At 52.7% G+C, this 57671-nt stretch carries 45 protein-coding genes (2 of these 45 only partly in view); 29 read left to right on the forward strand and 16 right to left on the reverse strand.

Annotation, left to right across the window (positions count from 1 at the left end):
* The 11 genes from ptsP to scpB form a co-directional block, all read left to right on the forward strand.
* A protein-coding gene (ptsP, locus tag F1728_RS11980; RefSeq protein WP_155364298.1) for a phosphoenolpyruvate--protein phosphotransferase crosses the window boundary here: on the forward strand, window positions 1–1390 show its 3' portion. Its footprint begins 374 nt before the window's first position; the window shows 1390 of its 1764 coding nt (coding positions 375–1764); its start codon lies beyond the left edge, outside the window; its stop codon occupies window positions 1388–1390.
* 859 nt (window positions 1391–2249) lie between these two features.
* Window positions 2250–3806, forward strand: coding sequence for an Rne/Rng family ribonuclease (locus F1728_RS11985; protein WP_145180460.1), 1557 nt, complete (start codon window positions 2250–2252; stop codon window positions 3804–3806).
* Window positions 3807–4054: 248 nt separating this feature from the next.
* Window positions 4055–4426 (forward strand): 50S ribosomal protein L21, encoded by a 372-nt coding sequence (gene rplU, locus F1728_RS11990; RefSeq protein ID WP_145036180.1) that lies wholly within the window; start codon window positions 4055–4057, stop codon window positions 4424–4426.
* Window positions 4427–4681: 255 nt separating this feature from the next.
* Window positions 4682–5851 carry a lipid-A-disaccharide synthase gene (gene lpxB, locus F1728_RS11995; RefSeq protein ID WP_155364299.1) on the forward strand — a complete coding sequence of 390 codons (1170 nt, stop codon included), beginning with the start codon at window positions 4682–4684 and terminating at the stop codon, window positions 5849–5851.
* A gap of 242 nt (window positions 5852–6093) precedes the next feature.
* Window positions 6094–7140, forward strand: coding sequence for a Gfo/Idh/MocA family protein (locus F1728_RS12000; RefSeq protein ID WP_155364300.1), 1047 nt, complete (start codon window positions 6094–6096; stop codon window positions 7138–7140).
* A gap of 119 nt (window positions 7141–7259) precedes the next feature.
* On the forward strand, window positions 7260–8246 hold the full coding sequence (locus tag F1728_RS12005) for a 3'(2'),5'-bisphosphate nucleotidase (protein WP_155364301.1): 987 nt from the start codon (window positions 7260–7262) through the stop codon (window positions 8244–8246).
* 40 nt (window positions 8247–8286) lie between these two features.
* The gene (locus F1728_RS12010) at window positions 8287–9999 is read left to right on the forward strand and encodes an SLC13 family permease (RefSeq protein ID WP_228030696.1); all 1713 of its coding nucleotides are present in this window, start codon (window positions 8287–8289) and stop codon (window positions 9997–9999) included.
* Between the two features lie 130 nt (window positions 10000–10129).
* The gene (locus F1728_RS12015; protein ID WP_155364302.1) at window positions 10130–11341 is read left to right on the forward strand and encodes a prolyl oligopeptidase family serine peptidase; all 1212 of its coding nucleotides are present in this window, start codon (window positions 10130–10132) and stop codon (window positions 11339–11341) included.
* Window positions 11254–12093: a hypothetical protein gene (locus F1728_RS12020; RefSeq protein ID WP_155364303.1), complete on the forward strand. Its 840-nt coding sequence runs from the start codon at window positions 11254–11256 to the stop codon at window positions 12091–12093. The genes F1728_RS12015 and F1728_RS12020 overlap by 88 nt, the downstream gene beginning before the upstream one ends.
* A gap of 378 nt (window positions 12094–12471) precedes the next feature.
* Window positions 12472–14223, forward strand: coding sequence for a hypothetical protein (locus F1728_RS12025; protein ID WP_155364304.1), 1752 nt, complete (start codon window positions 12472–12474; stop codon window positions 14221–14223).
* Between the two features lie 7 nt (window positions 14224–14230).
* Window positions 14231–15121 carry an SMC-Scp complex subunit ScpB gene (gene scpB, locus F1728_RS12030; RefSeq protein ID WP_155364305.1) on the forward strand — a complete coding sequence of 297 codons (891 nt, stop codon included), beginning with the start codon at window positions 14231–14233 and terminating at the stop codon, window positions 15119–15121.
* Between the two features lie 9 nt (window positions 15122–15130).
* Here scpB and F1728_RS12035 read toward each other — a convergent pair whose 3' ends face one another.
* Entirely contained in the window at window positions 15131–16489 is a 1359-nt protein-coding gene (locus F1728_RS12035) for a hypothetical protein (protein ID WP_155364306.1), read from the reverse strand.
* Window positions 16477–17811, reverse strand: coding sequence for a hypothetical protein (locus F1728_RS12040; RefSeq protein ID WP_155364307.1), 1335 nt, complete (start codon window positions 17809–17811; stop codon window positions 16477–16479). The genes F1728_RS12035 and F1728_RS12040 overlap by 13 nt, the downstream gene beginning before the upstream one ends.
* Before the next feature lie 228 nt (window positions 17812–18039).
* Here F1728_RS12040 and F1728_RS12045 point away from each other — a divergent pair, with 228 nt between their 5' ends.
* Genes F1728_RS12045 through F1728_RS12065 form a run of 5 tightly spaced genes read left to right on the forward strand, consistent with a single transcriptional unit; the run spans window position 18040 to window position 22537 of the window.
* Complete coding sequence (locus tag F1728_RS12045; protein ID WP_155364308.1) at window positions 18040–18822, forward strand: sugar phosphate isomerase/epimerase family protein; 783 nt, start codon at window positions 18040–18042, stop codon at window positions 18820–18822.
* 34 nt (window positions 18823–18856) lie between these two features.
* The gene (gene xseA, locus F1728_RS12050) at window positions 18857–20098 is read left to right on the forward strand and encodes an exodeoxyribonuclease VII large subunit (protein ID WP_155364309.1); all 1242 of its coding nucleotides are present in this window, start codon (window positions 18857–18859) and stop codon (window positions 20096–20098) included.
* Between the two features lie 57 nt (window positions 20099–20155).
* Entirely contained in the window at window positions 20156–20506 is a 351-nt protein-coding gene (locus tag F1728_RS12055) for an exodeoxyribonuclease VII small subunit (protein WP_155364310.1), read from the forward strand.
* A gap of 24 nt (window positions 20507–20530) precedes the next feature.
* The gene (locus F1728_RS12060; protein ID WP_155364311.1) at window positions 20531–21361 is read left to right on the forward strand and encodes a type III pantothenate kinase; all 831 of its coding nucleotides are present in this window, start codon (window positions 20531–20533) and stop codon (window positions 21359–21361) included.
* Window positions 21362–21367: 6 nt separating this feature from the next.
* Entirely contained in the window at window positions 21368–22537 is a 1170-nt protein-coding gene (locus F1728_RS12065; protein WP_155364312.1) for a GTPase, read from the forward strand.
* Between the two features lie 24 nt (window positions 22538–22561).
* Here F1728_RS12065 and F1728_RS12070 read toward each other — a convergent pair whose 3' ends face one another.
* Window positions 22562–23857: a glycoside hydrolase family 15 protein gene (locus tag F1728_RS12070; protein ID WP_155364313.1), complete on the reverse strand. Its 1296-nt coding sequence runs from the start codon at window positions 23855–23857 to the stop codon at window positions 22562–22564.
* A 406-nt stretch (window positions 23858–24263) separates the two neighbouring features.
* Between F1728_RS12070 and F1728_RS12075 the strand changes: the two genes are divergently transcribed.
* Together F1728_RS12075 and F1728_RS12080 are read left to right on the forward strand one after the other, a co-directional pair.
* Window positions 24264–26849 carry a hypothetical protein gene (locus F1728_RS12075; RefSeq protein WP_155364314.1) on the forward strand — a complete coding sequence of 862 codons (2586 nt, stop codon included), beginning with the start codon at window positions 24264–24266 and terminating at the stop codon, window positions 26847–26849.
* Window positions 26850–26967: 118 nt separating this feature from the next.
* A complete protein-coding gene (locus tag F1728_RS12080) occupies window positions 26968–27108 on the forward strand; it encodes a hypothetical protein (RefSeq protein ID WP_155364315.1) in 141 nt (46 codons plus the stop codon).
* On the opposite strand, the gene F1728_RS12085 is transcribed toward F1728_RS12080, so the two are convergent.
* Together F1728_RS12085 and F1728_RS12090 are read right to left on the reverse strand one after the other, a co-directional pair.
* Window positions 27109–27324, reverse strand: coding sequence for an RNA-binding S4 domain-containing protein (locus F1728_RS12085; RefSeq protein WP_145438528.1), 216 nt, complete (start codon window positions 27322–27324; stop codon window positions 27109–27111).
* Entirely contained in the window at window positions 27324–28754 is a 1431-nt protein-coding gene (locus tag F1728_RS12090; protein WP_155364316.1) for a sulfatase-like hydrolase/transferase, read from the reverse strand. The genes F1728_RS12085 and F1728_RS12090 overlap by 1 nt, the downstream gene beginning before the upstream one ends.
* A gap of 100 nt (window positions 28755–28854) precedes the next feature.
* On the opposite strand from F1728_RS12090, the gene F1728_RS12095 reads away from it, so the two are divergent.
* Window positions 28855–29823, forward strand: coding sequence for a dihydrodipicolinate synthase family protein (locus F1728_RS12095; RefSeq protein WP_155364317.1), 969 nt, complete (start codon window positions 28855–28857; stop codon window positions 29821–29823).
* A gap of 68 nt (window positions 29824–29891) precedes the next feature.
* Here the strand turns inward: F1728_RS12095 and F1728_RS12100 are convergent, their stop codons facing one another.
* Entirely contained in the window at window positions 29892–30170 is a 279-nt protein-coding gene (locus F1728_RS12100) for a ferredoxin family protein (RefSeq protein WP_145180423.1), read from the reverse strand.
* Window positions 30171–30764: 594 nt separating this feature from the next.
* Here F1728_RS12100 and F1728_RS12105 point away from each other — a divergent pair.
* The 3 genes from F1728_RS12105 to rlmN all read left to right on the forward strand — a co-directional run bounded on the left by F1728_RS12105 (window position 30765) and on the right by rlmN (window position 35503).
* The gene (locus F1728_RS12105) at window positions 30765–31964 is read left to right on the forward strand and encodes a DegT/DnrJ/EryC1/StrS family aminotransferase (RefSeq protein WP_145180421.1); all 1200 of its coding nucleotides are present in this window, start codon (window positions 30765–30767) and stop codon (window positions 31962–31964) included.
* 310 nt (window positions 31965–32274) lie between these two features.
* On the forward strand, window positions 32275–34191 hold the full coding sequence (locus F1728_RS12110) for a hypothetical protein (RefSeq protein WP_155364318.1): 1917 nt from the start codon (window positions 32275–32277) through the stop codon (window positions 34189–34191).
* Between the two features lie 205 nt (window positions 34192–34396).
* A complete protein-coding gene (rlmN, locus tag F1728_RS12115) occupies window positions 34397–35503 on the forward strand; it encodes a 23S rRNA (adenine(2503)-C(2))-methyltransferase RlmN (RefSeq protein ID WP_155364319.1) in 1107 nt (368 codons plus the stop codon).
* Window positions 35504–35527: 24 nt separating this feature from the next.
* Here rlmN and F1728_RS12120 read toward each other — a convergent pair whose 3' ends face one another.
* Window positions 35528–35959: a hypothetical protein gene (locus F1728_RS12120; RefSeq protein ID WP_155364320.1), complete on the reverse strand. Its 432-nt coding sequence runs from the start codon at window positions 35957–35959 to the stop codon at window positions 35528–35530.
* Window positions 35960–36303: 344 nt separating this feature from the next.
* On the opposite strand from F1728_RS12120, the gene F1728_RS12125 reads away from it, so the two are divergent.
* Window positions 36304–37722, forward strand: a complete 1419-nt coding sequence (locus tag F1728_RS12125; RefSeq protein WP_155364321.1) for an aldehyde dehydrogenase family protein — start codon at window positions 36304–36306, stop codon at window positions 37720–37722.
* Between the two features lie 26 nt (window positions 37723–37748).
* Here the strand turns inward: F1728_RS12125 and F1728_RS12130 are convergent, their stop codons facing one another.
* The 4 genes from F1728_RS12130 to groES form a co-directional block, all read right to left on the reverse strand.
* On the reverse strand, window positions 37749–38444 hold the full coding sequence (locus F1728_RS12130; protein ID WP_155364322.1) for a metallophosphoesterase family protein: 696 nt from the start codon (window positions 38442–38444) through the stop codon (window positions 37749–37751).
* Window positions 38445–38561: 117 nt separating this feature from the next.
* Window positions 38562–39818: an argininosuccinate synthase gene (locus F1728_RS12135; RefSeq protein WP_155364323.1), complete on the reverse strand. Its 1257-nt coding sequence runs from the start codon at window positions 39816–39818 to the stop codon at window positions 38562–38564.
* Between the two features lie 269 nt (window positions 39819–40087).
* Window positions 40088–41689, reverse strand: coding sequence for a chaperonin GroEL (groL, locus tag F1728_RS12140; protein ID WP_155364324.1), 1602 nt, complete (start codon window positions 41687–41689; stop codon window positions 40088–40090).
* A 98-nt stretch (window positions 41690–41787) separates the two neighbouring features.
* Window positions 41788–42105 carry a co-chaperone GroES gene (gene groES / locus F1728_RS12145; protein WP_145036124.1) on the reverse strand — a complete coding sequence of 106 codons (318 nt, stop codon included), beginning with the start codon at window positions 42103–42105 and terminating at the stop codon, window positions 41788–41790.
* A 540-nt stretch (window positions 42106–42645) separates the two neighbouring features.
* Between groES and F1728_RS12150 the strand changes: the two genes are divergently transcribed.
* From F1728_RS12150 to F1728_RS12165, 4 genes are all read left to right on the forward strand, one after another.
* On the forward strand, window positions 42646–43509 hold the full coding sequence (locus F1728_RS12150) for a tetratricopeptide repeat protein (protein WP_155364325.1): 864 nt from the start codon (window positions 42646–42648) through the stop codon (window positions 43507–43509).
* 208 nt (window positions 43510–43717) lie between these two features.
* Entirely contained in the window at window positions 43718–45511 is a 1794-nt protein-coding gene (locus tag F1728_RS12155) for a zinc ribbon domain-containing protein (protein ID WP_155364326.1), read from the forward strand.
* Window positions 45512–45800: 289 nt separating this feature from the next.
* The gene (gene tatC / locus F1728_RS12160) at window positions 45801–46745 is read left to right on the forward strand and encodes a twin-arginine translocase subunit TatC (protein ID WP_145180406.1); all 945 of its coding nucleotides are present in this window, start codon (window positions 45801–45803) and stop codon (window positions 46743–46745) included.
* Between the two features lie 116 nt (window positions 46746–46861).
* Window positions 46862–47539 (forward strand): dual specificity protein phosphatase family protein, encoded by a 678-nt coding sequence (locus F1728_RS12165; protein WP_194242790.1) that lies wholly within the window; start codon window positions 46862–46864, stop codon window positions 47537–47539.
* Window positions 47540–47559: 20 nt separating this feature from the next.
* Here F1728_RS12165 and F1728_RS12170 read toward each other — a convergent pair whose 3' ends face one another.
* Window positions 47560–48381, reverse strand: a complete 822-nt coding sequence (locus F1728_RS12170; protein ID WP_145036114.1) for a hypothetical protein — start codon at window positions 48379–48381, stop codon at window positions 47560–47562.
* A 403-nt stretch (window positions 48382–48784) separates the two neighbouring features.
* Between F1728_RS12170 and ppk2 the strand changes: the two genes are divergently transcribed.
* Window positions 48785–49702, forward strand: a complete 918-nt coding sequence (gene ppk2 / locus F1728_RS12175; RefSeq protein WP_155364328.1) for a polyphosphate kinase 2 — start codon at window positions 48785–48787, stop codon at window positions 49700–49702.
* A gap of 25 nt (window positions 49703–49727) precedes the next feature.
* On the opposite strand, the gene F1728_RS12180 is transcribed toward ppk2, so the two are convergent.
* Window positions 49728–52073: an exo-beta-N-acetylmuramidase NamZ domain-containing protein gene (locus F1728_RS12180; RefSeq protein WP_155364329.1), complete on the reverse strand. Its 2346-nt coding sequence runs from the start codon at window positions 52071–52073 to the stop codon at window positions 49728–49730.
* Between the two features lie 51 nt (window positions 52074–52124).
* Window positions 52125–53798, reverse strand: a complete 1674-nt coding sequence (locus F1728_RS12185; protein ID WP_155364330.1) for an NAD+ synthase — start codon at window positions 53796–53798, stop codon at window positions 52125–52127.
* 316 nt (window positions 53799–54114) lie between these two features.
* Between F1728_RS12185 and F1728_RS12190 the strand changes: the two genes are divergently transcribed.
* Window positions 54115–54453 carry a hypothetical protein gene (locus F1728_RS12190; protein WP_155364331.1) on the forward strand — a complete coding sequence of 113 codons (339 nt, stop codon included), beginning with the start codon at window positions 54115–54117 and terminating at the stop codon, window positions 54451–54453.
* Between the two features lie 88 nt (window positions 54454–54541).
* Here the strand turns inward: F1728_RS12190 and F1728_RS12195 are convergent, their stop codons facing one another.
* Both F1728_RS12195 and F1728_RS12200 read right to left on the reverse strand, forming a co-directional pair.
* Complete coding sequence (locus tag F1728_RS12195; RefSeq protein ID WP_194242791.1) at window positions 54542–56911, reverse strand: HEAT repeat domain-containing protein; 2370 nt, start codon at window positions 56909–56911, stop codon at window positions 54542–54544.
* Window positions 56912–57343: 432 nt separating this feature from the next.
* Window positions 57344–57671: the 3' portion of a CinA family protein gene (locus F1728_RS12200; protein ID WP_155364333.1), read on the reverse strand. It continues 233 nt past the right edge of the window; 328 of the gene's 561 nt are visible here — the last part of the coding sequence; the start codon falls outside the window, past its right edge — the gene reads right to left on this strand; its stop codon occupies window positions 57344–57346.

Genomic DNA, 57671 nt, shown 5'->3' on the forward strand with positions numbered 1-57671 from the left:
GGCGGAACGCGCCAGTGATATCATCGATCTGGAAAAGCGGCTGCTGAAACAGCTGCTGGGGGAAAAACGCGAAGAACTATCCAACCTGACAACGCCCATCGTCGTCCTCGCCAATAACCTGACCCCCAGCGAAACTGCGGGGCTGGCCAAGGAATATGTACTCGGCTTTGCTACCGAAGTCGGCGGTCGCACCAGCCATACCTCGATTCTGGCAGGAGCCCTGGAAATTCCAGCCGTCGTCGGTCTGGGAGAATTTCTCTCCGATGTCTCCGGCGGTGACATGGTCATTGTTGACGGCAACAACGGCGAAATCATCATTGACCCCGACGAAGAGACGCTGGCCCGATACAAGGATACCGGCGAACGGCAGCGTTCGATGGCAGCCCGACTGGCATCGCGGCGTAAAATTCGCTCGGAAACCAAAGATGGGACCCGTATTCACGTCATGGGGAACATTGAATTCCCTAATGAAGTTGAACACTGTGCCGAACGGGGGGCAGACGGGATCGGCCTCTACCGAACCGAATTCCTTTACTTGCAGTCCAATACCGAGCCTACCGAAGAAATTCACTACGACGCCTACTGTCGCGTCGTCCAGGCGGCTCAGAACCGCCCGATTGTGATCCGAACCCTCGACCTGGGTGCAGATAAGATTCCACGTGGCTATCGCCATCTGGCTAAAGAGGGCATGAACCCGGCTCTGGGACTCCGCAGTGTCCGCCTCAGCCTGCGGGACCTGCCGCTCTTCAAAACCCAGCTCCGGGCTATCTTCCGGGCTGCCGTACACGGTGACGTCCGCATCATGTTCCCCCTCATCTCTACCCTGCTCGAATGGCGGCAGGCCAAGATGATTGTCGGTGACGTTCTGGAAGATCTCGAAGAACGGGGTGTGGATTTCAATCCCAATATTCCGATAGGAATGATGGTAGAAGTCCCGGCAGCTGCCCTGCTGGCAGAAGAATTTGCCGAAGAAGTTGACTTTTTCTCCATTGGGACGAACGACTTAATTCAGTATACTCTGGCAGTGGATCGGTCTGATCCCGCCGTTTCGTCGCTCTACAACTCTGCTGATCCTTCGATTTTAAGGCTCATCAAAATGGTGGTAGAAGCGGCCCGTAAAAAAAACATACCGGTTACCGTCTGTGGGCAGATGAGCTCCGACCTGAAATCGATCCCGCTGCTGGCAGGCCTGGGGATTCGACAGATCAGTACCACACCACTGGCGATCCCGGAAGTAAAAGAAGTAATCAGACATCTGACAATCGCCCGGGCCGAGGAAATCGCAGCACATGCAATGACCATCGACGTGGCCCGCGACGTTGAAAGTTATTTAAGAGGAGAATTGTACAAAATCTGTCCTGACCTGTTTGATGAAGAGCTTCCTTTGTAAGCGCTCAACTCAAAGCAGTCGCTTCTGAAAAGCACCGGGACAACATTAACTGCAGGATCAGGTGAAAACTCACCCCTTCTGCAACCTCGATTTTTACGTTTACATTTTGCAGCGGACTCGAACTGTTTTTCAAAAATCGGTTCGCTGCCATCCACTGCACCTCGGTGGTGCGTGGGTTGAGTATGAACCAGATTCAATCAAGACGAAATGCATGACACAGTCATTTCCCAAACCGAAAGCATTTACGTGTGATTCAGACTGAATGCAGGTTCCCGATACAGTGCTGGCTCTTCCCGAGCAGCCTGTCAGAGTTCCTGCGAACCGTCCTCTCGCACTAGTGACAGCAGTATGAACTACCCCCCTGATCCTTCAGAACAGATCATTTTGAAGACGGCTCAAGCCGCCTTACGGGGATATGCTGCCGCTTGCACAACACGCTTTCAAAGTCCACAGGCAGTTCCTGCCGCCTCTGTAACGACCTCTAACCCGCTGCAGTCCTCCGCCCGCATAACAGACCTTAATGCGTTCTGTGTGCCAGGCGCTACTCCGACTGTCAGCCACACCAGAGCAGTTACAGCATCCTCAGGAACGATCACGCCCGTCGACAATGTTCGGGAAATGATTCGACTCACCAGTCGCCCCCACCAGAATCTCTCTAAGCCGCCTCGTCACGGTCGATCGACCAGCGATACATCGGCTTATTTCAGGAGAATCGCCCGCACGGAGACATATGTGCTCCCGCAAGGGCAACTGACTGGCTTTTCTACCACAAGAGACTGTTCTCGTCGTGGAAAGTCCGTCTCCACAGTGACTGCTGAGGAATACTGCATTCGTCGTGTTCCACGACAAAGGGTATTCCATGAAAAAGGAAATGCTGATTAATGTCCTCCAGCCGGAGGAAAGTCGAATCGCCATCGTTGAAGATGGTGTCCTCGAAGAACTGTATGTCGAGCGCAACAGCCTCGAAAACCTGGTAGGAAATATCTACAAGGGTAAAGTCGTCAATATCGAGCCCAGTATTCAGGCCGCATTTGTCGATTTCGGCGTTGGACGGAATGGCTTCCTGCACGTCAGCGATCTCGAATACCAGTACTATAAACACATCACGGAAAACGGTGAGAACAAAGCAGCACGGGGCAGAAACTCCAAAGGCCGCCGTATCAATGAGCGCAGTGTGGCTAACAAACCACCGATCCAGGAAATCCTGAAACGCGGCAGCGAAGTGCTGGTCCAGGTAATCAAGGAAGGGATCGGCAACAAAGGCCCCACGCTTTCTACCTACATCAGTATTCCCGGCCGCTACCTGGTCATCATGCCCGGACTGCAGCGGGTCGGCATCAGCCGCAAAATCACCGATGAAGACGTGAGAAAACAGCTGCGTTCCATCCTGACACAACTGGCACCTCCGCCGGGACTGGGTTTTATTGTCCGTACCGCAGGTATTGATCGCTCTGCTGAAGATCTGCAACGCGACCTGAATTACCTGCTCCGTCTCTGGGGAACCATCGTCGGGCGCATCAAGAAACTACCGGCGCCTGTCGAAATTTACTCCGAATCCGACATGATGATTCGCACGATTCGCGACATCTACAACAGCGAAATCGACACACTCTATATTGACGAACCCACGGCCTACCAGCGGGCTCGCGACTTCATGAAAGTCGTCCTGCCCAAACACGTCAATCGCATCAAACACTACACCGGCAGTGATCCGATTTTCTATAACAGCAATCTGGATGATGAAATCTGCAGCATCCAGAACCGGCACGTGCCCATGAAAGGTGGCGGCTCAATCGTAATCGACCAGACCGAAGCCCTGGTCGCGATCGACGTTAACAGTGGTAACTACCGGGCTGATGACAATGCTGAAAAAACAGCTTTCAAAGTCAACATGAAGGCCGCTGAGGAAATCAGCCGCCAGATTCGTCTTCGGGACCTTGGCGGAGTGATCGTAATCGATTTCATCGACATGCGGGAAGAAAAGCACCGTCGGTCCGTCGAACGTCGACTGCGCGATCTGGTCAAACGGGACCGTGCCCGTACTAAAGTGCTCCGCATTAGTCCCTTCGGTCTGATTGAAATGACCCGCCAGAGAATTCGCCCCTCGCTCCGCAGGAGCATGTACGAAGACTGTCCCTCCTGTCGGGGAACGGGCCAGGTCAAAACAGCCGAAAGTATGGCCATCGAAGTCATGCGAACCCTGATGACCACGGTCTACAAGAAAAACATCGCGCGGCTGGTGCTGAATGTACATGAAAATGTGGCTAATTACCTGAATAATAAACGCCGCAAAGATATCAACAGCCTCGAAGAATCATCGAATACCGTTATTGCCATCAACGCACGTACAGATGTCGAACCAGAACATCTCACCGCACGTTGTTACGACGATATTGGAAATGAAGTGAATTTCTAGTCGCTTCTGACTCGAAATTTCAAAAGTGACTCTTTACAATGCCCTGCTCGCTATGCGTATGAGAGGTACGGATTCCGCGCAGGGCCTGGCTGGCTGATTGAATAAACACACTCTCGCAGCTGTGTTTAACTATATAATATCATTAGCGTTGCGCTATTGATTCTGAATACAGATCGGATTCCATTTGCTTCATAAATCCGACTTCAGCAATTATTTGATCCAAGTGTAAGAAAAAAGAAGGTTTGAGGATGTTTGTAGTAATCGAAGATGGCAGCCATCAATATACGATTCAGGAAGGCGATACCCTGACAATCGACTACCGTGCTACAGCAACAGAAGGCGATTCTATCACTTTTGAAAGCGTGCTGCTCGCCAATGGTGGCGGTGCCAGCTCGATCGGCACCCCGGCTATCGAAGGTGCATCGGTCGAAGCCGAAGTTGTAAATCCAGAGGTCAAAGGCGAGAAACTGGAAATTCAGAAGTTCCGTCGCCGCAAGAACTCTCGTCGTCATACAGGTCACCGCCAGAAATACACCACAGTTCGCATCAAATCGATCACCGTGCCTGGTCTGGAAATTGTGGAAGCACAAGAAACCGAACCTGCTGCCACTGAAGCCTAATTCAAACTGACGCGTGCCCTACGCTGATATTTGATGCGCACAGCATAGAATCTACTCTCAGCCCCCTGATTCAATCTCAGGGGGCTGTTTGCATTTGAACTCATCCCAGTCTCCCCTGCCTGCAAATTGACCTTGACCCAAAACCGTTATTTGACTTAATGTTATGCGGCTTTTGAGACGTCCGGCTGTGAGACCGGGCAGTTCAGATATTCGGACGGACCGCAGACCGCATCCCAGGCAGGTAAGGATACTTCGATGCACCTCTTTTTTTCAGTAGGCGAACCCAGCGGAGATCAGCACACGGCTCACCTGATCGAAGAAATTCGCACCCGCCGCCCCGACGCTCGTTTCTCTGCCTTCGGTGGGCCAGAGATGCAGGCTGCCGGCTGTCACCTTGAAGTTCGGCTGACCGATTATGCCGTCATGGGCATTCTCAACGTTCTGCCTCTGATTTTTAAATTCATTCAGCTGATCCGGCAAGTCGGCGCCTACCTCGAACAGGAGCGCCCCGACGCCGTGATCCTTGTGGATTTCCCCGGATTCAACTGGTGGGTTGCGAAAAAAGCCAAAGCCCTGGGTATTCCGGTTTTCTATTACCTGCCCCCTCAACTCTGGGCCTGGGCCCCCTGGCGCATTCGCCGTGTTCGTAAAAATGTGGATTACATCCTCTCCGGACTCCAGTTTGAAAAACAATGGTATGAATCGCGAGGAATCAACGTCGATTACATCGGGCATCCCTTCTTTGATGAAGTGGTTTCCCGGAAGCTGCAGCAGGATACCCTTACCGAGTTGAAACAGTCCGCTCCGCAGATTCTAGGCGTACTCCCCGGTTCTCGTACAAATGAGGTCACGCGCAACTTCCCTGTGATGCTACAGACGATTCGTCGCCTCTCTCAACAATTTCCCGACGCCATCTTTCCGATTGCCTGCTACCGGGAAGCACACCTTGAACTCTGCCAGAACTTTATTCGCGAACAACAGGCTGAAGATTTACCGCTCAAACTCTATCTCAAGCAGACTCCCGAAATCATCGAAGCCGCAGACTGCTGCCTGATGGTCTCCGGATCGGTCAGCCTGGAAATGCTGGCCCGCAAAACGCCAGCCGTTGTGCTGTATCGCAGCCACTGGGGCATGTATTTCCTGGGACAACTGCTGATCACCTGCAAATACATGTCACTACCCAACCTGATTGCAGGACGGGAAATCATGCCGGAATTTCCCTCTGTGGGAAATCCGAACAAAGTCGTAACGCAAATGTCGACGATCCTGGCCGAGTGGCTGAGCAGCCCCCTGGCCCTGGAACGAGCCGGGTCAGAGCTCACATCGCTCTATAATGAAACAGTCATACCCGGTGCCTCAGCACATGCAGCCGAAGCCATCTTGAGCCATACCGGAGCCCAGATCAGCTCTAAAGCGGCTGCCTGATATACACATAAACACACCGTAGTGTTCAATTCGTGTTAAATCGGGCACAAAACGACAATTTTCCAATGAGAATCTGGGGAACCTCCAATTGTTTGTTTTGTGTGAATGGTCCTCTTGAAAACTGCTCGTTAGAATCGTCGGATACGTCGTAACAGACCATTCCCGGGTGAAATCAGCCCCGGATGGCTGAAAAGATCATAATCTGTAAAACGCATCTTGGACTATCGGGACTACTTAAACTAATGGGAAAAAAAACGATCCGGATTGGAATTGTTGGCGCAGGAGCAAATACAAAAGCGCGACACATTCCGGGATTTCAGGCGATTGATGACGTCGAACTCGCAGGCGTTGTGAACTCAACTCAAGCCTCTACAGATAAAGTTGCCCGGAAATACGGTATTCCGCAAACCTACTCCCACTGGCAGGAACTGGTGGAAGACCCGGAAATCGATGCTGTTGTGATCGGCACCTGGCCCGATCTGCATTGTGAGATCACCTGCATGGCACTCGAAGCAGGCAAGCACGTGCTTACCGAGGCCAGAATGGCACGTAATCTGGAAGAAGCGCGTAAGATGCTTAAAGTCTCCCAGGCGCGCCCCGACCTGATCGCCCAGATCGTTCCCAGTCCTTTCGGCCTCAAATACAATAATGAAATCATTAAGCTGATCTCGCATCAGTATCTGGGTCAATTGCGGGAAGTCATCGTTCAGGGTGCCGACGATGCATTCTGGGATTACAGCAAAAAAATGCACTGGCGTCTCGATAAAGAAATCAGCGGCAACAACATGCTCACCATGGGCATCCTGCACGAGACCCTCAGCCGCTGGGTACCTGCCACCGAACGCGTGTTTGCCCAGTCTTCAATCTTCGAACCCGTTCGTCCTTCTGCGACAGCCCAGGGCAACGCCGATGTGACTCTCCCTGACAGCCTGCAGATCGTGTCTCGCCTGCAGGGAGGCGCCAACGCCATCTATCACCTGAGTGGAACAATTCTCTTTGGACCAGGTCTGCAGATTCACCTGTATGGCAGCCTGGGAACCATCAAAGTTCAATTCACTCCCGAAGAGAAAATCTTTGTTGGTCATATGGGAGAGGATAAGCTCAAAGAAATTCAGGTTCCTCAGGAAGAGATCAGTGGCTGGCGTGTGGAATCGGAATTCATCGGTGCCATCCGTGGAGAGGAAGTCGTGCACTTCACTGATTTCGCCACCGGTGTCAAATACATGGAGTTTTCCGAAGCGGTTGCCCGGAGCTGCGAACAGAATCAGCCTGTCTCGCTTCCACTGTAAACTGGCAGATCGACTGAAAATCGTCATAATACAGGGACAGCGTTCAAAGGCAGACAGTCGAACCTGTCGATATTGATGTTATCCCTGACAGCCAGCTTCACTCGAAACGATCTGAAATCATGACAGAAACTTTGGAACAGGAATTAAAGACAGCACTCCTGGCAGTCAGACAGGCTGCATTGATCTGCAGAACAGTTCAATCTGCCATCACGGATGAGGTCCTGGAAAAAAAAGATAAGAGTCCAGTCACGATCGCAGATTTCAGCAGTCAGGCCGTTATCTGCCGTGCACTCCACAACGCATTCCCGGAAGACCCCATCATCGGTGAAGAAGATGCCGCTGAACTGCAAGGACCGGAAAACCGGGAGTTCCTGGAAAAGATTGTCTCGGAACTGACTGCCGACGGTATCCAGGATACGACTCCTGAGAATGTCTGTACGTGGATCGATTATGGCGGTGCCAAAACATACAGCGACCGTTTCTGGACGCTTGATCCCATTGATGGAACCAAGGGCTTTTTACGCAAAGAACAGTACGCGGTTTCACTTGCTTTGATCGTGGAGGGAAAAATCGTACTCGGCGTGCTGGGCTGTCCCAACCTGCCCTTTCCCGGGGAAAACCCAACCGCGGGGACGCTCTACTACGCGATCGCTGGACAAGGTGCATACGCCCTTCCCCTCGTTCGCGAACAGGAGCCGAAACGCATCCGTGTGACCACTACTGCCGATTTTTCGGAATCCCGCTTTTGTGAATCCGTCGAATCGGGACACAGTTCACACAGCCACTCTCAGCAGCTGGCGGAACGACTGGGGATCAGTAAAGAGCCCCGGCGTCTGGACAGTCAGGCTAAATACGCTGTCGTCGCCCAGGGTGAGGCTGACATCTACATGCGGCTGCCCACACGCCCCGGTTATCGTGAGAAAATCTGGGATCATGCGGCGGGGGTCTTGCTGGTTGAAGAAGCGGGAGGGGAAGTCACTGATATCCACGGCAACCCGCTGCAATTTGACCAGGGATATGAACTGAAAAATAATCAGGGCGTGATCGTCACCAACGGACACCTGCACTCGCTCCTGATCCAGTCTCTGGACGAACTCGAATTTTAATCCCTGTATCGATCTGTCTTTTGATGATGTATTAACCGACATGGACTGGCACATCGTAGTCACGTTTCTCGTTTTGGCAGGAGTAATCTGCTCTCTGACGTTTCTACGTGCCGGCGCTGATACGATTCTGATGGGCGGTCTGACCATTCTCATCGTTTCCGGCATCGTTCCCGTCGATCAGGCTGTGCAGGGTTTTGCTAACGAAGGTCTGCTGGCAGTTGCATTTCTGTTCGTGGTCAGCGAGGGTATCCGACAAACCGGCGGCTTCTCCTTCACGGGCCAGCAACTACTGGGACGACCTAAATCCCTGACCGATGCGCAGGCCCGCGTGATGGTGCCTTCCGCCATCCTGAGTGCATTCCTGAATAACACTCCCGTTGTTGCCATGATGATGCCCGTCATTTCCGACTGGGCCAAGAAAATGCGGATCTCCATTTCGCATCTGATGCTGCCTCTCAGTTATGCCGCGATTCTGGGCGGGCTCTGTACCCTGGTCGGCACCAGCACCACCCTGGTGGTCAATGGGCTGCTGCAGAGTCAGACAGATCGCCCTGCACTGAGCATGTTTGAAATTGCCTGGATCGGAGTTCCGGTCATGGTTGCGGGATTGATATATCTGCTGGTCTGCTCTCGCTGGCTGCTCCCCGAGCGAAAACCGGCGATCACTCCCATGGACGATCCCCGTGAATACACGGTGGAAATGGTCGTTGAACCCGGCTGTCCCCTGATTGGCAAAACCATTGAACAAGCCGGTCTGCGTCATCTGCCCGGCATGTACCTGATGGAAATCGACCGGGACGATGATGTGATCGCCGCGGTCTCCTCGAATGAACGACTGGCCGCCAACGATCAGCTGGTCTTCGTGGGCGTTGTTGAATCGGTCATCGATCTGCAGAAAATCCCCGGCCTCAAACCAGCCACCGACCAGTTATTCAAACTCTCCGGTCCCCGCTCCGAACGCTGCCTGATTGAAGCGGTTGTCTCAGACAGCTTTCGTTTCCTCAATATGTCCATCCGCACTGCCAAGTTTCGCTCCAATTACAACGCTGCGGTAATCGCGGTGGCACGGAACGGTCAGCGGATCAATAAGAAAATCGGTGACATTGAACTGCAGCGAGGCGACACATTACTCATTGAAGCACACCCCTCGTTCATCGATCAGCAACGGAACTCCCGTGAATTTTTCCTGGTCAGCCAGGTCGAAGATTCCACGCCCCCAAGACACGAACGCGCCTGGATCGCCCGGCTGATTCTGCTGGCCATGATCGGTATGGTTGCCGTGTTCAACATCCCGATGCTTGTGGCCGCCATGGTGGCTGCTGGCCTGATGACCGCAACCCGCTGCTGCAGTGCCACGGAAGCCAAACGCTCCATTGACTGGGGAGTGCTGATCACCATCGCAGCCGGACTGGGAATTGGACAGGCCATCGATAACTCGGGTGCCGCCAGACTGATTGCCAACGGATTTACCGGTATGGCTAACGACAGTCCTCTGATCGTCCTCGCGATTCTCTCATTCATCACCCTGGTCTTTACGAATCTGATTACCGCCAAAGCCACGGCAACGCTGATTTTTCCGATCACGGTCGCCACTGCAAATGCCCTGGGTGTGGACCTGATGCCGTTCGTGATTGCCATCATCATTTCTGCAGCCGCCTGTTTCGCCACCCCTATCGGCTACCAGACCAACCTGATGGTCTTCGGACCCGGGGGTATAAATATGGTGACTATCTGCGTATTGGCGGCCCGCTGACTTTGATTGTCTGGTTATTGACAGTCATCGTCGTACCTCTTGTCTGGCCCTTCCATCCCTGATAATGTAAATTGAGAAATCACCCGCCGTATTCGGTACCGATTCCTTTTTTCATAATCAGGGTTCCTCCATGCATCGCAGCCTCTGCTCCCGCTTTGTACCCGCGCTGGCATTCTTCGCCTTACTATTATCTGCTCCCGTAATTCTCTCTGCCCAGGATGCACCTCCTGCAGATCGCAAGAAACTCGAAGCAGAACTTCAGGAACTGCAACAGCAGATTCAGGCACTTAAACAAAATCCCCAGATCGAACGCTCCCTGCTCGCCGACGTGGAAATTTATGGGAAAGCAGCAGAGTGGATTTTACGCCACAAGGAATTTTACAAACCACAGTACGTCAAAGAGACCTACCAGGTTCTTGAAACCGGACGCCAGCGAGCCAGCCAACTCGCAGCAGGCAAACCCGAGTGGACCGATCCGAAGGGTACGGTGCTCTTCGGATACTACTCGAAGATCGATGGCTCCGTGCAACCGTATGCTTTGACCTTTCCTGCAGACTTCAAACAGAAGTCCAGCCAGCGCTGGCCCCTGCATGTGGAACTGCATGGTCGGGGAGGCAAACGCAACGAAGTCTTCTTTATCATGCATCCAAATGGCAGAGGACCGCGTAAAGATCATGACTGGTTGCACCTCGATCCCTTTGGACGAACAGATAACGGTTGGCGCTGGAGTGGAGAAGTCGATGTACATGAAGCGATCGCCGATGTCAAAAAACGTTTCCTGATCGACAAGCAGCGGATCACCCTGCGTGGCTTCTCCATGGGAGGCGCTGGTGCCTGGCATCTGGGACTGCATTATCCCTCTGAATGGTGCGGCGTGGGACCGGGAGCGGGCTTTGTCGATTTCTACCAGTATCAGAACCACAAAGAGAAACTGCCTCCCTATCAGGATAAAACTCTGCACATTTATGACTCCATCGACTACGCCCTCAATGCTGCTGATGTTCCAGTCGTGACCTACGGAGGTGGAAAAGACAAGCAGCTGGTCTCGAGCACTCGGATGGTCGAAAAGGCTGAAGAACTGGATATCAAAATCCCCCTGTATATCAGCCCCGAGGCGGCACATCAGTCACGGATGCCCGCTTATCAGAATTTCCTTGCACAGCTGCTGAAGATCTCCAAAGAGGGCCGCCCCGCCTGGCCGGGCCGCAAGCAGATCCGCTTTATTACATACACTCCCAAGTTCAATGAATGCGAATGGCTCAACATCGAAGAACTGGACCAGATGTACGAGCCGACCACCGTCGAAGGGGGCTGGATGAGGAATCAGGAATTCTGGAGCTGACCACTGACAATGTGGCTGCCCTGTCTATCGCCCGTGATATCGCTCCCAAAGTCGAACTGGACGGGACCCTGCTTCCGTTGGAGTCGGCAGCCAGCGGACTGCTGCCTCAGGTCTACTTTGTCAAAAGTAACAGCGGCTGGGATGTGCTCAAGTACGACGATTCCAAAGCCTTCATCGAAAACTCGAATCTACGCAAACGACGCAATCTGCAGGGGCCGATCGACGACGCCTTCACCCTGCCCTTTGTTTGCGTGAAAGGGACTGGCACTCCCTGGACTCCCGAACAACAGGCCTGGTCGCAATCCGTTCTCTCTCTTTTCGAGAAAGAATTCGACAAGTGGTTGCGAGGGAAGGTTCCCGTCATCACAGATAAAGAGGTTACTGATAAGACCATCGCCGACAAGAACCTGATTCTGTTCGGAGACCCTGGCTCCAATGCGTTGATCGCCAAAATGGTCGAAGACCTGCCGATCCAATGGTCGAAAGATCAGATCACCGTTAATGGGAAGACCTATGATACCAGGGACCATGGAGTTGCCCTGATTTATCCCAACCCACTGAATCCGACGCGGTATGTGGTCATCAATTCCGGGCATACCATGCATGAAAAAGATTTCCGCGCTTCCAATTCCTGGCTGTTCCCCAAGCTGGGTGATATTGCCGTCATCAAGTTCAAACAGCACAAAGATGGCAATTTCGAGAATGAAACGGTCTGGGCTGAACTCTTCGACAGCAACTGGGAACTTCCCTGATTTCGAGATTCGTTTTTTTCTGTTAATCGAATCAGAGGCATGTCCGATGCGTTCTTTCCCCTCAAGGAGAGGACGCAGCGTATGCCACCTGCCAACCGCAAACCATTTCCAGACCATCACTTAAACGTAACACCCTCCCCGCGACTCCGCATTTTGCTCTGCGAAAAAGAGAGTGCCGACAGTAGTTTCAACTTTCTTGAATCGATCTTGCTTCATTTCGCGATTTTTCATAAAAAACCGACTCCTGTCCCATCAGGGATCTGATCAGGATCAACTCTCACTCAGATTCAATCACCTCCAAATCACAGTTTTACCCTTCTGCACCATCATCGTGCGACAGTTACTCCAGCCCTTCACCCCATGAAACCGGGCAGTATAATGAAACGATTTCGGCTCAGCACGGTCATCCCTGCTGTTCTACTTTCTCTATTGATGAGCGGATGTGCTTCCACATCAGGTACCAAGGCCGTGGCCTGGAAAGCACCTGTTGCGCCGTGGAACTGGGGAAAGTCCGCTTCTTCCGAAGAGAAATCTGAGAAAGCAGAAAAAGAAACGACAGCCGAAGAAGAAACAGCCGTTGCCAAAATAGACGGTGTGGAAATCGATAAAGAAACAGCAGTGGAACTCGGCAAGGAAGCTGGGGAACTCTTAACTCAACCAGAAAAGAAGCCGGCCAAAGTCACCACTCATAACGCCGAACTGCTGGCGTACATCCACGAAGAACTGAAAGACGCGACGCCAAAGGAACGATCTCAGTACCTGGCCAGTTTCAAGGGCGTCGATCCGGAAATGATCAAAAACATTCTGCGTACACGTAGAATGGTCAACAGTATGCAGGCACAACAGCTGGCCGAACACAAAACGACTCCGGCTGCTCCTGTGAATTTACCTGGCCTGGGACATACCCAGCCTGGTGGTTCTCCGGCTCCCAATTCAAGCCTGCCTCAAGTCGGTAATCAGCAGCCTGTCGTGCAACAGGCGAGTGCCCAGCAGATGGCTCCACCGGGGCAGATTACTCCCGGTAGCCAGCAGGTACAGCAAATTAACAACCCAGTTCAGCTGGGAACCCTGGAAACAGCAGGGAACAATCCGGAAGCAGGCCTCCCCGCTGTCGTTCCCGGTCAGCCACAAGGTTATTCCACATCAGAAACCATCAGCCAGGGCCTGAATCATATTCCCCTGGTTGGCCCTCTGAAAACAAAACTTTCGTCAGCGATCCATCAGGGGACGTCTGCGATTCAAAACGGGATTACTCGCACCAGTACGGCCTTCACCGGCCAGCAGAATCCAGCCGCACAACAACTGCCGGTCACGTCTACGAATCCACAAATGGCACCGGTCACGAATCCACAATCAGCCGAACTGGCTCCACAGATGGTCCCCCTGGCTGTAGCACAATCAGGTGCTTCGGCGCAAGATCAGTTACAGCAGTTGATCTCGGTTGCGGAATCAGAAATCGCTCAGCTTCAGCCAGGTTCGTCTCCCGAAGAAAAACAGAACTACATTGAGCGGCACGTTTACCTCCGCATGCTTTACCTGATGGCCGGACAGCACGAACGTGCCCTGGAAGCGATTCCGGGGATTGAACCAGCAGATCAGGAATTCTGGCAGCAGACCTTCTGGGCCGTGGCAAACTACTTTGATGAAGCCGCCATTCCAGATGTTGCCGATCGGGCCACTCAAACAGTGACCCAGCTCCGTCAGGCAACCGCCCGCCTGCAGGAAAAGGCAAACCTGAAACTCAAGAATGTCGCCTTCTGCCACAAGATCAGCAGTTTTGGAAGTTACGAACGCTTCGAGCGTGATGAATACACGCCTGGTCGCCCCGTACTGGTTTATTCAGAAATTGAAAACTTTACGAGCGAACTGACCGCAGACGGCATGTACCGTACGCTGTTAAAGTCAAAGATCCAGATCTTCAAAGCGGGTACCAACGGTGATCTTGTAGCAGAGATCCCCTTCGATACAACCGAGGATCTCTGCCGCAATGTACGTAAGGATTACTTCCACAGTTATAAATTTGAGATCCCCCGCAATATTTCGCTCGGGCCTCACATCATGAAACTGACTGTGGAAGATGAAATCAGCCAGAAGGTAGCCACTTACTCTCAAAACTTCACGGTGCGATAAGCTTCATATGTTTCCCGGACCAGCATCTCACCATCACGCCTGCGGCCTCGTAACCCCCAAAAACACATCGCTGGCCGATTCCGTTTTTCAAGAAATTCCAGCGCGCGGATTTCTCTGGAATTTTCAGACACGGTCTGAGCAATCCAGCAGTCTGCTGTTTGCGACTGATCAGGAAGTGGATACACGCCGCAGTCTGAAAATGGCAAAAGTTGAAGCGGTACTCTTTGTGGCAGATGGTGCGCTCTCTACAAGAAAGATTGCCCAACTGGCCACCCTGGCCAATGCCAAGGAAGCCAAAGAGCTCATCGACCAGCTCAATGACGCACTGGCGGCCAGCCAGTCTGCGTTTCACATCAAGCGAGTCGCCACCGGTTACCGCATGATGACGCATCCCCAGTTCTCGTTCTGGCTCAACAAACTTCATCAGCGACAGGCGGCTCTCAAACTCTCCCCACCCGCCATGGAGACACTGGCGATCGTCGTTTATCGCCAGCCCATTACCCGCGCAGACATTGAATCGGTTCGTGGCGTCCAGAGTGCCGAAATGTTGAAGCAGTTGATGGACCGCGGCCTGGTTCGTATCGGCGGTAAAGACGACTCACTCGGCCGTCCTTTCCTGTATGAAACCACACGCAAGTTTCTGGAAATCTTCGGCTTGAAAAATCTGGAAGATCTCCCCATGGCCGAAATGCTCCGTCCCACTCCTGAGGAGCCGGTGAAAGCCGTGACGGAAGAGACCAAGGAGGAAACGGAAGACACCAGTGAGTCCGAAGAAGTCGATGAACTCTCGACTGATGCCGAAGAGCAGACAGAAGAAATTTCCGACGTCGAAGAGTCTGATTCTTTCGAAGACTTTGAGGATGAAGATTCAGAAGACGAAGACCGCGAAGCTGCCTGAACCAGCCTGTTAGCGCACCCGTGTCTTCTGACCCTTATGCGCCTTCTGAGTCACAGGTTCCTGTGCTTCCCAGTTCTCTCCCACTGTCCAGCGGTAGTTTAGAATGCGGCGGCCATTCACCTGCTCTGCCCGAATCCAGAGTTCTTTCCCTTTGAGCCGATCCGCATTCGGCAGGTAATACAGCTTCCGGTCCTGTCCGTTTTTGAGCTCAGTAATAAAACGCTGCATCCGCTTCATGCTGGGAATGAACAGACTGCAACGGAACTGCAGTGTTTCCAGAGGCGAGGTGTTATTCACGATGATCTGTTCGATCTCCAGAACATTCCCCTCGAGTTTTCGATCCGTGACCTTGATCACAATATCCCCCAGCCCGACATGATAAGGGCGATGCACGCGAATCGAGTACTTTCGCTCGGCAAAAATATCAAAGTCAATCGACACATCCTTCTTCCCCAGGCTCGCATTCGTGGGGAGTGTCATGAACGTCTCCAGACGGAAATCTTCTCCGGTGCCGGCGTTAAACGTCCACTCTCGCGGTTCAACTTCCCAGCCTTTGGGAACATTCAACACTGCCTTACCCTGCACACTCTGGCTAAACGTATTCTTTCCCAGAACCGCATCTGCATGCCCGCCATATTCACTCTTAGACTTCCCTTTCTCAAACTGAGCAGCCAGTCTCCAGTATGCGACCTGCTGATTGCATTTACGCAGGATAATCGGAGAACGGGTCACCAGCAGCTTATGACGGCGGGTCGTTTCATCCCGCTCCAGCAAGATCCGTTTCCCCCAGACATCGGTAGCATAGGCATTCTCTCCCAGATAGATTTCCTCCTCCGTGGGCTCCTCATTCCAGACTACCGCGATCGCTTCCTGATCTCGTGCGAATACGAAATTCGAACTCTTATTGGGCATGTTGAAACTGCCGATGTACTTCGCTCCCTGTAATGCCAGCGACACTGTTCGCCAGGGGAGAAATAACAGCGTGGGAGAACCGTTCTGATTGAGCAGACCATGCTGCTCATCGAAAACAGACGAAGCAAAAATTGCATCCGCGCCCATGTATTTCGCGGTCACCATTCGTTTGACCAGATCAATGGCCCGTTCCTCAGGTTCGTACCCGGTTTTCGGTAGAGGCGTAAGTGTGACCCAGTGCGGCCCCATACCAGATCCCAGCTTCACCTTTTGTAGCTCTACTGCCAGTTCCGCCGCATTGAGACGCTCCTCATTATTGATCGCAACAAAGCTGTGAGTCATATGATTGTCAGGCAGCGGCGTTTTCCAGTCCCAGTGAATGCCGACATGCGTATCTCGACCGATCAGATCCAGTTGCGATTTGACATTCTTCAACGTCTCGGTCAGATTTTGCATTCCGATAAAGCTTTTGTCTTCATCTCCCCCAGCTGCCAGTAATTGACCAGCGAAGTGTATCGAGCAAATACCTCTTCGAGTGAAGGAGACCAGAAACTGGCGGGCATCGTGAATATTCCGCTGACCCCCTGCCAGTCTTTAGCGAACTGCGAGCGTAAATCACGAGGGGGATGATTTAACAAACCAATGGGAGTAATACCCCGATTGGAAAACTGATCCAGCATTTCCGCAATCCGACTGGGATGGTGAATGTCTGCAGAAGCCATGACGTTCCAGAGCGGGAATTTAATCCAGTTGATTCCTGCCTGCGCTGCGATATCAGGCAGCTCTGATATAGGTAACTGGTCATGTTCTTCAGAAATCGCCCAGCCGAACTCGCCCTGGGGACGGGGATTCACAAGATCAATCACGGCAAAGGAAGTTTTCTTTTCCAGAATCGCTTTTTCGTCCCGAACCAGTTTGGAACGGACTTCATAAAAGCCATACTCCATCGGTTTCAGTCGCCAGACCTCGGTATGATTATTCCCATCGAGCAACCTGCTGTTGGGGGCCCCCTTGACATCATCGGGGTCGGTGACCAGATCCAATGCTGAACTCGCAATTTTCCGGTTTGAGCTGTCAATCAGCTCCAGGTCGAGGCGATATTTGTTCTTGGGGTTTAAACCACTGATCCGGCTGCTCACCCGGATCTCTGCATCGTGATCGACAAAATGGCGATGATAGTTATTCAGGATATCCAGCTGTGGCAGACTGCCGACCCACAAATCATCGAACCAGATGTCACCGGAAATATCTTTCAGGTTATTATGAGCCACATGACAGCCGATTACGATAAACCGCACATTGGGATCAGGGGTCAGCGGTCCCAGCGTTACTTCCACCCAATCCTGGTGGGTCCCTGTCACAGGTCGGCTCACAAAATGTTGAACCCGTTGTCGCTTATGATCCAGAAATGAGATCGAGACCATGGCTGCATCGTACTTGAGTCGCTGAGTTTTTATATAACCGCGAAAGACGTATGCATGATCCCCATCGATCTTCTGTGGAGGTGAATAGATCGTGGCGTGGCCACCGTTCACGCCGATATGCAGACTCTGAGATCCCGTGCGTCCCTGATTTCGGTCGATGCTGACTTGTACATACTGTGGATATCCCGGCCCTTTTCGCCGCGACCAGTCGTCCGGCAGGTCATCGAAATCACGGTCCTGGTCCGTCTCAAATGAGTATGAGAGAATAGGGAGCGTATCTTCCACGAGATTACCCTCTACGGGTAAACCGTTCAGCAACGCAAGGTAGCAGGTAAGAAGCGATGACAGTATCATGGAATTTCCCGGGTGATTTCGAGGCTCTCTCTCATAATCGACCATTTTTTGAGGGATTCTCTATCGGGAACCCGGCTGGGAATCCTGTTTTTTCAATCCGGTTCCCTGAACGCCGGGAGATCATTCTTTTTTCACATCCGGTTAGATAAACTTTGCCAGTCGCACGAATTGCTGCATTTATCCGACTCAGTTAAAATACCCGTTTCGCGTTTTGTTTTAAGGTACAACATGTCTCGTCTGAAACTCGCCGTTGCCACCCGCTGCTTCGGCATGCCGATCAGGAACGCTATCAAAACAGCGGCCCGCATCGGAGCCCGCGGGATTCAACTTGATGTACAACAGGAAGTCACTCCATCCTCTTTCGGGGCTTCTGGAGACCGTCAGTTTCGTAAACTGCTGGAAGAGTTCAATCTCAGCCTCGCTTCATTCAGGATGCCTGCCCGGGGCGCCCTGGTCGACCCGGAATTCCTGGACCAGAGAGTGTCACAAATCCGCGCAGCCCTGGAATTCGCCTGGCGGTTGCAGGCACCATCCCTGATTATTCATCCGGGGCTCATTCAGACAGATGAAGGAGGGAACTTTACTCTTATCTGTGAAGTACTCAACGATCTTGTGCGCTTTTCGAATCATATTGGTACCGAACTCTGTATCGCTTGTGGAAAGAATTCCCCTGCCGTCATGCGTGATCTGGTCTCCCGGGTCAACGCCGGCTTCCTGGGTATCGAACTCGACCCAGCCGACATGGTCCTCAATAACCATAATCCGGAAAAAACAATCCGTGAACTACATCCCTGGATTCGCGCCTACCGTCTGCGTGATGCCGTTCGTGAAATGGATACCGACGGCCAGGAAGTTCCTCTGGGCAGGGGTATGGTCATGTGGGACCAGTTCCTGCCTCTGGTCTGGGAAACCGCTTATCAGGGCTGGCTCGCCGTGGATCGCACGCAGGGCGACCAGCGGATAGAGGACTGTCGGCGGGGAATCGATTACCTCAATACAATCCTTCCCTGATCGCCATTGAATTTTAACCCGATAAAGCATTTGTATGTCTCTTCTGGAACCTGAAATTCTGTCGGTGACCGAAACCACTCGACAGATTAAAAATCTGATTGAAGCCAACTTCCCGTACACCTGGGTGATTGGTGAAATTTCCAACTGCACGGTGGCCCGTTCCGGGCACATCTATCTGACACTCAAAGACGACAATGCACAGCTGCGTGCTGTCATCTGGAAACGAACTGCGTCCCGACTCAAGTTTCAGATTGAGGACGGCATGGAAGTGGTAGCCGCTGGTCCGATTGAACTTTATCAGGCACGCGGCACTTACCAGCTCAACATCGAACAGCTACTCCCCCAGGGGGTCGGCGCGCTGGAACTCGCGTTTCGCCAGATGCAGGAAAAACTGGCCGCTGAGGGTCTTTTCAATCCGGAACACAAACAGCCAATCCCCCGCTTCCCCCGGAAGATTGCACTGGTAACCAGTCCTACCAGCGCCGCAGTTCGCGATATGCTGCAGGTGATCACCCGCCGCTGGAAGGCCGCTGACATTGTCATCGTCCCGGTGGCCGTGCAGGGAGAAGGGGCTGCCGAGCAGATCGCTGCCGGGATTGAAGTCGCTGCTCAACTTCCAGGGGTCGACACCATTATTACCGGACGCGGAGGGGGCAGCCTGGAAGATCTCTGGGCCTTCAACGAAGAGGTGGTCGCCCGCGCCATCTTCGACTGTACGATTCCCATTATCAGTGCCGTCGGTCATGAAATTGACATCAGCATCGCCGACCTGGTAGCTGACCGCCGCGCCCTGACTCCCAGTGAAGCCGCCGAGCTGGCTGTTCCCCTGCAAACCGATGTCCTGGCGACGCTCTCTCACTGGAGAGGTCAACTCGCGACCAACCTGAAGCAGCGTGCCCGACAGATTCGCCTGCAACTGGATTCCCTCGCGGGACGTCCCGCGCTGACACGCCCCATGGATCTGATTCACAATCGGGCTTCCCAGCTGGATGAACTGGACCGGCGTCTGAAACGCAGTACCCGCGAACTGGTCAGCCGACTTCAGTCCGAGACCCGTCATCTGGCATCATCACTGGAAGCGCTCAGTCCCCTGAAAGTTCTGAGCCGCGGATATAGTATCACACGTCGCGGAGCAGAATCGAAAGCGTCTACACCGGAAATCGTCAAATCAGTCGATCAACTGCAACCGGGCGACACGATCACCACGAAACTTTCTGATGGGAGCATCACCAGTCAGGTTCAGGAGTTACACCCAGATCCGGAAGAAGCTTCCTGAGCTCCCCTGAATCCTGTTGAATATCGAAAACCATTATTTGCATAAAGATCTGATCACATGGCCAAGAAAAAAAGTACGAAAGAACAAACAGAAGAACCTCTGTTCGAAGAATCGCTGACCGAGCTGCAGGAAATCGTGAGCACACTTGAGTCAGGCACTGCCGGCCTGGAAGAATCGATGGAACAGTTTGAGCGCGGCGTAAAGCTGCTCCGCTCCTGTTACCAGCGACTCGAAACTGCTGAGCAGAAAATTGAAATTCTGACCCGCGTTGACGAAGACGGCAATCCGGTGCTGGAAGAATTTGACTCCACTGCATCGGTCGATACAAAAGGGCCGACAAAAAAAACGGGCAAAAGAAAGAGCATTTCCAGCAAGGACGAGGACGATCAGGATCGGACCCTGTTTTAAACCGGAAATACAAAGAAGACGCGCATGTCGCAACTTTTAAGACAACTGGTGATTGATGTCGGCAACAGTCGCATCAAATTTGTGCTGCTCAAGACGGTGCTCCCATTGGGAGCCTCTCATCAGCTTCCGTTGGTCGAACATGCGCTCTCAATTCTGGTAGAGGATCCTCTCCCCTGGGATCAGATCGCTGACTGGCTCAAACCCACGGATACTCGATGTCTGAGTTCGGTCGCGGGTTCCAATCCGCATGGCATCAAACGGGTACTCAATGACTGGCCCGAGTCCATCCTCCCCGATCCGCTGGAGGTTCTGAATACAGACGACTTCCCTCTGGAGATTACCGTCGATGAACCCCGTAAAGTGGGCATCGACCGATTGTTCAACGCTGTCGCCGCCAACCGTTTAAAATCGACATCGCAGGCGGCGATCATCGTCGATACCGGGACCGCCACCACGGTCGATGTTGTGAGCACCGAAGGTTGCTTTGCCGGGGGAGCGATTTTACCGGGCTTTGAACTTTCTGCGAAATCATTACACGACTATACCGCCCTGCTCCCCCTGATTCCGGTTGAGGATCTGCGCCAGATTGAACCCGTGGTACTCGGTAAGAACACGACCGACGCCATTCGCAGTGGTCTGTTCTGGGGGCAACTTGGTGCAGTCCGCGAACTCATCACTCAGCACACAAAACAGATACTTGTGGAATCCACATCGGGGGAAGCGCCACTGGTGCTGCTCACCGGAGGCGGCTCTGCCCTGCTCGCTCCGCACCTGGATGAATCGGTTCACTTTGAACCTCTCCTGTCACTGCAGGGGCTGGCACTGGTCGCACAACAGATTCGCGGGATTCAATAAACCAGCATGACTCCGCATCCCCCAAATCAGTTACAACAACCCTGCCAGGCCGCTCTCCTTACCCCCCGCGGAAGAGGAGCTGTCGCTACCATTCGCGTTCAGGGAGGGACCTCTGCCCTGAATGCACTGGTGAATTCCTGTTTTCACGCCGTCAATCGGAAACCACTGATCGAACAGTCTGTGAACCAGATTGTCTATGGATACTGGGGAACTTCAAATACCGAAGACCTGGTTCTCTGTCGTATTGATTTTGAAACCGTTGACATTCACTGTCATGGAGGCATGGCGGCGGTGAATCGAATCCTGAATGATTTAGAGGCCCAAGGCTGTGGCGTTCTTACCTGGCAAGCATTGGTCAGTCAGAAAGCGACAGGCCTGGAACTAGAACTCCAGGAAGCTCTGGCAGCGGCTACCACGTTTCGAACAGCAGAAATTCTCCTGCGTCAATCTCAAGGCTTATTACGATCCGCTTTCGCAGCACTTCTGCCCGGGGAACAGAGCCCATTCGACTCGGAACATCTGCAATCTCAGATTCAGGATCTGCTGCGCTGGAAAGAATTGGGACAACACCTGACCCGCCCCTGGAATGTCGTACTCGCCGGTCGCCCCAATGTCGGAAAATCCAGTCTGATCAATGCGATCCTGGGCTATGAACGGTCCATTGTTTTTAACGAAGCGGGAACGACCCGTGATGTGCTGACAGCGACAACGGCGCTCTCCGGCTGGCCGTTTCAATTTTCTGATACCGCAGGAATTCGGGCAGAAGCGGAACAGTTGGAGGCCGCTGGAATTCAGCGTGCAGAGCAGATCCTGAACGCCGCGGATGCCCGCGTCATTCTGATCGATATCAGCCAACCTGCTCATCCAGATGATCACCGACTGCTCACTCAATGGCCCGAGTCGCTGATCGTGGCTCATAAAGCCGACCTCCCCGAATGCTGGGGCGCGCCACTTCCTCCACAGGCGATTCGGATTTCTTCAGTCACAAAAGCGGGGCTTGATGTGTTTCTGGAGAAACTGGTGGAACAACTGATTCCCGAAGTCCCTGATCAGGAGACGGCACTTCCGGTCACATCACGCCAGATCGAACTTTTGGAACAGGCTGCAGCAGCGCTGGATGCTGAAGACCAGCAGACGTACACACGGTTAATCAAACAGTTGCTGACAGAGGTTTAACCCCTGTCAGCAACTCAAGCTGTCTTACTGCTGTGCTTTCAAAGTCTGCTTCCACCGATGCAGGGCCATCATCAGATTTCCCTGCGTCCATAACAGGGGCGTAATATCATTGGGAACGTACTTTCCTTTTTCCAGAAAATACGACTCAGGACAACGATAAGGCCCAAAGGGACACTCAGATGTCGTCAACTGATTCAAAGCGCGATCGAGGTGAAAACGCTGCTTTTCGAGATCAGCATCCTGCCCCGATTCCAGAAACCGCTGGCCGAAAATCACCGACATGATGGAATCGAAAATGCACCACTGGGCTTCCTGCCCCGGTTTCAGATATTGATCCCGGCTGGCCTGATCATCACTGAAATCGCTCGTGCGGTCATCCTCGCTGAAGACTTCTTTGTAATCAGCACACCAGTAAGAGTCTCCCAGATAGCGTCGGATTCCGTAATCCCCCATCAGGTGCGTTCTGACATCTTCCAGAATCGTGTCTGCCAGCTCTCCTTTGACCAGCCCCAGGGGAAAGATCAGGAACAGCAGTGCCCCGTCATACTTGCGGGCCAGCAGAGGATCGGACTGAATGCATTCGGCCGGCAGAATCTCTTCAAGAGTCGTCTGCCCCTGTGCAATGAGTGAGTCCAGTATCTCGGGTGTCACCTGAGTCTGCTGATGCTGCAGGTCATCCCAGTTATCGCTGGAATTCAGATATTCCTTCAGAGCGATCAGCCCGCTGACCACAGTACCAATGCTGGAGGCTTCAATCTTGCGTGCTTCTTCCCAGTGGCCGCTATCTGCATCTTCCCAGAAACGGATGGCTTCGAAATAGCGCACGAATGCCGCCAGCAATTCGAGAGATTGAGTGGACGCCGTCAGGTGTCCCTGTTCCAGCATCAGGCAGTACAACCAGACAAAGTATCCCAGTGCGTCGTTCTGAGCATGAGCCCATTTTTCGTCGATTTCACCCAGCGTGTTTCCGTCAAAACGGATATGGGGCCGCTGCATCACTTCTTTGGGATTTGCTTCCCCCGAAATGATCTTATCGAAACGATCTCGATGCTTGAGAAAATACTCTGTCAGCGTGGCGACTGCTTTGCTTGCTGGTTCCGTTTTCCCCACGGCATTCAATGCATGAGCGACATGGATATTATCCCGGACCCAGATGCTCTGATATCCCGTCGATTCATGGGCGATGGCTGCGGGGAACAAACCGTTCTCCAGAGCAGGGAACGAGAACGTCTGCTGAGACTCAAGAAATGAAAATAACTGATCCGTCTCTTCGATTGTCTGTAATGATTCTTTCAGGGCAAGATAGCTGTTGTCATCCATGATGATTCACCTGACTTCTAAAAACGAGTTGAGCGGACTGTTCCTCTGAATCCGTTCTCCTGGGATTATAACGGCGCCGCGCTGCGCGCCTCGAATTGTGAAACAATCGCCGTCAAATTGCAACGGCAGGACTCCAGGGAAACCCCTGATTCTCTGTTTCCCAAAAACAACATGGTTGATTTCTGGCAACATTGGCTAGAAGCCCATATTCAAGCAGTCATTTCTGATGACAGGAATGTCTGCCGACAGAATCATTCTAACCGGCAAGACCCTGCGCTCAGTCATCTGAAGTAATGAACCGTGGTTTGCATCTGAGGCTTCTTCCTCAGGGGTACAACATTTGCAATTCTCATGAAATGACTGCCGTTTTTCTTCTTCACCTACTTCGATCGAGTGGTAGAACTCCATGACCAGTGTCATACGATCTCGTCCAATCAGTATCTGTCTTTTGCTGCTCCTCTTTTCCGGACTGGCCATCGCACGCTGGAACCGGCAGTATTTTTTCAGCCCCGACAGTGCCCGTTACGTGATCATGGCCCGTTCCCTCGTTAACGGCGACGGTTACCGGGAGATTGATACTCCGGGAGCCCCTCTCTATGCGCACCGCCCCCCGGGTATGTCGGTCCTGCTCATGCCTGCGGCCTGGATCGCGCCTTACGATGCCATTGCCGCCAAAGCCACCGTCCTGCTCACCACTCTGCTCCTGCTGGCTTTATTGTACTATTACATGGTGTGCCTCAGTCAGTCGGAAGAACCAGAAGACCTGACTGATAAGCAACTTATTTACGGCGCCCTGCTGATCACATTTCTGTTTGCAGTCAATCCATTCACGCTCTTCTACTCGACGCTCATCATGAGTGAAATCCCTTTCACGGCCTGCACTCTGGGGATTCTCTATCTGATTGCCGTCAGACCAGAACAGCCGCGCAAACGGGATCTGTTTCTAATCACTGCATTACTGGTCTTCCTCCCCTTTCTCCGCACGATCGGGATCGCCATGGTACTGGCTGTCGCCTGCTGGGCAGTGGTCCGAAAATCGCGCTGGCCCTGGCTGGTGGGAGTGGCCTGCTCAATAGCTGCCTCCGGACTGTGGATGCTACGCAATGCGGCACTGGGGAAAAGCGGTTACGCCAGTATCGCCGTCAACGAAATCAGATCGCAGGGAGTCATCGGCACAGCGTTTCGCATGTGGGAACGCATGAGTGCTCACTTCGAGAATTTTGGACAACAACTGCTTCCCAATATGCCTGGCATGCGACCGATCTACAGCGGCATGGTTCTTGATGAAATCATCACCTTGCCGGGACCAACCTGGCTGTACTATCTGATGACGGCAGGAGTCATCGCTGTCGCCTGCTACGGGATGCTTTATCGCCGAAATCGTGGCGGAACTGTTGCCCTGGGCTATCTGGTGTTCAGCGTGGGCATCCTCTCCCTCTGGCCCTGGATGCAGGAACGCTTTATGCTGCCTCTGGTGCCTGTCGTTCTAGCATTTGTTCCTTCAGGTTGGGCTGCCCTGAAACGGCACATTCAGGTTGCCCGTCCTGTCACCGGTAAAATATTTGCAGGTGGGTCTGCGTTCGTTTTGTTTCTCTTTGTCGGTTGTCTCTGCTGGACTGACACGCAACTGGTCCACGCCAATCTGAAGATGGTCTGGCAACCAGATCAGTTATATGACGAAGAGCTGCCCTCCAACGGATTCAGTAACTGGACGAAAGCGGGAGCCTGGCTCAAGCAGAACTCAGAACCCTCAGACCGGATCATCACTCGTCAGGCAGCCATTGCCACAACGGCTCATCGTTTTGAAATGCTGGCGTTTTTTGAACTCGTCAGTCCTGACAAGCTGCATGAAAGTATTCAGAAATTCTCTGCACGATATCTGACATCGTACGACAAAGAGATCGTTTCCGCCTTCCCGTGGTACCTGCTCGACCAGGATCTGGTCTACCGGTTCAACCCTGTCTACGACGAGCAAGGCGTCTTGATTCTCAAAGTCGAGCCAAATCGGAGTGGCACCATTCGCCAGAAATACTGGCAAGCCGGTGAATCACTGGAGATCGCTCGACAGGCCTATGAACAGTTCCCCCACCGCTCGACCTTCCAGACAGCTCTGGCGCAAGAGATGTTCAAAAATGAAGACTATGAGGAATTGATCGGATTCATCAAACAGCTTCAAGAGCAGCAGGTAAAAGATGTGAAACTCACCTCTCTGCTGGGCTGGTGCTATTTTAAGACCGAACAACATCCGAAGGCGATTCAGGAATTCCAGCTCGCCCTGGGCATGCCCGGTCAGAAAATGATGCGCGGTGACCTGATCCGGGGAATTGAGCTGTCACATAAATATATGGCTAATCAGCAAGAACTCTCACCGGAGGAAGCAAATCTTAAAGCAGCGAAGAAATCGTTGCAGCTCGCGCGAACCTGGTGGGAATACTCGCAGATCGACAAAGCGGAAACGGAGCTGCATCATGCCCTGCAGAGGGAATCTCTGGAATCTGAAACCCAGGCAAAAATGCAGACCCTGCTGGCGAAAGTCTATCTGGCTCAAGGACGGGTGGCTAAGGCGACTGAGCAGTTAGAGCTCGCTCTGAAAACAGCCCCGACAACTGAAAAAAGTGAAGCGCATACACTGTTGGAGATGATTCAGCGGGAGACTCTTGTCGAAAATTTCTTAAAAAGTCCGAGAAAATATCCTGTTGATAAAACAGGACACGACGACGTTCCGCTTAAGGAAGAGATCCTGCAACTCGCTCAGGAATACGAAGACTTTGGTGTTCCCGGAAAATCACTGGCTTTAATGGAACGTGTAAATACTGCATTCCCCAAGCAGCTGGAAATTCTCAAGTTACTTCTTAAGTATCAGCTGCTGTATACTCTCACACCGGAAGCGGAAGAGACTATTGCACAGCTCAAAATCATCGCCCCCCAGGAGCAGGGGCTGTCAGAAGCAGCGAAAAAAATCGAAGCGCTGAAGCTGGTTCCCCGTTTCTGAAAAACAACCATCAACAGCATTGCATATGTCCACCGGCTTTCATTCCGGCATGCGCGGCTGCAGAGGGTAGACTATTCATATCTCAATTCGTTGCGGGCCAGGAACGGGGGAACCTCTTATGGAACTCTGGATTGATGGCTGGCTGGATTATCTACTTGACGCCTGGCGGACTGCAACCACCGCCGAGTACCTGAAACTGATGGTCGGCGTTATTCTTATCGGAGGCTTTTACAGCATTCGCAGCAGCAAAGTGAGATGACTAACTCTCCTGAGTGACTTCTACACGCCACTGCTCGCCGGCATACGCGACGACATCTCCCGGTGCAAGCTGTTTACGACGCCGTGTTTCTACAACGCCGTTCACAGTTACTTCACCTGCCTGGATGACAACCTTGGCATGTCCACCGGTGCCGACAGCGCCTTGCTGTTTCAGAAACTGATCCAGTCGGATCGGGGGACGTTCCTCATGTGACATTACTTATCTCCCGTCTTGACTGCACGCTTTTTCTTCTTTTTGGGCTGCCAGCGCTGCAGTAGTTCCTTGAGCTCCTCGGCTGTCGGTGCCTTGAAAGTCGGATCCTGTGGATGGGTGGAAGAAAGTGCGTCGGTATCTCCCACCTCCTTCTGCCAGGTTTTCAAAGCCGTCAGTAGATGGTCTGCCTGCTGCTGGTAATCGGGATTGCCGAACAGGTTGCGGGTCTCTGCCGGATCGTCCTGCAAATCGAAGAGCTGTGTTTTGTTAATCTGCGGATAAGTAATCAGCTTCCAGCGACCATCGCGGGCCGAGCGCTGCACGTCTTTGTAAGCGGTGCATAGCGTTTCTCGAGTCCGCTTCTGCTCACCTGTGATCACTGGCCACATACTTTGGGAATCCAGTCCCTGTGGTACCTGAGTCCCGACCATTTCACAGACCGTCGGAAAAATGTCATATAAGTAGACCAGCGCGTCGCTCTGCCCCTGCGGGATGCCGGGACCACTGAAAATCAGGGGAGATTTCATACTGTGTTCGTACAGACTTTGTTTCCCCATCAGGCCATGACTGCCTACCGCCAGACCATGATCGGATGAGAAGATAATGATGGTGTTGTCATACTCCCCACTCTCTTTGAGTGCAGTTAACAGTCGGCCGATGTGTCCATCCAGTCCGGTAATGTCTGCATAGTAATCGTGGAGGTGCTTTCGGATCTCTGATTTGGTACGGGGAAAGCCAGCCAGCAGTTCATCCCGGACCACCTGCTCTCCATTATTGAAGGGATGCAGGGGGAGATAGTTTGCCGGCAGAGGCATAGATTCGCGCAGATAGAGGTCCATGTATTCCTGGTCTGCCACTCGCGGATCATGCGGACAGGCGAATGCCAGGTACATGAAGAACGGCTGATCGTCTTTCCGTGTCTTCAGAAACTGGATCGCATCGTTCACGATCTCCTGACCGGGCTGTCCCAGCAGACGGGCCTGTTGATCATTCACATATTTCGTCGTATCGAATTTTTTGTGAATCAATGCCGCAGTATTGCCCTGTTTGCCGTGATGGTAGGTGTAATACCCGGCTCCTTTCATGGAATCAGGGAAATTCGGTTTGTCAGCCGAGGCATAGCGGCCGGTCCAGCGAAAGTAAGTACGGCCACTGAGCAGCATATTCCGACTGCAGACACAAACTGCCCCTGAGTTGCTACCCAGACAGTAGGCATTGTTGAAGACAAACCCGTTGCGCACCAGCTGGTCGAGATGGGGAGTCTTGATCAGAGGGTTACCCAGTGCATGTATCGTGTCCGCCCGTTGATCGTCCGTAAACAGGAACAGAATGTTGGGTTTTTCTTTCGTGGCGGCACTGAGACTGCTGCCGAACAGGGGAGAAAAACAGGCCATCAACAGTAAAGCGAAAGAAACTCGACAGCGAAAACTCATGATTGCCTCCAAGATTGAGCGCCGATCTGGTATTCTGGCGGGAGCATGAAACACTGAAAATCAGTAATTCGAACGTCAATATATAGCAAGGACTAACCAAATGCCAGAAGCAGCCCCCGCGGCCACATATGATCCCATTAAAATGATCAAACCCCGTCGAAAACTGACTGGGATTTCCGCTGTCCTGCTCCCCTATCTGGAGTCGGGTGAAATTGACCGTGAGTCGCTGAGCGCTCATGTCGCCCGTACGGCTGATCTGGGAATCACCCCCGCCGTGAATATGGACACCGGTTATGTGAATCTCATCGATGAACCTACCTTCATCGAAGTTCTGAAAATCACCCGTGAAACTCTCAACGGGGGCTCTTTCGTCGCGGGTGCGTTTGTCGGCGATCAGACCGGGGCGGCCTTCGATGCTGATGGCTACCAGCACAAGATTGATCTGATCCAGGAGTATGGCGGCACGCCGGTCATTTTCCAGTCCTTTGGACTGGTAGAACAGACTCCGGAACAGATTATCGAATCTTATCGAACAATTGCCGCCAACACAGACCGCTTCATCGGGTTTGAACTGACCCGTGACCTGGCTCCCTTCGGATCGGTCTACGATCTCGATACGTATGCCGCCCTGATGGAGATCCCGCAGTGTATCGGCGCCAAACACTCATCCTTCCATCGCGAACCGGAGTGGGAGCGGCTGCAGCTACGCGATCAGAAACGTCCCGATTTCAAAGTATTCACGGGAAATGATTTTGGGATCGATATGGTCCAGTACGGCAGCGATTACCTGCTCGGCCTAAGCACTTTCGCCCCCGACCTGTTCGCGAAACGGGATGCATACTGGGAAGCAGGCGATCCGGCGTTTTATGAATTGAACGACCTGCTGCAGTACCTGGGTTATTTCACCTTCCGCAGCCCTTCGCCGGCTTACAAGCATTCGGCGGCCCAGTTTCTGCACCTGCGAGGTTGGGTGAAGACGAATCAGACACATCCGAACAGCCCGACGCGCCCCGACAGCGATATTGAGATTCTGCGCGAACTGGGACAGCGACTCAATGTCATCGACTAAGCAAAAACTCCCCATGACCAGGTTTGATCATGGGGAGTTTATTGTTGTATTCAGTCTGTCTTATCGAATCACGAATCAGCCAGGGGCTCTTTCTTTTCGGTGATGACGGGCAGTTCCTGAGATTTTTCGGCATTGATCTGGATGTAATCCTGCCACTTATCAGGAAGATTGTCCTCGTGAAAAATCGCTTCTACCGGACATTCTGGCACGCAAGCTTCACAGTCGATGCACTCATCAGGATTGATGTAGACCATGGATTCCCCTTCGTAGAAACATTCTACGGGGCAAACCACAACACAGTCTGTGTATTTGCAGTTGAAGCAAGCCTCTGTAACCACGTGTGCCATGAGTTTTCCTTTCTGGACGTTGCACTTCTAAATGTGATTAATCTACTCGAAGCGTTTAATGGTATTATAGACTTCGAAAATCAAAAAACTACCAGTCGCGCTCAATCAGACCTCGCTGTGGATGAGTCTGAATGGCAGTCATTTGTGATAGAACTCAAGTTGATCAACCCGCCTCCCAAAGAAACGGACGGTTCATCCTAGAACGCTGAAAATCAGGTGTCAAGACTACATATTCCCGGCCCGGCTCAGCCCCTGTTTCTTCTATCGGCAATCTTCCTGATAATCATGCGTTGTTTGCCAAGGGTAGGGCGACAAAGAAGACCTGATGATCTGCTTAGCACTCTTTCTTCAGAGACCAGCCTGAGTCCTGTGTTTTTTCGGATTGACACATATTGACAGAATCTGGTTCTCGACATAATCTACGCACGAAATTTCGATTCGCCCTTGAGTAACCCAGGATGGAGACCGCTCAGTTTGATCGAAATCTCTGCGACTTACTCGAAATTAAGCCGCATCAAATCTCTCAAAACATCCAAACTTACCTGTTTTTGAGCACGGAACTCCCCGGTTTTCCATAGCGAATGGAGTCGCTGAATGACAAACAACACCCCCACACCTGTCCCCTTTATCAATCTCGTCGACCAGTATCAGAGAATCAAGACTGAGGTTCAGGATGCCGTCCTGAATGTGTTTGAAAATCAGTCTTTCGTTCTCGGCGATGAAGTCGCTGAATTTGAGTGTGATATTGCCGAATATTGCGACTCCCGGAATGCCATCGGAGTTGCTTCAGGCACCGATGCCCTCCTGCTGGCCCTGATGGCCCTGGAAATCGGCCCCGGCGATGAAGTCATTACCAGCCCGTTTACCTTCTTTGCAACAGGCAGCTCGATTGCCCGCGTGGGTGCGACTCCGGTATTTGCCGATATCGACCCCGTGAGCTTCAATCTCTGCCCTGAGTCAATCGAAGAAAAGATTACCGAACGCACCAAAGCCATTATGCCTGTCCATATTTTTGGACAATGTGCCGACATGGAACCAATCTGGCGTAATGCCGTCCGGAATGGGATTCCCGTCATCGAAGACGCAGCCCAGGCAATTGGAGCCGAATACCGGGGCCGGCGTGCTGGTGTTCTGGGAACCGTAGGCTGTTTCAGCTTCTTCCCAACCAAGAATCTGGGGGGCGCCGGAGATGGTGGACTGGTTACCACCGATGATCCGGACCTCGCTACCCGAATCCGTCGCCTGCGGGTTCACGGAGACCTGGGCGGTTATCAGCATGCTGAAGTCGGTATCAACAGTCGTCTGGATGCCCTGCAGGCAGCAGTACTGCGGGTCAAACTGAAACACCTGGATCAGTGGACCAGCGAACGACAGGAAAATGCTCGTCGGTATAATTCCCTGCTGCGTCACTACCAGCTGCTGGATTGCATCGAACCTCCTGCCGTGCTGCCGGACCGTCGTCACGTTTACAATCAGTACAGTCTCCGTGTCAAAGGCGGGCAGCGGGACAAGGTGCTGAACGACTTACGTGAAAAGCAGATTGGCTGTGCGATCTACTATCCACGTCCCCTGCATCTGCAACAGTGCTTCCAGTATCTGGGATACCAGGAAGGGGATCTGCCTGTCACTGAACTGATCACCAGTGAGTGCCTGGCTCTGCCTATTTTCTCTGAATTAACAGCGACTCAGCAGGAAACTGTGATTCGCGGAATTGCGGAAAGCCTGGGTCGGCTTTCTTCTCCTCACTTTCCGACCCTCTATTCAGAGACATCACAGGTCAGAAAGGTTGCTTAATCAGCAATCCGAACAATCTGAAATTTCAAAATCCCCTGATTGCTCCGGCAGTCAGGGGATTTTTTGTTGCACGGTAGAGGCTCCTGAGGCAGCCACACACCAAAGTCATCCCAGTTTACTCAACCGGACCTGACAGCATTTTGCAGTGGCGAAAAACCTACAAAAAATCAGGACGCGCCCACACGACTGCCTTTCGTAGGGTAAGCTTAGAGTGATGAAATTAATTTCCTGCATCGATGTGCAAAGCATCCAAAAACCAATCCCAATTCCTGCCAAAATAATGACGTTGATCGGCAGTTAAGGAGAGCCCATGCCGACTCTTTTTCAAAAACCGATAATTCTGATCATACTGGCTTTTGTTTTCTGCGTTTCCGTTTCGGACTCCTCACATGCAGCAGAAACACCAGGGGAACCTGATTCCACGGCCAGCAAAACCGCCATTGCGCTCAACTACTGTCGCGCCGCGTTCTACCGCATCAGGAAGACCGGCTCGAAAGAGGTGATGTATGAGGAACGGGAAAAGATCCTCAACAACCTGAACCTCAACGGCATCGGTGATGAGAAAGTCATCAAACTCTACTCATCAGTACTCGATGAAATCTCACAGGTCGAGATCGCGGACCAGGAACGCGAATACTTCAAGAACAAACATAATTACCAGGCTCGCCAGAAAGTGGCCATCAACGCGCTGGCACTCACGACCGATGTACTCACACTGCAGTTTGGCAGTGCCGTCCGCACGGGTGCCAACAGCTGGTGGGACTATCGGAACGTCCAGGCGCAGAAAGACCTCGACCTCTGGAAAGTCGATAAACAACGTATGGAGACGGTGATCTCCAAATCGACCCTCTTCCTGGACACCTTCTGGAAACTGGCCCAGGAGAAAAAGATTCCGGATCAATGGCTGATCCGGGATGTGGATCTCGATGCGCTGGATGAAGCCATGCAGGAGCAGAACCCGCGCGTGCGTTTGCGGATTCTGAAACGCATGGAACGCTTCATGAGCCACTATCCTCCGTACTGGTATTACGTTGCCCGTACGCAGCAGGCCCAGGGGCAACTGTTCGCCGCCTCGCAGACCTATACCGAACTGGCGAGTATCGGTGAAGGCTATTTCCGGCGAGATGACATGCTGGCCTCGGGTACGGCCAACCTGGCCAGTATTCGCGACTACCTGGGACAACCGGGTGCCGCACAGATGGCGATGAAATCACAAACCTATTCCAGCGAAGTCTGGGAAGCCAACCTGCTCTGTTCGCAGATCCTGCAGAAGCATCAGCAGGCGGATGAAGCAGAAGAAGCCATCCTGCGGAATCTGGACGTCGATCTGGAAACCCGGCAAAGCTCGGTCGCCCTGCTTTCGCTTTATTACAAGACAAATAACAAGCAGAAAATGATGGCTCAACTGAATCAGCCCAAGGTCGTGAAATCCGTTCCCGTCCCTACGTTGATTCAATGTGCCATATTCCTGGGAGCAGACAAAATGCCTCCGGTTGCTACTGCACAGATTGAATCCTCACTCTACGTCTATCCACAGCTCCATTTTGGTGCAGACGATATCGTCATTGCTTCCACTGGTAACTGGCATCTGCACATGTCTCAGGCGGAGCTGGTGATGGCAAACAAAACCTATTCCCGCCCCCGGCTTGCCACCGGACAAAATGAAGTTCATGCCCGTTTTGAACGGGTCGCCGAATTTGGAAATCCGTTTGCGAACTCAGGTCTGGCCACTGCGCAACCTAAACTGCGATTGAAATATCCGGACGGGTCCAGTTTGGAACTGATGCTGGCTTCAAACCCACAGGACCGCAAACAGATTGACGTCGGCAATGCTCTGAACACACTCAAAGCACCTCCCGGCCAGCACTACCGGATTGTTGGTGCAGAAATTCAGGGTCAGCGGATCGCCTTCAATGACAAAGCCATCGTTGACGACGGGCAACGCATTGTCAGACAGAAACCACAACCAGCCATGGATGCACCACGGCTGTCGCAGGACGAGCCTCGTCCGCAGCAGCCCGCCGTTGAGCAGACTCTCCAGGCCGAGACGAAGTCGAAACTTCCGATGCTGGATGTACCTGAGCTGGGCATCCCCCAGTCTCCTCCGCCAATCCCGGCCCTCTCCTTTGATCCGGGCACATTTGAGGAGGAGCAGGATATCCAGAAAGGGAAAAAAGGGACGGTAGTCAGCTTTCCAGCCCCTCCTGAAGAGACGAATGTACCGTAAATCCGGCAGAAACGGGTTCTGACCAGGCCAGAATTAGAAATCTGGTCCGATAAATAGTAGTCATCTGCCCCGGTCCCCGATATGATGACAGCAACGTATCCCGGCCCTGCTTTTCCGGAGCCGGTGCAAATCGCGACTTTTATTATTTGCGAAATCGATTCGCCGCGTCCAGACCGACCGCGAACGCACGCTTGAGCCAGAAACCATGCTTTCTTCCGAAAATGTTCCGTCCACCGCTTCTCCTGTTGAAGCAGGTCGACTCCCCCTGATTACCGATCTCACCCGGGAACAACTTGCCCAGTGGTGCATCGATCACGGTTCGTCTTCTTATCGTGCAGACCAGATTCGTCGCTGGATCTTTACCAAACGCGTCAACGATTTTGACGAAATGCACGACATCTCCAAAAAGTTTCGCGAACTGCTGAAAGAGAACTTCCGGCTGTTTTCGACTACGATCGTCAAACGGCAGACCGCAAAGGACCGCACGGAAAAGCTACTCCTGGAACTGGAAGACGGACACCACGTTGAATGCGTGCTGATGCGGGAACCCAAGCGGAATACCGTCTGTATCAGTACTCAGGTCGGTTGTGCAATGGGTTGCGTCTTCTGCGCCAGTGGACTGCTGGGACTGACCCGGAATCTGTCGATGGGCGAAATTCTGGAACAGATTCTCCGCCTGGACCGCGTGATTGATGAAGACGAACGCATCTCCAACATTGTGGTCATGGGAATCGGCGAGCCTCTGGCCAATCTTTCGGCACTGATTCCTGCCCTGGATACATTAAATCACAAGGGAGGCATGGGGATTGGCGCCCGTAAGATTACGGTCTCTACAGTCGGTCTTCCTGCAAAAATCCGGGAACTGGCGGATGTCAACAAATCATATATCCTCGCTGTTTCCCTGCACGCCCCCAACGATGTCCTCCGCGATCAGATCGTTCCCACGAACAATAAAATCGGGATTCAGAAAATCCTGGATGCCACCGATTACTATTACGTCACTACCGGCAGACGAGTGACCTTTGAGTACATCCTGCTGTCCGGCGTCAATGACAGTCCAGCTCACGCCCGCGAGCTGGCAGACCTGCTCAAACACCGTAATGCACACGTGAACCTGATTCCGGCCAATGGCGTAGAAGAGACCGGCTACCAGTGCCCCACCACAGCCGATGTAGATCGCTTCTTTATGACGCTGGCGAAAGGGGGCGTGAATGTCACTGTCCGCAAGCGTAAAGGGGACGACATCGATGCCGCCTGCGGCCAGTTGCGTCTGAACCGGGAAAAAGAAAAGGAAATGGTTCAGATTCAATAGAATTCAGGATTCTGAATCAGTGGCTTAATCCAGATTAAAATCTTCGGGATGGAAATTAACCAGCACGTCGTCCCGGAACATCAGGTAGACGCTGCGACCGGTCTTATCCGGTCCCCATTTGTACGCGTCATCCGTCGTACGGAATGACCCACCGCTGGCTTTCAACCATTTGGAGGATTCCTCGAATTCCCCTTCTTCACCGAGTTCTTTCTCAACGCTGGCGCGCGACATGCCGGATTGCAGCCGGTGTTTCAAGATCCAGTTCAACGCATCAGGATCACGATCGGTGAGGAATAACATCCGCTGATGCTCTGCTTTACTGACCCGCTTCTCTGCTCGATGTGTGCCACTCGCCATACCGCTGTCCCAGTCGGGCATGGTTTCACATCCCGAATTCAGCAGCAGCGTGACGACAATACATGTCATCCACGGCGCCATGGATCGTAGATTGGCCATGATCATTTCCGTCTGATAAAAGGTCTTGAAGGTTGGGAGAGTGCGTCACTGGTGCGAAACAGAGTCAGTACCGAGGACTGGAGAGAAGTGAATTCGGAGACGAGACTGTCCCATGAAATGTGGGCCGTTTTTTAGCAGAATATCCGTATCCTGCCAAGATCAGATTTCACCACGAACATGCCTCATTAAACGCTTAACTGACAGTAGCTTAAGGCCAAATTCCCCCTGCAAAACCAAAATCGGTTCTTTCGCTGGCTTGTCAGATTCTTGCCGCACGTCTATTCTGAATTTGAAGGACGCATTTGTTCCCCGTAGTTACTCCGTTCCGGAAGGTTTCGATCAAGATGAAAATGTTTTGCGCTGGCCAGTGGCAGGATACCAAACAGTCAATCAATGTGACGAACCCCTTTGACCAGTCGGTCATCGATACAGTTCCCCAAGGAAGCGGCGAGGACATCCAGAACGCCGTAAGTGTGCTGGAGCGGGGGGCACAGATCATGAAATCCATGACGGCCTATGATCGCAGCGTGATCTTACAAAAAGCAGCGGAACTGATGCTGGAACGTCAGGATGATCTGGCCCGCACCATCAGCCTGGAAGTCGGAAAGATCCTGGGTGAAGGTCAGGTCGAAGCCAGCCGCAGTGCTGAAGTGATTCGGCTCTCCGCAGAAGAAGCCCGACGCATGATCGGTGAAATGATTCCACTGGAAGGCAACGCGGGCGGAAAAAACAAACTCGGCTTCACCCTGCGGGTTCCCTGCGGCATCGTGGCTGCGATTACTCCGTTCAACTTCCCACTGAACCTGGTCTGCCACAAAGTCGGCCCTGCCATTGCTGCGGGGAATGCGATCCTGATCAAACCGGCCAGCGACACGCCACTCTCTGCACTGAAGCTGACGGAGATCCTGCTCGAAGCCGGCCTGCCTCCCGAAGCGATCGCCTGCGTCACCGGTCCCGGGGGAGAAATCGGCCGCGCCATCTGCACCGACACCCGCATTCGCAAAATCAGCTTCACAGGTTCTTACGAGGTCGGAACCAAAATCTGTGAAATGGCCGGCATGAAACGTGTGACAATGGAACTGGGCAGCAACAGTCCCGTGGTTATTATGGACGATGCCGATCTGGAAAAAGCTGCGACTGCGATTACGATGGCCGGCTATGCCAATGCTGGTCAAGTCTGTATCTCGGCACAGCGGATTCTGACTTCTTCCAAAGTCAAAACAGATTTCGTCGATCTACTGAAATCCAAGGTCGATGTGCTGCAGACCGGTAATCAACTGGAAGAGAGTACCAAAATCGGCCCCATGGTGCGGGAAGCGGATGCCAGCCGGGTTGAGCAATGGGTCAACGAAGCCGTCAGCCAGGGAGCACGCCTGATTACCGGGGGCCAGCGAGAGGGAGCCATTTATGCCCCCACCATTCTGGATGATACTACGCCGGAAATGCAGGTCGTTAAAGACGAAATCTTTGGCCCCGCGGTCGCTCTGTCATACTTCGATGACATCGATGAAGCCGTACGGCTGGCCAATGACACCACCTACGGACTGTCGGCCGGTATCTTTACGCAGGATATTGATCGGGCCATGAAGTTTGCCCGGCAGGTCGAAAGCGGTAACATTCACATCAACTGGTCCAGCCAGTGGCGGGCCGATGCTATGCCTTACGGTGGCCTGAAACACAGCGGCACCGGTAAAGAAGGCCCCAAGTACGCCATTCATGAAATGAGCGAAGAAAAGATGGTGGTAATGCATCTCGCGGACTGACCCCGCGAGTTATTTCCCGATGCGGATTACTTCACCACATACTGTTCCAGGGTTTTGCCTTCACGGTATTTTCCGGACTGCTTGGCCTGAAACATTTCATTTGTCTTCACGTCAATCGCGGTGAGATAGTTGCCGCGATAGGCGGCTGTATCGAGACAGACCCAGCCATCAAAGACCAGCGGCTTACCTGATTTTTGCGCGGTATGCCCACAGATAATCCGTCGTCCGGAAGGGTCGGCCTCTTCGGTCCCTTTGAGTCGATCCCAGCGGAGCTCCTGTGGAGTCAGATCTTCCAGCGGCACTCCCGGCACAGCTGTGGCATGCACGAAAATGTCGGTGTCCGTTTCGTAGTAATCCAGGGCGGTAGCCATGAAAATCCGGTGCTCTTCCGGGATGAGGTCATAGCGTCCCCCGTAGGAATCCAGGGCTTCCTTTCCACCATGCTGCAACCAGGTAGACTCCCAGCGTCCTCCATGGAGTCCGTCCAGCATCATCTCTTCGTGATTCCCCTTGAGCATCACGAGCTTACAGGTGGACTTCAGATCCAGCAGCATTTCGATGACATGCTTCGTACCGGGACCACGGTCAACAGCATCCCCCAGACAGACGACGGTATCTTCGCGTTTGAGCTCCAGATGGTACAGAATCGTCCCCAGCGCAACATCACAACCGTGAATGTCACCGATCGCAATCGTACGTCCTTGCTGAGTCGTTTGATCCATCACGCGACTATCCTGTTTGAAGTCAACCTGAAAACAGCCTGGGGAACCGGCTTCCGGAGTCAGCTGCGACAGTCAGAGCTGCGCAACTGAACCACGGATAATTACCGGTTGGTGTGATCAGGATTTATCGGATTGACTGGGGGGCATAATCCGGGTCGGTTTCGAACTCGGTTCCCCCTTCAACAACTGCTGGCGGGCTTGTGTCTGTTGTGCCAGTCCGTGAATACGAATGAAGCCCAGGGCAGTCTCGTGCGGGAACTGGTCGCCTTCTTCGTAGGTTGCCAGTTCGGGACTGTAAAGGCTGTGTTCGCTCTTCAGACCGGTTACGGTGTGATTTCCTTTATACAGCGAGACGCGGACTGTTCCGGAAACAAACCGCTGGTTCTTTTCAACAAATCCCATCAGGTCCTGATGGAAAGAGCTGTACCAGAGACCATCGTAAATAATATCGCTGCAAGTCTGACTGACGAACGTTTTGAATCGCAGTGACTGCCGACTGAGTGTCAGGTATTCCAGTTCACGGTGTGCGTTGTGCAAAATCACGGCAGCGGGTGCTTCGTAAATTTCACGACTCTTGATACCGACCAGACGATTCTCAACGTGGTCGATCCGGCCAATGCCGTGCTCACCGCCGATTGTATTCAGGTGTGCGATCAGGTCAGCACCGTCCATCTCCTTACCATCGATGGCAATGGGACGTCCCTGCTCGAATTCGATCTCCAGTTCAACAGGTTGATCGGGAGCATCCTGGGGAGCCACGGTCCACTTGTAAGCTTCTTTCGGAGGAGCTACCCAGGGATCTTCCAGCACACCTGCTTCCACGGAGCGTCCCCAGAGGTTCTGGTCGATACTGAAGATGCTTTCCTTGGTGGCTTCAACTTCGATTCCATGTTCTTTGGCGTACTGCAACTCTTCGGTGCGTGTCCATTTCCACTCGCGAACGGGAGCAATGATTTTCAGCTGCGGTGCCAGGGTCTGGAAGGAGACATCGAAGCGGACCTGGTCATTACCTTTACCAGTACAGCCATGAGCGACAGCGGTTGCCCCGTGCTCCTTCGCGACTTCCACCATCCGGTGGGCGATCAGCGGGCGGCCCAGAGCAGTCGCCAGGGGGTACTTACCTTCGTACATGGTGCCTGCCATCAGAGAAGGCCAGACGAAGAAGTCGACGAACATGTTTCTCACATCTTCGACCACGGCTTCCACGGCACCGGTTTTGATCGCTTTTTCCTTGATTCCATCCACGTCGCGACCCTGGCCGAGATCACAGGTATAAGTGATCACGTCCATGTCATATTTTTCATTGATCCACTTAACGGCGACGGAAGTATCCAGACCACCACTGTATGCCAGAACTACTTTTTCTCTTGCCACGAAATTCTACCAATCTTCTGGAATTGAAGGAGTAAATAAACGAATTCGACGGAATCTGCGAACGATGCAAATGGTACTATGATCGAAACGCATCCGCAATGCGCAGATTCTAACATTCTGAGCCGCAAAATACGAAATCTGCTGCCTGAAAGACAGATTCCTTCCACAACCGTTCAGCCACCACAGTCGCGACAGATACGATAAAAGCACCCGACAGAACTACTGTCGGGTGCTTTCGCATCTATTAAAAAACGGGACGTAACCTGCGTTTAGTGCAGGTCGTCGTCGCCATGGTCATCCTTGCCTTTTTCAGCGATCAGAGCATCGCTGGTCAGCAGCAGGGTTGAAACACTGGCGGAATTCTGCAGAGCGGACCGGGTCACGCGGGTCGGGTCAATGATCCCGGTTTTGACCAGATCTTCGTACTTGGAAGTCGCGGCATTGTAGCCCATGTTGCCTTCCATTTCCGAAACCTTTTCGCAAACCACGCTACCATCGTCGCCGGCATTGTTGGCGATCGAAGTCAGTGGTGCACGGCAGGCACGCAGAATGATTTCGTAACCCACTTTTTCTTCTTCAGACAGACCGGTTGGTTTGCAGGCAGAAGAGCTTCGCAGCAGAGCAACGCCACCGCCGGGAAGGATCCCTTCAGCAACAGCAGCCCGAACGGCGTGCAGAGCGTCTTCGACGCGTGCTTTCTTTTCTTTCATTTCGCTTTCTGTAGCGGCACCCACGTTGATCTGGGCAACACCACCGGACAGCTTGGCGATCCGTTCTTCCAGTTTTTCTTTGTCGTAGTCGCTGGTGGAGTTTTCCAGTTCGCGACGAATCTGGTCGATACGGGCTTTGATTTCGCCTGGCTTTCCGCCACCTTCGATAATGGTGGTATTGTCTTTGTCGACGGTCACTTTCTTGGCGACGCCCAGGTCAGACAACTGCAGGTTTTCCAGCTGAATACCGAGGTCTTCGAAAATGGCCTGACCACCAACCATGATGGCGATATCCTGCAGCATGGCTTTACGACGGTCACCGTAACCGGGGGCTTTGACTGCACTGCAGCGGAAGGTACCACGCAGCTTGTTGATCACGAGAGTCGAGAGGGCTTCGCCTTCGATGTCTTCAGCGATGATCAGCAGCGGCTTGCCGGCGTTAACCACTTTTTCCAGAACAGGAACCAGGTCCTTGATGTTGGAAATCTTCTTTTCGTGTACCAGTACGTAGCAGTCTTCCAGTTCGCAAGACATGCTCTGAGGATCGGTCACGAAGTAAGGTGAGAGGTAACCACGATCGAACTGCATCCCTTCGACGACTTCGAAGCTGGTGTGCAGGCTCTGGCCTTCTTCAACGGTGATCACACCATCTTTACCGACCTGTTCCATGGCATCAGCCAGGATCTTGCCGATTTCTTCATCGCCGTTAGAAGCGACTTTACCAACCTGAGAGATGGCCTTTTTGTTTTTGCACTCGATGGACATCTTGTGAAGTTTGTCGACGATGTCTTCGACAGCTTTATCCATGCCACGTTTCATGGCAATCGGGCTGACGCCGGCAACAACAGACTTCAAGCCTTCGTTGTAGATCGCTTCAGCCATGATGGTTGCAGTTGTGGTTCCGTCACCCGCAATGTCAGATGTTTTGCTGGCAACTTCACGCACCATGCGGGCACCCATGTCTTCGAACTTGTCAGACAGTTCGATTTCGCGGGCAACAGATACACCGTCTTTGGTTACAGTTGGAGAACCAAAGCTTTTCTCGAGAATGACGTTACGACCTTTCGGCCCCAGAGTCACACGAACCGCTCTTGCCAGCTTGCTGATGCCGCGTCGCATCGCTTCCTGAGCTTCCTGATCGAAGGCAATCATCTTTGCCATTTCACTATATCTCCATGTACGCAGTATGAAATATGAAGGGAAGAGTCATCGCTGCACCCTGCCGGGGAGCGATGATCCGGTAATACAACAATGACAGCCTAGTAAGTTGCCAGAATGTCACTTTCGCGGAGCAGCAGGTATTCTTCTCCGCCGATTTTGATTTCATCTCCGCCATAAGGGCTGAAAATGACACGGTCGCCCTCTTTTACCGTCAATGGCAGCTTGGTTCCGTCAGATTTGACGTGTCCATCTCCCACGGCGACCACTTCACCACGCTGTGGTTTATTCTGGGCACTGTCTGGTAAAACAATCCCACCTGCGGTGGTTGATTCTGCAACTTCTCTTTTCAGAACGACTTTGTCACCAAGAGGGACAATACGGGCGCCTTTGCTTGCTTTGGCAGCCTTCTTCGCCATTGGGATCTCCTAGTTTGCTTTGATTTCGACTCAAATGTCTTCACATCGGTGTGATTTATGATCTGTGGTGGCTGTAGGCCAGACCACAACAACACATTTCTCAGCTCAGATCTGATGGCAGACCTCAGCGTACCGGAACCAGATGCGAACGCCGTGCCTATTTGCCGATTAATCCCTAAGAGCAAAATATATCTACACTTAAGAAATTACACCAAAATCACAACATGTCAGGCTTGCTGCCGGACAGTCGTGTGTGATTCAAATTCGCTGCCATATTGGCAGCGCCAACACATTCATGCTCCGAGGTATCCGATCCTGAGGCAGTCTGAATAATCTGAGAGAAAACCAGGGAATTCAAATTGACACAGATGTTAAAATAGGTAATATCACTACAAACCCAACCCATAAACTTCCCTGAACTCTCAATCAGGGGCTGATCCTCTCAAATCAGCGGCGGTTCACACCGCTCTACTCTTATTCAAGAACCTCGCACACTCTCTCTCTGTTTCAATCAAGATCCATAACAGGAGACCGAGAGACGTGCCTGAGCCTTATTCTTCTACATCTGACAACAACAGTCCCTACCTGAACCTGAATACCCTGATCCAGCATGCACGTGAACTGGCATCACAGGGAAAGTTCGGCCAGGCCCGTGCACTTTTTTATGCAGACGAATTTGAGGGACCAGACTGGCAACGCCAGCTGGGACTGGGGGAATTTCTCCTGTCGACGGGCCAGACTGCTGATGCGATCGAACCCTTCTCGCTGGTCTTGGATTATGCACACCAGACCGACGAAAAATCGCTTCGCTCAGTCGCCTGCCACAATCTGGCGATCGCTTATCGTGAACTGGGGTATTCGCAACTAGCCGCCCAGTTTCAGCAATATTCGATCGCCTGGGGAGATCTTCGCTCCGCTGATCATCAGACTCTCGAATCAGAAATTCATCAATTGTCCGAACATGCAGCCTGTGATCTGACAGGCAGGGCAAACGACGCGATCATGCAGCAGGACTATCAGCTTGCCGAACAACTACTGAACATTTCACTTGGCCGAGAGATACTTGACGGCGATGCGGATGCCCAGGCCGCTGACTGGGGCAACCTTGGTATCTTACAGGGTTTACAAGGGAACCATCTCCGCGCTATCGTCTACCTGCGTAAGGCATATCAACTCCATCAACAGACGCAAAACCATTCCGCCCTGGGACAGGACCTGATCCATCTTGCGGAAGTTTTCAAGTTAACCGGTCGCCTGAAACGCGCCGCGCGATGCCTACAGCGGGCAATCAACTGTTTCTCGCAATGCAACAGCCAGGGAAATGCGGATCAAGAGGCATGCGTCCGTTTACATGAGTTGCAACGATTACTCGCCGTCCAGCAGCATGATCCTCTGCTGAATTGACCCGTCAGATCTGTCAGTAAGAAATTGAGTGAGCTTGAATTTCCATGACTGTCCACTTGCGAACCGCCCCTGTCTCTGTTGATAATTAGAAAAATGCGCAAGTCCATCCTGTGATTACCCATCCCGGTCCCTGGCTGGATCTGTTTAACAGGTTGACTCTGCTCAGTTTCACCAAGAGCGATATCTCTCAACATCTCGAAGGTCATTCATGCCCATCAAGGTTCATTGCAAAGAATGTGATACCACCTTTTCTGTCAAAGATGAAGCGGCTGGAAAGCGGGTACGCTGCAAAGGATGCGGCTCACCGGTTAAGGTCCCCTCTGGCGAGAAGCGGAAGAAACGGGCCGCCACTGCCAGCAAGTCAGCGGACACGGATGATTTTCTGGCCAGTTTTGATATCGATAAGATTGAGGACAAGGAAGCCCGGATCTGCCCCCGTTGCGGACACGATGCGGATGAAGAAGATATTGAATGCTCCAATTGTGGCGTGAACCTGACCACCGGCCGTCTGAGCGAAAAGACCCGTAAAAAACGGAGACGAAAAGGCCCGGCGATCGAAGAGTTCTACTCGAAATCCTGGGGCGATGCTTATACGTTTCTGGGAAACCATAAGGGGCTGGCAACCAAAACTTTTCTGTATTCGTTTATCGCCAGCACACTCTTCTTCTGTGCCATCTTCATGATGTTCTGGTGCCATCGCACTCCGCCGAGAGCTTTCTGGGGATTCATTGCCTTTGTCTCTATCATGGCAGTTCCTGGCTGGATCTGGTTTATTCAGACCGAAGTCGTTCGCTACGCCTTGCAGAAGAAAGATAAACTCAAACGGATCAACTTTGACTTCTTCCTCTGTTCGGCTCTGGGAATGAAGTTCATTTTCTGGATCGTGCTGTTCAGCCTGCCTGCCCAGGCCGTGTTTGGCACTATCGGCTATTACTATATCTCCAACGGATCGATTCCCATCGGTGCCGCACTGATTGCCGTTGGTTTTATCCCGACATTTCTGATGTTTCCCCTGGCTATGCCTCATATGACTGTGGCCGATTCCACACCGGGCTGGCTGGTCCATAAACTGGGCAGAGTGTTTTTAACACTCGCGAAACCAGCCTTGTTCTGGTGCTTTGTCTTCTTTGTCACAACATTGCCAGCCCTCGGTTGTCTGGCTGCCATCGGAGCCATTTCCGGTAGTGACCTGGATACATTTTTCTCCAACGTCCGCTATAACTCGGCCGTCGCTGCCGATAATGATGCCAAAGAATGGGCCGATGAAAACAAGATCGAAGATTTTGTTGAAGGCCCCATGGTTGGCAAAAAGCCAGTCGAATTACAGCCCAAAGTGCTGATCTTGCCTTCGATTCTCTGGCTGTTCGCCTGTGTGTTTTATGCCCCGACTCTGATTTACAATGCCCGGGTGAATGGCTTGCTGGCCGTCCATTGCAAACCGGATTTACAGTTGGTCACCAAGCTCGAAGAAGTCAAATACGTTTCAAAAGCAGAACGGGAGAAAACGGGTCCCCCGACTCCCCGCTGGCAGCTCTCGCTGGTCGGAATCGGGATTGGTGTGGTCGTCGGAATTGCGATGTTCTTCCTGATTCCCCTCATGCCCTTGCTTCTGCTGCGTGTTCTGCTCATCATCATGGGGGTCGCTCAGATCGGCTGTCTGTTCAATGTGCTTGCCCAGATCAAGCAGAAAGAAGGGCTGGGCTTTGCAATTCTGGGTTTCTTTGTCTCAATTTACGCATATGTCATGGGCTGGATCTATGCCAAAAAGGACAAGGAAATCGGTGGCACGATGATGCTCTGGACCCTGTTTTTCATAGCCAGTACGCTCACTCAAATTGGACTCGTCTACCATGCGGTCAGCATGATGTTCACTGAATTGAACAATAATGCGAACGCTCAGGCCCCGGAAGATCCGGCTGCAGAGCCCGCTGCTGTTGAAGCTGGTGAGGGCCCTGCCGATCCTGCAGTTGATGCAGCACCAGCCGAACCAGCGGTCCCATAATCACGGAAATCGGCCTCAGTCGGTAGTGGCTGGTTGACAGCCCTGTCTGGTTGTTTACAATAAAGTCAGTATTGACCGCTCTTCCCTCCTGCTCATCCAGCGGGCAACCAGAGTGGGTACTCCTGATTCAGTTCCTGAAGCGAGCTGGATTGCCGGGAGCCAGTGACAGTATCCCAATTGTTCTGAACCATACCCACTCATCTCATCGATGCCATGGCCGTTCACCTTACAATCAAGCTGTTGATCGTGGTACCGCCGGGCATTGGTCACTCCAGAATGACATAGTTTGATGAAACCACAGTCTCACGATCTATTTGACGAATCGACGATGAGCTTCGGAGATCACCTCGAAGCCCTGAGAATCCACCTCTGGAAGGCATTAATTGGACTGGCGATCTGTGTGGTCCTGGCCCTGTTTATCGGACATAAAATCGTTGCAGTGGTGCGGGCTCCCATCGATTCTGCTCTGAAAGAGTACAATCTGGACAAGCTCCCCGAAGAAGAGTCGCCAGAACAGCAGAAAAGCATTGAAGACCTGATCGCAAGCCTGAGTGCCCAGGAGAACCCCACTGCTGAAAACAAGGCACTGCAGAAGATTCTCCAGGACTATCAGCACCGGATCAACAACATCGAAGACACGATGGCAGAGCCGGTAACGCTGGCAGTTCAGGAAGCGTTTACCACGATTTACCTCAAGGTTTCTTTTGTCGCCGGTCTGGTATTGGCCAGTCCCTGGGTGATCTATCAGATCTGGCTGTTTGTGGCTGCGGGGCTCTACCCTCATGAACGCAAGTATGTCTATATCTACCTCCCGATCAGTATCTTTCTGTTTCTCGGTGGTGCCCTGTTCTGTTTCTATGCAGTCTTTCCGTTTGTCCTCAACTTCCTGCTTGGGTTCAATAAACTGCTGGGTGTGAATCCACAGATCCGGCTTTCGGAGTGGATCAGCTTTGCGATTACACTCCCCCTGATGTTCGGTCTGAGCTTCCAGTTACCACTGATCATGCTCTTCCTGGAACGCATCTCCGTCTTCGAAGTCAAAGATTACATCGAAAAAACCCGCATGGCCATCCTCGTGATTTCCATCATCTCGATGCTGATGACCCCCGCGGATCCGATGAGTATGCTGCTGATGATGCTGCCATTATTACTGCTTTATGGACTGGGAATCGCGATGTGCAAATATTTCCCCAGCGCCAACGCCAGCCCCTTTGAATCGCCAGATACCCCCTGAAACAGAGGCTGAATTTCCCCTGTTCAGACGGCGCGAGGTTGGACTACAATGCCTTCAGCCCGGGGTGAGGATTCCCCGAAAAACGCGATACTGTACTCGAATCAATGAGGAAGACCATGAGTACCAGCACTGAGCAGGATGCGCCTGTGCAACCCGCCGAGAAACCAGATCGGCGGCATAAACTGATTAAATTCTCCCTTCTGGTGTGCGCACTGATTGGTGGCGGAGTCCTGCTCTGGGAGGGCCTGCTCGAAGACCGTCTGGTTGCGAAACGCTTTGGCGTGGTGGAACCGGGTAAAATCTACCGCAGCGGCCAGATCTCCAGTCACCTGATTGAGCCCGTGCTGCGTGAAAATAAAATCGAAAAGGTCATCGCGCTCAACGGCAGCGACTTACAGAAGCCTTACCTGAAAACTGAAGTCGAAACGGCGAAGAAATTACACATCGACCACCAGGTGCTGCATCTGATTGGCGACGGAACAGGCGATGTTGACGATTACGCGGAAGCGGTCGCTGAACTCATGCGTTGTGAAAAAGCAGGCAAACCGGTTCTGGTCCATTGTGCCGCTGGTGCACAGCGAACCGGTGGTGTTGTCGCCGCTTATCGCATGCTGGTCCAGAAAAAGTCTCCTGAAGAAGCGTATCAGGAACTGCTGCTCTACGACTGGAAACCACACAAAGACCAGGCACTCATCAATTACCTGAACCAGAATCTGGCAGAGCTTTCCAAACGGCTCGAACAGAAAGTCGACTGGTATGAGCCGCCAGCCGAGATTCCTGTGATTGGGAAGTAACGCTGTGAAAATCAGCTCTATTACTTCCGCAGATTCGCAAACTGATTGCGGAGATATTCCTGCAGAGTGATGGAGCTTACATCTTTGTTCTTCCGCAGGGTTTCCCAGTGATGGATCAGGCCACGATCCTTGTGGTCCAGCTTCCAGTGAATTTTATGCTCGGCACGCAGGTGAAGCGGGTCTTCCATGCGAGTCTGCAGTTCCACTTCGATGGGCAGCTTCTTGCGGCTCCGCAGCTCTTCGTTCAGCGTAATCCGAGAAGTGGGATGCAGCGTGTAAGGATGCAGCACGTAATTCAGGCGTGCCATCCAGTCTGCAAAACGCAGGTAGGTTTCCACAGCGTCCTGTTGATCAGGCGTGACACACTGCACACGGTAGGTAATCAGCTTGCTGTCCAGTGTCAGCAGATTTTTATTGTTCTCAAACTGGATATTGAACTGCGGTTCCAGTTGAAACTGCAGTTCGGAGGCGATCTTTTTTCCCTGGCTTCCCTGAACTTTGAGCTGATCGTGAATGTATTCCTGTGTCTGATGCTGGGCAACGTTGAGCACATTCTTGATTTCATCAAAGTTGATCACGGTTTTAATCATCCGGGATTCGTTCAGAATCATCAGACGTTTCCGTGCAGGCTCGAAAATGGTGACTTCTCCGAGTCCGTCGACATGATCGTAAACCTTCTCAGCATGAAAGATGGAAACACTCCGCGAGACGATTGTCGGATCGACCTGCGGCTGATGGTGATATACCGTCGTCCGGATGCGAAATTCCTGGGCGATACCGGTATTGCTTCCCGCAAGCTGCACAACAGCCAGAATGCCTGTGATGAGAAGTGGTCTCCACATATCAGATATACTTTCCTGATTTGAAACAGATTGACGGAGTGTTACCGTCGGCAGCAGAAAAGCTGCAACGTTTCAGTCTGTTCAGAGTGAGTGTTTTTGAATGTACTTCGGGTAAGAAATTGAGAGATGAGAGCGGGAGCGTAAAAAAAAACACGTTTTACTGCAAGAGGAAGTTGGTGATCATGGGCCCCGTTCTATCGTGACAATTTCACAAATCGACCAGAAGTACCGAAGCCCTTATCTCTAGAAATAAAAGAGACTTACATAACAAAAAACAGCCCTTTTGCTTCAAACCCGGTTCACGACCCGAAATCCGGTTCCACTTTTCTCACAGGATCTTCATAATAAAGTTTACTGTTCATTTCTTTACAGCCGGTATCACTTCAGCAGAACAGGTAGCAGCATGGGCTCGTCTAAAACAGACAAACAGGAACAGGAAGCGGCGCTCATGCCGGTCACCTGGCAGCGGAAACTTCCCCAGGATGTCGTACCGGAAGAAATCCAGAAGAAGGTAAAGGCAGCGCATAAACGCGATATCCTCTGCGAGAAATACCCCTATCGCCAGAAACTAAAACGACCGGAATACGAAGAACAGTTAGTGCCACTGCAGATTGAACTGTTAAAACTGCAGCGCTGGGTCGAACTGAATGGCGAACGGATAGTGTTACTGTTCGAAGGAAGGGATGCCGCCGGCAAGGGGGGCACGATAAAACGCTTCACCGAACACCTCAATCCCCGGGGTGCCCGGGTTGTCGCCTTGCCCAAACCGAGCGATACCCAGCAAGGCCAATGGTATTTCCAGCGATATATCGAGCATTTACCCACCGAAGGAGAAATCGTCTTCTTTGACCGTTCCTGGTATAACCGGGGCGTCGTCGAACCGGTGATGGGGTTTTGCCGCCCGACCGAGCACCACACCTTTCTCCGTGAGGTACCACAGCTGGAAAACATGCTGGTCAATTCGGGCATTCACCTGTTCAAGCTCTGGTTCTCTGTCAGCCGCGAAGAACAGTACCGCCGCTTCAAGTCACGGGAAACCGATCAACTGAAGCAGTGGAAACTCAGCCCCATCGACGTCAAGAGCCTGGGCATGTGGGACGAATACACCAATGCCCAGAATGCGATGTTCATGGCGACGGATACCAAAGCCTGTCCGTGGACAGTCATTCGTTCCGACGACAAAAAGCGAGCCCGGCTGAACTGCATTCGATATGTGTTGAACGCGCTTAGCTATCCACACAAGGATGAAAGCCTGGTGTCGGACTTCGATTCTGCCATCATTGGGCCCAAGGAAGTCATCTACGACACCAGTGAGTGGTAGACGGCTTTGATCCTCGGTCAGACATTTAATACATGAGAAATCTGGCCCGCCGGACGCCGAACTCTGCCAGATCCTGCTGGTAGCCAGAGCGGATCTGCATCAGAGACTCTCCCTGCAGCACAGCATCAAAGACACGCTGATTTCCCAGCAGTCGATTGAAATTCCGTGTCTCCCACTCCTGAGGGAAATGTTTCCTTAACTGGATGGCAATCTCCAGGCCGGTCTGCACGGGTTGAAACTGCTCCCGGTCGGTGACAATAAAATTCACACCACCACACAGTTCCCCGGAAAATTTACTCGATTCCGGAGTGAACTCAACCGGCACAAATCGTACGCCCGGCAATCCCGACCGATTCAACGCTTCAGCCAGCTGCATGCCTTTCAGCCAGGGAGCCCCGATCCATTCGAAGGGTGTATCGGTTCCACGTCCGACTGACAGATTCGTCGTCTCCAGTAAACCGATACCGGGATACAGGACGGCCTGATTCAAACTCCGCATATTGGGCGACGGGTTGACCCAGGTCAGCCCGGTCTCGTCGTAATACATGTCCCGCTTCCAGTTTTGCAGCTTGATGACCTGCAGGTCGGCGCCGATCTGCATTTCCGTATTGAACATCCGGGCCAGTTCGCCCGCAGTCATGCCATGACGCACGGGTATGCGGTGGTAACCTACAAACGATTGAGCTCCTTCGTCCAGCACGGGTCCTGCGTAATCGACGCCATTAATCGGGTTCGGCCGATCCAGTACAATAAATTTGATGCCCTGCTGTTTCGCAGCCCGCATCGCATTTCCCATGGTAGAGATATACGTATAAAACCGCGCCCCGATATCCTGGATGTCGAACACCAGTGCATCCAGATCCTGCAGACTTTCCGGCGTAGGCGTTCGCGTTTTGCCGTACAGACTGAAGATTTTCAGTCCTGTGCTCGCGTCAGTAGAATCGCCGATTTTCGACACGTCCAGTTTACCGGCAAAGCCATGTTCGGGACTGAAGAGGGTTTTCAACTGCACCTGTGGTGCGTCATTGAGAACCTGCACCGTACTCTCCCCTTCGCGGGTGAGCCCGGTATGATTCGTGATCAGGCCAATGCGTTTTCCATTTAATGACTTGAACTGCTCCCGCTTCAGGACATCAATTCCGGTCAGCACATCCAGTCTGGCTTTTGACGCAACTTTGACTTCCGCTGTCGCTGCCGATTGTCCGGTAATCGCCGCAGCGGCAATCGTGCCAATCCGTCCCGCCAGAGAATTGACGGAGCCTTTCCCGTCGGGGTGAACTCGGTTGCTGAGAAAAATCACGAACAGGTCCTGGGCGGGATCCATCCAGATTGCAGTCCCCGTGAATCCGCCATGCCCGAACGCACGTGGGGAAAACAGGTCTCCCCGGTTCGAAGAATAACGCGACAGGCTGTCCCAGCCCAGGCCTCGAATGTCATCGACGACAGGATAGCCCCGCGTCATGAGATCGATCGTTTCTGGTTTCAGAACGCGGGTACCATCAAGGCTCCCCTGATTCAACATCATCTGGGCGTAAACCGCCAGATCTTCGGCAGTCGAAAACAGGCCCGCATGCCCGGCAACGCCTCCGAGTCGATAAGCACGCGGATCATGAACTTCACCCTGCATCCAGTGTCCGTCCCGTTCCTGCGTTGTCGCGGCCCGCTGTTTCAGGTCGTCTGCCGGCAGGTACCCGGTTTCCTGCATCCCCAGCGGCTGGAATACGTTTTTCTGAGAAAACTCATGCACCGAATCTCCGCTGATTCGTTTCACAATATCTCCCAGGAGGATGAAGCCGACATCGGTGTAGGCAAACCGTGTTCCCGGTTCGTAGTAGAGATTGAGATCATAGATCTTCTGCATCGCAGTCTCAGGACCATCCAGATAATCTTTGATGGAGTTATCCGGGATCAGGCCTCCCTGATGGGTCAGCAGCTGATAGATGGTGATATCCTGCTTGCCATTGGCGGCAAACTCCGGGATGTATTTCGATACTGGATCACTGAGCTTCAGCTTCCCCTGCTCGACCAGCTTCATCACGCTGGTCGCGGTTGCGATCGGTTTCGTCAGGGAGGCCAGGTCAAAGACGGTATCGGTCGTCATAGCCCGTTTTTCAGGTTTCACCTGACGATAGCCGTAAGCTTTAAGGAAAACAATTTTGGCCTTGTACCCCACGAGTACCACGGCTCCGGGCATCGAATCTCGCGCCAGACCACGCTCGACGACAAAGTCAATCTCAGACAACCTTTGGGGGTTCATCCCCACTGCTGCTGCCTGAGCGTGCGGCAGTCGGGTTGGTTCAGCCGAGCGGACCTCGGGAAGACTTGCTGACAGAAACAGGAGACAGGTGATAAACAGGATAAAATGTTTCATAGAGAACTCCCCAACTAACCAGCGAATTGAAATCCATTGATGCTTCAGTACTTACTCTTCATCCCAGTGAAAGCGAGCCGCCATCGGCATGCGACGACCTGATCCGAATGCCCGGGCTGACAGTTTGATGCCGGGTGGCATCTGTCGACGTTTAAATTCATTCCGATCCAGGCGGTTGGCAACCCATTGAACGGTCTCACGTGGATACTGCTCCGACAGGCTCCGCACGGAACGTTCGTCTTCGATCAAACCTTTCAGAATCCCGTCCAGAACATCATAAGGTGGTAGTGAATCCTGATCGACCTGATTCGGTGCCAGCTCTGCACTGGGTGCCTTATCCAGAATGTTCTCCGGAATCACAATGCGGCCGGCACGCTGGTTAACATAACGCGAAACCAGGTAGACATCGCATTTCAGCACATCACAGAGTACGGCGAAACCTCCGGCCATGTCGCCATACAGCGTGCAGTATCCCATGGCCAGTTCGCTCTTGTTACCGGTCGCTAAAGCCATCCAGCCATGTTGATTGCTGCGAACCATCACATTGGCTCCGCGGATACGCGCCTGCAGATTCTGATCTGCCAGCCCTGCAGGTGCTTCGCGTAAATCATCACCGATAACAGGCAGATTCTCAAATGCCTGATGCACTGAATCAATGGGAACGGTTTCATAATCGATGCCCAGGTTCTCTGCCAGTGCCAGTGAATCCACCACACTGTGATCGCTACTGTATCGACTGGGGAGCAGCAGACCATGCACGTGCTGCGGGCCGATGGCCTCGGCTGCGACCGCTGCGGCCAGGGCGCTGTCGATACCTCCCGAAAGGCCGAGAACGCAATCGGTGAATCCACACTTCTGCATATAATCCCGCAGACCCAGCACCAGGGCATCGAACAACTGCTCTTCACGGGACAGGGGTGAAATTTCGAGAGGCGATTCAACGGCCGCCTCAGTATCAAACAGCTGCAGATCTTCTTTGAAGCCGGCCATCTGTAACTGAAGCTGACTGTTCTGATCGAGGACGAAGCTGTGCCCGTCAAAGACCAGATCATCGTTGCCCCCCACCTGGTTGACGAACAGGTAAGGGATTGAGTAACGATCCACATGCGACTGAATGATTTGCTGCCGTCGTTTTCGTTTGTCGATTTCAAAGGGACTGGCAGAGATGTTGATCAGCAGATCGGAACCGGCTTCGGCGAGGATTCGAACCGGATCGGGGAGTTGCACCGGCTGATCATGATAAAAGGTATCGGGTTGCCCCCACCAGGCATCTTCGCAGATATGCAGACCCAATTTGAGTCCACGAAAAGTGACGGGGCAGATCTGCTCCAGCTCGGCATGGCGGAAATAGCGCTGTTCATCAAAGACATCATAATTGGGCAGCAGCAGCTTGTGCACGCGTTCCACGACAGCTCCCTGATAGAGCAGGCTGGCCGCGTTTGCCATGCGTCTGCCGGGAAGACCTCGTCCGGTCGGATGACCTACAATCACTCCGATATTGACGGGGATTTCCTGTGCCAGTTTTTCTACTGCCCGGTCACAGGCTGCGATGAAACCTTCTCTCAGCAGGATGTCTTTGGGGGGATATCCACAGACAACCAGTTCCGAAAACAGGACCAGTTCAGCGCCGGCCTGTTCAGCTCGTTGCACTGCTTCCAAGATTCGCTGACAGTTTCCGCGCAGGTCACCTACCGTCGGGTTCAGCTGGGCCAAAGCAATTTTCACGGACGCTCTTCACTCCTGCAACAAATGCATCAGATGTTCGGATTCTAAGGACCTGAACGCCAGGGAACCCATACTTGCTGTAATTCAGACAGCAGACAAAGGAATTTCCTGATTTTGGGCTAAATCCAGGACTTTTTTTTGACCACCGCGGACACGCGACCTAAGTTTAGATGAGCAGAACTACATCTCTCAAGGGAACAGGGCCATTTGTTGAGGCTCATTATAGATTGATTCCCCTTTACAAAGTATCCCGGGACAGAGATCTCTTATGACACATTCTAGAAAAAGAGCTTCATCACAGGCAAATGGGCGACCATTGTTAAGCCATACCTCGATCCTGATTATCAGTATCTTCATCCTGGGTATGGCTACGGGAAATATTTCGTCCGTACCTGCTAACAGTTCGTTCCTGATGATGGGCGTCTTCGGCGTCATCTCATACTTTGGACTGGGTGCGCTGGCCGATTCCCGCGAGCGGAAACGTCGGCAGCAGATCCTGGAACAGAAAGAAGAAGCACTCGAAGGCCGTCTGGAACGCCATCTGACCACGAATCCGCAATGCCACCCGCCTCAGCGCGTGGCCAGTGCAGGTAGCCTGCATAACGCTGACCGTCAGGCTGAGATGCCTCAACTGACCACATGCCAGAATCGCTGAACTCTGGTTTCAGACGAGCATAAAAAAAACGGTTCCAGATTGCTTTCGCGAATCTGAAACCGTTTGGAGCTTTTTAGTACATACTCAATCAGTTGGCTGAAGGAGCATTGATCCGATGGCTTACCCGGGTCAAGGCATTACGGGCTGCGGTCCGTACGTCTGAGTTCGTATCAAACCGTGCTTTCTGCAGTTCTGGAATTGATTTGTGAGCGAAGGGCCCAATCTCTCCCAGTGCATAAGCGGCTCCCGCACGCACCTGACTTGCTTTATCCTGCAGAGCCAGTGAGAGGGCCGCTACGACACGGTCATCTTCCGGTTGCAGATCAGCCAGGCTGTAGCAGGCCAGCCAACGGATGTTGACATCTTTAGACATCAGGCAGTCTGACAGTGTCTTATGAGCCTGATATTTCCAGTCCGGACTCCGGGCCAGCAGTTCAGCTGTATGCAGGCGAACGTAAGGATTGCTGTCCGAGAGTGAGCGAACCAGAATCGGTGTCAGTTCCTGTGACTGATGACCAATCTGTGACAGCACCGCTGCCGCAAACGAACGATCACTTTCCACCTGGGAATTCATGGCTTCAATCAAAGTCGGCACGGAATCATCCGTATTCCCTTCGATTCTCCATAATGCGAATGCGCTTTGAATCCGCACGCCCATATTCTCATGCAGTGACAGAGAACGCAGAGCAGGAACCGAAGCGATTGCTTCTGCTTCCATCGCCCCCAGTCGCTGGACTGCCTGTTTCAGTTCGGGCACATCGCTGGAATCCAACTGTTTGACCAGGTACAGGACTTCACCGCTGGCATTGGGACAGAGCGCGGCTGCCGAATTGGGAGGTACGATTTCCCGCTTAGGCTGGCTGAGGCTCACGTTCTGTACCATCGGCTTCTGGCTGGGCTGTACCGGCTCAACTTCGATCTGCCGGGAAACCGTACTGATTTTTCCCTGTTCCGATTTTGATTTCGGATCGACGGGATTCCAGGTTCCGATCTGAGCCACTTCAGCATCCTCAAAAGGCGAATTGCTGACAGCTCCACGCTGCTGATGCTCAAAAGGATTCTGTGTGTCCCGTGGCATTTCGCTTTGTGCGACCTGTCGGAAATCTGGTGTAACCTGTACCCGTTGCTCATCAGCCGGTGTGAAATCAGCGATTAACTCTGTCTGCAGGTCCCGCATCAGCTCGTAAGCGGAACGTTTCTGCGCGGGCTCAGTTTTAGCCGGTTTTTCAGTCGCACGGGCGACCTGTGTTTCCCGGACTTCAGGTTTACGAACCGGTTGCCGTTCTGCTTGACTCGCGGATTCCATCTGGGCGACCGCTTCGTCAGTCAGTCTTCTGAAGGAGACTTCCTCTTCGGGCTGGGAACGATTTTCAGCCTGGGCCAGAATCTCATTCAGTCTGGAACCTGCCTGTTCCCGTTTTTGTACTGAGTCGTCTACCTGAGATTTCATCGGTGTCTTTTCCGATTTCACCTCGGCGACTTCCATTGATTCCTGCTCAAATGCAGGCTCGCTCAGACTCGGGTCGGTCAGGAACGGGTTTTCAACTTTCTGTTTAGCAGATCCTTTACCGATGCGATCACGAATCTTCCGGAAAGGAGAATCATTGGTCGCAGCCACTTCGGTTTTGGGCTCGAAATCTTCTCTGGTCGGTTCCGCTTTCGGAGCCGGCTTCTGTTTTGGTGTTGTTTTTTGAGCGACTTCAACTTTACGAAACGTGTTCTGTTCTGCACTCGCGGTTTCCAGTTTGGATTTGGCAGTATCAGATCGCGAATGCTGAGCCATCTGCACATCCGGTTTAGCCGACTTCAATGCAGGGTCTGCAGACAACTGTGCAATATTCATCTGCACGCGTTTCAGCAGTTTTTCATTCTGTTTGAATTCAGCAGAACCCGGTTTCAGGCCGCCGCTTTCACCAGCCGCCATCCGGCTCATAGCCAGTGATCGCTGATAGCGTTCCAGGGCTTCACGTTTTTCACCACGCTGAGCGTGCAGATGAGCGACGATCTCGTGGGCTTCGGCGGGGGTGCTGATTTTACACAGCTGTGTATAGCTCTCGTGCATTTTCCCCTGGGTTCCCAGAACCGTGGCCAGACGCGTCACGGCGCGTTCGTTGTCCGGCTCCAGCTTGACGGATCTCTGCAGAACCTTTTCGGCTTCGTTCAGCTTTTTCATCTTGTACAGAGCATAGCCGTAGTCACTCAACAGTTCCGGATTCTCCGGTGTCAGTGCTTCTGCCTTTTTGAAGTATTCCAGGGCTTCTTCCCGCTCACCCACGCGATAACTTACGATCGCAAGGCGGTGACACGCCAATGCCCGTTTGGGATCCGCCTCGAAGATGTCTTCGTAGGTTTCCTTCGCCTTTTTTAATTCTTTTTTGTTTTCCAGATTCTGAGCGACCTCCATCTTGCTGTCCAGGACCTTGGCCTTCGCGGAGGCTGGGAGCATGGCTGTGGGCATATGAGTACAACCGGCAAATGGAACAGCAACAGACGCTGAAAGAACTGCGGCCCAAATACTGCAGCGCTTCATGTTGAAATCCTCGAATAAATAGAGTCGAGAGCGATTAGTTCAGGTTAGCCGTCTCGTGAGCACGAATGACTGAGATATTTTGAGAGTCAGTTCAAGCTGTCGCTGGGATTCCTGTCCGGTTCTCGCTCGTAGCGAATGTAACAGGTAAGCCACCTGCAACGACAACTCACGGCTTTATGAATAGTTCGGTTATTCACGTTGCACCGGTGTAAAGGGAAGTACAGAATATCGCACCTGTCATGAAGATCGTGACGGAAGTGCCGGCTGTAACGCGTGACCAAACCGGGGCAAGATTTCCGAAGAGTTAAACCTTGACGATTATTCCGAATCTGCCGACAGGCACTCCATCAGGCTTATCCTTCAGCTTTCCAGTGCTTTGGCGATCAGTTTCAGCATCTGATCGGCGGCTGCCAGCTGACGGCGTTGACGTAATGTGAGCCCGTCTGCGGGATGATTCTGCACCGGTCCACTCGCGATCAGCGCATCACTTTGCAACGCCTCGACAGACACCAGTTCCGGCGGCACCGCAAGATCACTGGAAGTCCGTCGGGCGATACCAATACAGACAAGCCCATCCTGAGACTCCGGGGCACCAGGTCCCAGATGCCCCGTGATCGCTGCGGAGAGACTCGCTTCGGGAGTTTCCTGCAGGACACCCAAAGCCATTTCCCGGGCCGTCTCGCGACTG

It is taken from the genome of Gimesia benthica (genome assembly GCF_009720525.1).
Lineage (GTDB): Bacteria > Planctomycetota > Planctomycetia > Planctomycetales > Planctomycetaceae > Gimesia > Gimesia benthica.

Bases quoted from the DNA above. Each gene is read 5' to 3' on its own strand.
- F1728_RS11985 (WP_145180460.1), top strand. From the start codon at position 2,250: ATGAAAAAGGAAATGCTGATTAATGTCCTCCAGCCGGAGGAAAGTCGA.
- rplU (WP_145036180.1), top strand. From the start codon at position 4,055: ATGTTTGTAGTAATCGAAGATGGCAGCCATCAATATACGATTCAGGAA.
- F1728_RS12040 (WP_155364307.1), bottom strand. From the start codon at position 17,811: ATGATACTGTCATCGCTTCTTACCTGCTACCTTGCGTTGCTGAACGGT.
- F1728_RS12010 (WP_228030696.1), top strand. From the start codon at position 8,287: ATGGACTGGCACATCGTAGTCACGTTTCTCGTTTTGGCAGGAGTAATC.
- F1728_RS12155 (WP_155364326.1), top strand. From the start codon at position 43,718: ATGCCCATCAAGGTTCATTGCAAAGAATGTGATACCACCTTTTCTGTC.
- F1728_RS12020 (WP_155364303.1), top strand. From the start codon at position 11,254: ATGGCTCAACATCGAAGAACTGGACCAGATGTACGAGCCGACCACCGT.
- F1728_RS12045 (WP_155364308.1), top strand. From the start codon at position 18,040: ATGTCTCGTCTGAAACTCGCCGTTGCCACCCGCTGCTTCGGCATGCCG.
- rlmN (WP_155364319.1), top strand. From the start codon at position 34,397: ATGCTTTCTTCCGAAAATGTTCCGTCCACCGCTTCTCCTGTTGAAGCA.
- F1728_RS12180 (WP_155364329.1), bottom strand. From the start codon at position 52,073: ATGAAACATTTTATCCTGTTTATCACCTGTCTCCTGTTTCTGTCAGCA.
- xseA (WP_155364309.1), top strand. From the start codon at position 18,857: ATGTCTCTTCTGGAACCTGAAATTCTGTCGGTGACCGAAACCACTCGA.
- F1728_RS12060 (WP_155364311.1), top strand. From the start codon at position 20,531: ATGTCGCAACTTTTAAGACAACTGGTGATTGATGTCGGCAACAGTCGC.
- F1728_RS12015 (WP_155364302.1), top strand. From the start codon at position 10,130: ATGCATCGCAGCCTCTGCTCCCGCTTTGTACCCGCGCTGGCATTCTTC.
- F1728_RS12125 (WP_155364321.1), top strand. From the start codon at position 36,304: ATGAAAATGTTTTGCGCTGGCCAGTGGCAGGATACCAAACAGTCAATC.
- ppk2 (WP_155364328.1), top strand. From the start codon at position 48,785: ATGGGCTCGTCTAAAACAGACAAACAGGAACAGGAAGCGGCGCTCATG.
- tatC (WP_145180406.1), top strand. From the start codon at position 45,801: ATGAAACCACAGTCTCACGATCTATTTGACGAATCGACGATGAGCTTC.
- F1728_RS12095 (WP_155364317.1), top strand. From the start codon at position 28,855: ATGCCAGAAGCAGCCCCCGCGGCCACATATGATCCCATTAAAATGATC.
- F1728_RS12130 (WP_155364322.1), bottom strand. From the start codon at position 38,444: ATGGATCAAACGACTCAGCAAGGACGTACGATTGCGATCGGTGACATT.
- F1728_RS12170 (WP_145036114.1), bottom strand. From the start codon at position 48,381: ATGTGGAGACCACTTCTCATCACAGGCATTCTGGCTGTTGTGCAGCTT.
- groES (WP_145036124.1), bottom strand. From the start codon at position 42,105: ATGGCGAAGAAGGCTGCCAAAGCAAGCAAAGGCGCCCGTATTGTCCCT.
- F1728_RS12000 (WP_155364300.1), top strand. From the start codon at position 6,094: ATGGGAAAAAAAACGATCCGGATTGGAATTGTTGGCGCAGGAGCAAAT.
- F1728_RS12065 (WP_155364312.1), top strand. From the start codon at position 21,368: ATGACTCCGCATCCCCCAAATCAGTTACAACAACCCTGCCAGGCCGCT.
- lpxB (WP_155364299.1), top strand. From the start codon at position 4,682: ATGCACCTCTTTTTTTCAGTAGGCGAACCCAGCGGAGATCAGCACACG.
- F1728_RS12035 (WP_155364306.1), bottom strand. From the start codon at position 16,489: ATGCAAAATCTGACCGAGACGTTGAAGAATGTCAAATCGCAACTGGAT.
- F1728_RS12120 (WP_155364320.1), bottom strand. From the start codon at position 35,959: ATGGCCAATCTACGATCCATGGCGCCGTGGATGACATGTATTGTCGTC.
- F1728_RS12105 (WP_145180421.1), top strand. From the start codon at position 30,765: ATGACAAACAACACCCCCACACCTGTCCCCTTTATCAATCTCGTCGAC.
- F1728_RS12070 (WP_155364313.1), bottom strand. From the start codon at position 23,857: ATGGATGACAACAGCTATCTTGCCCTGAAAGAATCATTACAGACAATC.
- F1728_RS12090 (WP_155364316.1), bottom strand. From the start codon at position 28,754: ATGAGTTTTCGCTGTCGAGTTTCTTTCGCTTTACTGTTGATGGCCTGT.
- F1728_RS12025 (WP_155364304.1), top strand. From the start codon at position 12,472: ATGAAACGATTTCGGCTCAGCACGGTCATCCCTGCTGTTCTACTTTCT.
- F1728_RS12080 (WP_155364315.1), top strand. From the start codon at position 26,968: ATGGAACTCTGGATTGATGGCTGGCTGGATTATCTACTTGACGCCTGG.
- F1728_RS12100 (WP_145180423.1), bottom strand. From the start codon at position 30,170: ATGGCACACGTGGTTACAGAGGCTTGCTTCAACTGCAAATACACAGAC.
- F1728_RS12195 (WP_194242791.1), bottom strand. From the start codon at position 56,911: ATGCCCACAGCCATGCTCCCAGCCTCCGCGAAGGCCAAGGTCCTGGAC.
- F1728_RS12085 (WP_145438528.1), bottom strand. From the start codon at position 27,324: ATGTCACATGAGGAACGTCCCCCGATCCGACTGGATCAGTTTCTGAAA.
- F1728_RS12075 (WP_155364314.1), top strand. From the start codon at position 24,264: ATGACCAGTGTCATACGATCTCGTCCAATCAGTATCTGTCTTTTGCTG.
- F1728_RS12165 (WP_194242790.1), top strand. From the start codon at position 46,862: ATGAGTACCAGCACTGAGCAGGATGCGCCTGTGCAACCCGCCGAGAAA.
- scpB (WP_155364305.1), top strand. From the start codon at position 14,231: ATGTTTCCCGGACCAGCATCTCACCATCACGCCTGCGGCCTCGTAACC.
- F1728_RS12110 (WP_155364318.1), top strand. From the start codon at position 32,275: ATGCCGACTCTTTTTCAAAAACCGATAATTCTGATCATACTGGCTTTT.
- groL (WP_155364324.1), bottom strand. From the start codon at position 41,689: ATGGCAAAGATGATTGCCTTCGATCAGGAAGCTCAGGAAGCGATGCGA.
- F1728_RS12005 (WP_155364301.1), top strand. From the start codon at position 7,260: ATGACAGAAACTTTGGAACAGGAATTAAAGACAGCACTCCTGGCAGTC.
- F1728_RS12055 (WP_155364310.1), top strand. From the start codon at position 20,156: ATGGCCAAGAAAAAAAGTACGAAAGAACAAACAGAAGAACCTCTGTTC.